Origin of the sequence: Zavarzinella formosa DSM 19928 (assembly GCF_000255705.1) — a bacterium.
GTDB lineage: Bacteria > Planctomycetota > Planctomycetia > Gemmatales > Gemmataceae > Zavarzinella > Zavarzinella formosa.
Genome location: NZ_JH636441.1, coordinates 851,180 through 906,574, shown reverse-complemented (window position 1 = coordinate 906,574; position 55,395 = coordinate 851,180). Strand labels below are relative to the sequence as shown.

The following is a 55,395-nucleotide window of genomic DNA, read 5'->3' as shown; positions in this document are numbered from 1 at the left end:
ATGGCCTTGGGGATCGCCTTCCGCGACCGGCCCATCGAACGCATTACCGTGGACATCCGGGAAGATGCCGGCTCCTCGGAGGCCATCACCAAACTGAAGGCCACGCTGGCCGCTGACGAACGACTTGAGGTGAAAGGCGTCACCGGGGACGAATGGCGCAAACGTCTTCGCTCCGGCAAGACCAGCCTGGCTATCGTCGCCACGGACAAGGGAATCGAACTGTGGGACGAACCCAACCGCCCGGAAAGCGTGCTGGCCCGTCATGCGGTGGAGGCCGTTGTTTACAAGCAGGTTTCCAAGGAACCGGCCGTGGACGAACATCACTTGGATGAAACCGGCAGCCGATACATCGACTTTCTGCTTCCCGGTTTGCTCGGCATGAACTTGATGGGGGGCGGTCTTTGGGGCGTTGGTTATGTGCTGGCTGACATGAGGGTGCGGAAACTGTTGAAGCGGTTCCTCGCCACTCCCATGAAGCGTCGGGACTTCCTGCTTTCCATTATGTTCAGTCGAATGCTGTTCACCGTACCGGAAGTATGCGCCTTGCTGTTGTTCGGTTATGTGATGTTCGACGTGAAGAATGCCGGAAGTGTGTTTTCGTTGCTAACCCTCATCATCCTCGGTGCGGCCAGTTTCTCCGGTCTGGGGTTGCTGGTGGCCAGCCGGGCGAAGACCATCGAGACCGTCTCGGGCCTGATGAACCTGGTGATGTTGCCCATGTATATCGTCTCCGGCGTGTTCTTCTCGTCCGAACGATTCCCGGAGGCTGTGCAACCGATTATTCAGGCCCTGCCGCTAACGGCGATGAATGACGCCCTGCGGGGGGTGATGCTGGAGGGGAAAACCCTCATGGAAGTGCGAGGCGAAATCTTCGTGCTGGCCGGATGGGGATTCGTTCCATTTATCATCGCTTTGAAGATATTCCGATGGCGTTGAGAATTTGGCCTCGCTTTCGTCCGAAAGCCGACCCGCACGCGACGAAAGTTATGGTTGAAATTTCGTGGAATCGCCCGGATGATGGCGCAACCCGCATAACCGGCGCGGATCGCTTGGCTGCGCCAACCTTCCCACCTCGCCAGCATTCTTTCCGCTTGTATTGACACCCGGCGGGTTTACAATCGATAATAGGTGCGGCCCGGCGGGGGTTCTTCGGGCCGTCGATTCTCAACGTCTGTCATTCGCTGCCCGTCTCACCCGGCAAGCGAGGATGATCCATGGCACAGACCTACACGCTTGATGAAGCCGCCGCCAAACTTTCCCTGTCCTTGGAGGAGTTTAAGCGACGCCTCCGCACGGAGTGGACGCAGATTCGCTCCTTCCGGGACGGGAACACGTTACGGTTTCGGGCCAACGAAATCGACGAACTGGCCCGCACCATCGGCCTCGGGAGTTCGGCCGAATTGCAATTAGCCGACTCAGACGAAATCGGTCTGCTTGGGGATGACGCCAAAGCCGCCCCGAAACCGGTTCCAGCCGCCTCCAAAAAACCAGCCCCGCCGCCGGATGACGAACCCCTTAACCTCGATTCTGACGAGGTATTCCTGCTGACCGGGGACGAGGCTCCGAAACCCGCCAAACCGGGTTCCTCCAAGAAGCTCAAGGGCAAGAGCCCCGCCGACAGTGACTTGAAGTTGAAAGATTCCAGCAAGGGGAAGAAGCCCGCTCCCCCGCCAGTGGTGGATGACGACGAATCGATCTTGTCCGAGGATGAGTTTGAACTTCCCTCTGGCATGTCCAGCGCCAAGATGACCGGCAAGTCCGGCCAGCTTTCCTCCATCAAACTCAAGAGCGGTGAATCCGGGGCGATGCCCAAACCCGGTGAATCCGGCCGGCAAAAGGCGCCGCCGCCAGCCCCGGCCCCCGTCCCGCCGGACAGCAGCGAGTTTGAACTCTCGCTCGACGCCGACAGTGATGATTTTGAACTCTCCATGATGCCGGACAGCAGCGAAGAGGTTGCCTTGGGTGGCGATCCCCTCGAACTCAAACGGGGAACCGGCCAGAGCGGCATCAATCTCAATCGGCCGGCCGACAGCGGTGTTTCGCTGGAGGGGAAAAAGAGCGGGAAGAACCTCAGCGGGAAGAGCGGAAAAAACATCAAAGCCCCGCCTCCGAAGTCGGACAGCGACGATGAAATCGACTTTGAACTAAGCATCGATTCGACCGGATCGTCCGCCAAGAAACTCTCGGGCAAGAAGCTTCAACAGGATTCGGACAGCGAATTTGAACTGTCCATCGAAGAATCCAGCGATTTGTCGCTTGATCTTGAAGGAGCGGGCGAAGAGGACAAGAAGGGAGACATCTTCGAGGCGACCGACTTCGAGATTCCGGCCCTTGAGGACGATTCCGCCTCCGAGGCCATCTCGCTCGACGACGCGGACACCGATCTCGAAAGTTCCGAATTTGACCTCGCGATTGACGAAGACGGCGGGGCCGCCATCGACGAAAGCGCTTCCGAAGTGGTCTCCATCGACGAGGAAGATGTCCAGTCGAAGAAGAAAAAGCTCAAGAATAAAAAGAAGCTGGCCGGAGACGACGAAGAAGGTGTCGATTTCGACGACATGGAACTGGAGTCCGGGTCGTCCGCAAGTCAGGCGCTCACAGGCGTGAACCCGGAGGCAGACGAAGATGCCGAGGAATACGAGGTTAGCGAAGCGTCGGAGGACGGAACTGTCCGCCCCGCCGGTTATGCCCCTCCGACTCCGTGGGGACCTTTGCCCGTCGCCCTGATGCTCCCGACGATGTTTGTCATGTTCATCGGCGCCTTGATGGCCTACGAACTTCTGCACGGCATGTGGGGCTATCAGCAATCCACCAAGCCGACCACGCCATTGCTCACTTCCTTGGCCGACGCGCTGGGGATGAAGCCGAATACGCAGTGATCGGAAGACAGGTTGATTTCCACACAAAGAGGTCGCGTCAGTTGAAGCCGGGATGACTCTGAAGAATGTTGTCTTCTGTCATCCCGGCTTCAACTGACGCGACCTCGCTGCTTTTGTGACTGGTCTTCCCCGCACCATCTCAATCTTTCACGACTCGCACCGTAAACGTGTGAAACACTTCCAGTCCCTCGCCATCCCGAATCGTCAGGATCACATCCCGGTCGCCGGCTGTTTCGTCCGACGATGGCGTCCATGTGATCACGCCGGTCGGTGACACGGCCATCCCTTTCGGCCCGGAATCGAGTTTGAATGTCACTTTGGCATTCTTCGCCTTGACCTTGACGGGGTAACTCATCAGCATCCCGATCTTCACTTCCCGGGGTGATCGCGACGTGACCAGAAGGTAATTCTGCCCTGATTTCTCCAGTGCGGCCTCCGGGTCGAACTTGTGCAACACCAACCGGTCATTGCTCGCCGGAAGCACAATGATCACCTTCGCATCGGGCACGAAGCAGACCCGACGCCACGGCCCAAACTCTTCGCGGTCCCATCCATCAAACGCCAGCCCATGATCGGCATCATCCAGTTTGGCGACTGGCTGCTTCAAGCCGCGCAGGTAGACCGTGAATCCACCCCCCTTGCCGCCCGGCCCTCCTCCGATCACCCGGTTGCCAACCACCCGGCCCCCGATTGATGACACCGAGAGGAAATAATCCCCCCGGACGGCGGGAAGGCAATATCCATAAGCCGCATCCGCCTCGTCCGCTCGGGTAAGCAGGCGTGTCACCAATCCCTTGCCGGTGAACACCGTCCGGCCGTCCGGTCCGGGGATGACGTGCCGGAGGTCACCGTCTCCATATCGTTTCACCGCTCCCCCCTCGCACACGAACGTGGTGGAACTGCTCGGTGACAAATGCGTGTTCCAGGCGCCGAACACGGTGCCGTCGGCCGAGGGGATGCGCCGGTCCGTCGGGGGCCAGGCGCGCCCGTCGGCTCCCTGAATCTCAAGCGGCAGCGGGCGAAATGTCGCCAAATTCAGAAAGAAGCCATTTACAACCAAGGGGCCATCCGATCCATGCCCCATGAGAACGACCTTGATGTCTTCCTTGAACGGCGGCGGGGCCGATTTCTCCATTTCAAAACTGGTCAGACTCCAGCGCTCCAACCGGCCCGATTTCTTCAACCCGATCACAAGGGAGTCCAATCCGGCGGCAAAGGTGACATCATCCTCGGCCAACGGAATGTATTTGGTCACTTTGGCTTCGTTCACATCGAACACCGCCAGCTTTTTTAGCTTCGGCAAGTGGAAGATCAGATACCGGCCGCCGCCGCCGACCATCACCTCCGAGAACACATCGGGGAGTTGTTTGACGACCTTGTCTTCGGTGAGTGACGGGGGCGTGATAATCACCGAGGACGGGTCGACCTTGGAACTGGCTTCCGGCTCGCGAACGGCCATTTTCGCCTCGGTTCGGGCCACTTCCTTCCCGTTGACTGTGGCAATGACGACAGCCGTCACTTGTGTGATTTCGGGCGACGACTGGACCGTTACGCTCGCCGCCTTTGACAAATCAAGTTTGAACGTCTGCCCGCCCACGTCGATTTCGGTCAGCGCAAGCCCGGTGATCACCCCTTCGACAAACGTTTTGCCGTCCGAGAGGAGGATGCCGGGGTTCGGTTGGGAATCGATTCGCCGGACAGCGCTCATTCTGAACGGTTTCCCGCCGACCACGACAACAGAGTCTTTCACAGCGCCGGTCACCATCCCCATGCCGAACCGGCAGGAGACTTCCACGCCTCGGGCCGACTGGCCCGCTGAAGGGACGGTCACCGCCCAAGCCCCGCCCGATTTCTTCATCGGAAATTCGCGAGGGGTTTCATCCCCCGATTGGAGAGCCAGCCGGAGGCTCGGTTCCGGCGCATCCGGCACGAAAAACGTCACACGGGCCGTGAATTCGGTTGGCCGGCCGAGATTGTCTCGGGTCAACGCTGGCGGGGTGAACGCAATGTCGGGGGCCTTCAGGAATCGCTCCAGACGGTTGACCGGGATGGCCAGGTTGATGCCCGCCTTGCCCCCGCCGATTCCAGAGACAACCATGCCGATCACCTTGCCGTTGTCTCCCAGCACCGGCCCGCCCGAGTTGCCGTAAGTCAGGGCGATGTCAGTCTGAATGAATTCCAGTTCGCCTCCCTTGAGCCGAAGCGAGGTGACACTGCCGGCGTTGACACTGCATGCCGGCAATTCTTTTTTGTCTGTTGACAGGGCGCGGCCAAGCGGGAAGCCACATGCTACCACCTCCGCCAGTTCCGCGACGTCCTCCGCCGTGCCGAATTCGAGGCTCGGCAGATCCTTCACCCCGTCCACGCGCAAGAGGGCTAGATCGCCAGCCTTGTCCGCGCGGACAACCTTCGCCTTGAGGATCCGCTCGGTCGCCAGTGAAGAGTTAAGCACCAGAGTGATCTCGACGCCATCGCCCCTGACGACATGTTCATTCGTGACGAACAAGCCGGAAGAATGGATGCAGAATGCCGTCCCGCTTCCGTGACCCGGCACTTCGACAAACGCGGTCGCTGCTTTGGCCCGCTTGCCGATTTCTACTTTTGTCGGCTTTTCCGCGTGGCCGGAGACCGGGAACAACAGGATGACGAAGCAGGCAAAGAGACCGAGGTGAGGCATGACTCGCCGCATGAATGCCATCTCCGGATTGTTTGGGAGGAAAATTGAATGACAGCAGGATGCAACCACTTCGCGATGATCAATGGCAAGGGGTTGGGCTAACCGGAGCCATGAGGGTGCGCTGACTGCAAAATACCCTTGGTCAACCTTATTGGGCTGCTCAGTCCGCCAATCATGAAATTATCATACAGAACACTCGTCCAATGGTTCCCCAACATTCGACTTGGAGAAGACGCTTGGGCACTGACGCGGACCCCGATGAGTGTGAAGAAAATGGTGATGCTGTGGAATCGCTGATCGATCTGGCAATGCCGGGGCAAAAGTGCCGCCTCGCGATTCGCATTCATTCTGATTTCGCAGGCTCCTTGTGAAATCAGAATGAATACTGTCAATCAAAATCCTCGATCAATTACTTCCCCATGAATGTCTTGTAGTGTTCGGCCACTTTGGCGGTTTCGGTGTCACCGGCGTGCAGGAGAATGCCGTAGCGGAGTTTCAGGTGTTCGCCTTTGTCCAGTTTCACCAAGTCGGTCTTGCCCTTGAGATCAGGGAAACCGGCGACGTTTCGGCCGAACGGGTTGGCCGCCATGAGGCCATACTCCCGGCTGTGCCAGCAGGCGCGATACTTGTTTGAAGAGTCGTCGAACACGGCGATTCCCGCCGTCGTGTCGCCGATCTTGCCGACGTAATCATTCCAGTCGGACAGGTGACCCCACACGTCTTTTTCGTTCTTTTTGCCTTGAGCGTTGGCGTAATAGCCGTTGCCTCCCTTGGCCTTGATCTCGTCGTTCACACGGACACCGAAGGAACCTTCCTTTGTGTCCCCGAATGTCAGCGGGCACACGGAGGCATGGATGTCGATTTCCACCGTGAACAGGCGGGCGTCACCGGCCACCGAGAACTTGATGACCCGGGTTTCATCAAGGATTTTCACGCCATCCGCGGACTTCCATTCATTCGTGGTGGAAACAGAAACCGTGTTATTTTTGGCACTGGTTTGGCTGGCCGAGACACATTCAATTTTGCCGTGACCCGGTTGTTCGGACCAAAAATCAACGCCCTTCACATGGATGTCCTTCGACTTGGTCTTTAATTCGATTCCCTCGGGAATCACATCCCCGTGGCAAAACCATGCGGACTTCTGATGGGGGTGATCCGTTGTTTCCTTCGGCAATCCCTTCACCATCGGCCAGCCACGAGTAACGGTCACTTCCGGCGGGGCGTTAAGCGGGTAGAAGTAAGGCTTCGCCACTTCTTTGCCGTAGTGGTATTTGCCAGCCAGGTTTTTTCCGTGAGTGAACTCGATCACTCCGTCAGAGACTTTGATGCCGACTGAGGTGGCTTCTTCGGCGAAAACCGGGCCAATGGCCGCGAACAGAAAGAGAAACGCAATCAAACGCATATGCAGACCTCTTATTTGGCGGGAGTAAAATCAATCGGCTTGCCCAGATGCTTCTGGAAGTGCCCGGCAACACGGGTCCAGAGTCGCTCCGTGACGACGGGATCGGGAACCATGTGCGTCAGCCCCGGCAACGGCAAGACTTCAAAGTCTCTTCCGGCCCGGAACAAGGCGTCGGTGAGCCGCAGGGTGTGTCGGAAATAAACATTGTCGTCGGCTGTTCCGTGGACGAGCAACAACGGGCGTTCCAACTTCCCGGCCAGCGGCAACAGGGAAGAAGCTTCGTATTCTTTCTTGCTCTCGGGCAGCAGGCCCATGTAGCGTTCCGTGTAATGCGTGTCGTAGTCTTCCCAATCCGTCACCGGAGCGCCGGCGACGGCCGCTTTGTACACATCCGGCCGTTTCAGCACGGCGAGGGCCGACATGTAGCCCCCGAACGACCACCCGGTGATGCCCACACGGTCGAGATCCATCGCCGGGTATTTTTCGGCCAGCAATTTCAATCCGGCCACCTGATCCTCAATCGGAACCTGCCCGAACCGTTGATAAATAGATCGCTCCCAATCCCGGCCATGCCCCGGAGTTCCCCGGTTTTCGATGGCGACCACAATGAAGCCTTGGTCGGCCAGCCATTGCGGCAACAGCCAGTTGCGCATCGCGCGAACCACATGCAGATGATGCGGGCCGCCGTACACATCGACGATCACCGGGTACTTCTTCTTCGAGTCGAAATTTTGCGGCAACACGATGTTGGTGTTGAAAAGCGGTTCTTTGCCTACTTGCTCAAACTTCGTGACAGGAACCACGGGCGGGTTCTCTCCCACGCCCGGCAGTTCGCCAATCCGTTTGTCCCGCGTGTGGACGAATGACCGGGGCATCTCGCCCGGCGAAGTGCGGGTCAGCACGAAGACGTCTTTGTTCTCGGAGAAGACGACGGACTCAATCCCTTCTCCTTCACCCAACCGGATCGACTTGTCAGTGTCCGGTCGGCGTTGCAACAGCGGAGCTTGGAAAAACCGGGACTGCGCATGCATTTGCGTGGAATCGAGAGATCCCAGATACACAACTTCCGAACGATCCGGGTCAACGTGCACCAAGGATTGAAATCCGATGTCGTAGGGAATCGCGATATCCGTCAATGAGCCGTCTGCCCGACGAAGTTCCAACCCCGGCCCCTTGCCATACTCGCTGACCCAGAGGAATTCCTGCCGACCCCGCACCCAACGGGGCATGTCCTGGCGGATGTTGGTGAACGCGGTGTCTTTCTCTTCCAGCAATTTGCGGCAGGTTCCCGTGCCGGGATCAACAAGATGAAGTTGAATTTCCTGCTGTTTCCGGTCCTGAATCTGGATGGTTAGCGGGCCGCTCTTGTCCCATTTGACCGCACACAAATACTCGAAAGTCTTGGTGTCCCAAGTCACGAAGGTCGGCTTGCCGCCGGTGATCGGAACAATGCCAAGCCGCACGGCGACATTCTTCTTGCCCGGCCGGGGGTAATATTGGGCCAACGGTTTTTGATCCGGCTTCGTCGGATCGGCGACATACCACGTCTCCACGCCGGTGTGATCGACTTCCTCAAAGGCAATCTGTTTCGAGTCCGGCGACCACCAATAACCGGAGAAACGCCCCATCTCTTCTTGGGCAACAAACTCGGCCAGCCCGTTGGTCTTCACCGGCGTTCCGCCGGTGGTGACGGCCGTTTCCTTGTCCGTCGCCAGTTCGTAAACGTAGACATCCGTTTCACGAACATACGAAACCCATTTGCCATCCGGCGACCATTTCGCGTCGATGATCGTCCCGGCCGGGATCTTGAGTTCCTTGGAAGAGTTGGCCGAGCGGTTGCAAACGAACAATTTCCCCGACAACGGCAACAGGATGAAACGGCCCGTTTCGTCGAGATGATAATCCGCGAAGCCCCCAGCGCTCACCCGCATTCGCTCCCGGCGGGCCTTTTCCTCGGGCGTTAGCTTTTCCTCGGCCCCTTTGAGCAAGGCATCAGCCGTCAGCAATTCTTTTGTCTTCCCGGTGGAACAATCAAACTCGTACAGGCTGCGTTTCGGGTTCTTGGCCTCCGAACGCAGAAACAGCACGGTTTTGCCGTCGGGAGATGGTTTGGGGTTCACCGGACGGCCAAGCAGGAAGCCCCGCGTCTCGGCATATTGTCGAAGGAAACTGGCATCCAAGGGCTTTTCCCCGGCCGTGATCGCCATTGGTGTCAGCCACGCAAAAAGGATAAAGAGACGTTTCATGATGCCCCGCAATCTATCACAGGAAACCGGAAAATCCGAGAACATTTGCGAAATGTTTCCGGACTCACGGCCCATCAGATTTGGATCGGGTTTGCTCAATCCCGCCGGTCGTTCTTCATCTGATCCGCCAGCGCAATCAAGAATTCATCCAAGCCGGCCATGTCACCTCTCACCAACGCCAGCTTCGTCCCGTCACGAAAACGCAATTGATATCCGCGATTCGATGTTTTCATGAAAGCATCCAAGACCAAGTTCTCCAGCGGTCCCATGCCTTTGGAGTTGAGCGAGGCAACCCCGATAATCTCGGCCACTGGTTTTTCAACTATTTTCCGCGTCAGCAGTTTCCGGCCCCGAATCACGCCGTCATCAAGTTCGACCCATTGATAACTGGACGACATCGCATAACCCAAACCCAGCACAAACACCACCGCCCCCGACGCAATTGGGATGCTGACTTCCGCCGGGGCAAAGATCAACGCAATCACGGCAATGGCGAGCGGCCCGCCCAGAAACATGATGACGCAGGTGATCGCCATGATGACGAAGATGGTTCGCAATCTGATCCGGGGAATCGCGGGTTCCATCTCATCGTCTGAATGAACCATGATGTGTTTCCGGAACCATGAGGGATGGTTTTGTTTATACGGCCACCGCTTCTTTTGCCTGTCAATCCTCCGGCAAGACTGGTCCAAGCCGCACGCGACCCATTCAATACATCGGAAATAGTTCGGTTGATTCGTACCTCTTCGGGAGACCTACATGCGCCTCGCCACTCTGAACACCCCCCAAGGGCCACATGCCGCCATCCAAGTTGGCGATTCCTATGTGGACCTGACGGCCACCGACTCCAAGTTCCCGGCTTCCGTCCGCGAACTGCTCTCCAAGCCCGCGTTGCTCGCAGAAGCCGCCGAGGCAGCCAAGTCGCCGAAGGCCGTGAAGGTTCCGGTCGCCGGGGCCAAGCTCCATGCGCCGATCCACGACCCGCAAAAGATCGTGTGCGTCGGCTTGAACTACCGGGATCACGCCATCGAAAGCAAAATGGCCATCCCCAAGGAACCGGTGTTGTTCAGCAAGTTCCCCTCCGCCCTGATCGGCAGCGGGGAAGCCATCGTGGCCCCGAAAGTTTCCACGCGGGTTGATTACGAGGCCGAATTGGTGATCGTGATCGGCAAAAAGGGCCGGAAGATCAGCGAAGCCGACGCCACGGATCACGTGGCCGGTTATGCCGTCGGACACGATGTTTCCGCCCGCGACTGGCAATTGGAAAAAGACGGCAAACAATGGATGGCCGGCAAAACCTTCGACACCTTCGCCCCCATCGGGCCGGTGATGGTGACCAAGGATGAAGTGGCCGACGTCCACAACCTTGGCATCCGTCTTCGCCTGAACGGCAAGACAATGCAGAACAGCAACACGAAGGAATTCATTTTCACCGTGCCGCAAATGGTGTCGTACATCTCCCAGATCATCACGCTGGAACCCGGCGATCTAATCTTCACCGGAACGCCCCCCGGCATCGGGCACGCGCTGTCGCCGCAAGTTTACATGAAGGCCGGCGACACCGTGGAAGTGGAAATCGACGGGTTGGGAACGCTGACCAACACGGTGATTTCGGATTGATGATCGCCGGAAAGAGAAACCGTATCCCTGTTTTCACCAATCAATCGTGATGACGGGATACGGCCGTTGATCGTCATCCCATTCATCGGGATCAAGAACCCATTCGGGAACTCGGTCATGTTCCGAGAATGTGACCATGCGAATATGAGCCACGGTGCGGTCGTTTCGCCAGGCGAAACGAAACTCCAATAGTCCGGCCGAGCTATCGGGCCGGACCACCCAGATGCCCGTTCGCGGGCCGGTTCCGGCGGGGGGAGCCACAATACGGGTGACGGAAGCCCAGTTGTTGCGAAAAACAGCCAGATGGTCGGCGGCGATGGCCCGGATGATATCCGGAAACCCTTTGTAAGACTCCTGCGATGATTGATCGAACGTCAGGCGAATCGTCATGTGCGATGCAACTCCACCATCAAATCATCGAAATCGACCGTCTCGCCATTATTGAACGCCTTTTCGGACTCCGCCAGACTGCCCGCTTTCTCGCCGGATTCTTGTTCAAAGATCGGTCCGAAATGGGCCAGCAACGCCTCCTCCGTGATGATTTGGCAATGCCCCCCGACATCTGTCTGGGATGCTTCCCGCCACGGCCGCTCCCGACGGCTCATCATCGATAATCCGATGGAGGAATGGTTCCGATAGCCACGCCACACCGATTCGATGATCTCTTTCGCCCTCGGCGTTATCATTTGCGGTTCACCAAGGGCGCCAACCTCGTGATTTGACTCGCCGCCATCAGGATTGAGCGACGCATGAAGCCCCACCGGGACCGGACCTGTTTTCCAAGCTTCGATTCTGTCATCGAACAATGGTTCCAAATACCAAGCCATCGACCAGCCTTGTGCGTAGTACGACAGGATTTCAAGTCTTTTCTGATCCATCAACTCATCATCCTGCCGAGCCAAGACGACAAACTGACGGGCCACGTCAATAACAGGAACCATGTGGGAATCCCGGTGGTATCTCGATTCTTTGTGATCTCGCACGTCGTGACAGTTTGTTACGACGTGTCACACTGACATTTTACCCGAAACATTTCGCACAAGATCAGCGTGTTTACGGACTGCGTTGTGTTCACGTCATTTTTCACAATTTACTCGTTTTGTTCCGCAACCAATGATCGGCCAAGACTAGTGCAAACATCGCTTCCCCCATCGGCACAAATCTTGGCAGCAAACACGGGTCATGTCGGCCACGGGTCAGAATCTCTGTCGCCTCTCCTTCCCGATTGACAGTGGGTTGGGATCGCGGCAGACTGCTGGTCGGTTTGATCGCCACCCGGCAAATGATGGGCATGCCGCTGGTGATCCCGCCGAGCATCCCGCCGTGGTTGTTGGTTGAAGTCTCGATGCGGCCGTGATCCTTCACGAAAATGTCGTTGTTTTGGCTCCCCCGCATGGTGGCGACAGCGAAACCGGCCCCGTATTCAAAGGCGGTCACGGCCGGGAGGGAGAGCATCGCCTTCGCCAGATCGGCCTTCACTTTGTCAAACACCGGCTCACCCAATCCGGGCGGCACGTTGACGGCCACCATCTCGCACACGCCGCCGATGGAATCGCGATCTTTTCTCACTTCTTCGATCAACTGAATCATCCGCTCGCCGACGGCCATGTCGGGACAACGCACGATGTTTGATTCGACTTGTTCCAACGTCACGGCCGTCGGGTCCGGCACATTGCAAATGACTTCGCCCACTTGTTTCACATAGCCCAAAACACGCACGCCCACGGTCTCCAGCAGTTTTTTGGCAATCGCCCCGGCCGCCACCCGGCACACGGTTTCGCGGGCGCTGGATCGGCCGCCGCCGCGGTAATCGCGAAAGCCATATTTGGCGTCAAACGTGTAATCGGCATGGCCGGGGCGGTATTTGTCCTTGATGTCCCCGTAATCACCGCTGCGTTGGTCGCTGTTGCGGAATAACAACCCGATGGAGGTGCCGTCCGTCTTGCCCTCAAAGACTCCGGAGAGAATTTCGGGCAGGTCGGCTTCGTCCCGCTGGGTGGTGATCTTCGATTGCCCCGGCCGTCGACGGGCCAGATCGGGCAACAAATCGTCCACGGAAAGAGGCAATCCGGACGGGCAGCCGTCCACGATGCAGACATAGCCCGGCCCGTGGCTGACGCCCGCCGTGGTCACTCGAAATCGTTCGCCGAAGGTGTTTGCTGGCATAATCGGATTATACGGCCCGTGAGGTAGGTCTTGCCGTCCCGTCCGGCAACTCCGCGTTGCACCCGGCGGCACGGTCGGTTAGCAATACATTAACGTTACGCAGATGGTCGGGGAGAACGACGCATGAAACGCCTCGTGTTGGTGCTTGCCGGATTTCTGGTCAGCCATGTCGCCACGGCCCAAGAAGGCGACCGCTACGGCATTCTCCCGAACCCTGATTTATACAAACAGTCAAGCCCTCGGGACGCCCTTGCTTCGGTGGTTCTCGCCATCGAGCGGGAGCGATACGACTACTTGGCCGCCCACCTGATGCCCAAGGATTACATCGATTCCCGGATTCTCAAATCAGCCGGGTACTTTGAAAAAGTCGCCGCCGAGCAACTCGCCGGAACGGCCCAAGGCGCGTCGTTAAAGGGGCCGGAACTTCAGGCCCGAGTGAGGCAAAAGGCCGAGTTGCTTGGTTTCAAGTATCTGACAGATGCGATGAGCAAGAAGCTCGCCGACGAGCCGGACAATTTGATTACTCTCAAGCGATTCCTTCGCGAAGGGAAATTCGAGGAGGCTGGCGAAGCCGCCACGGTGACCGTCGAAGGGGTGAAGGGTTACTCCATCTTCCTAAGAAAAGTGGAAGGCCGGTGGTTCTTTGAGAACCGCCGGGAGGAACCCGCCAAAGAGTGATCCCAGATGCCAGATTTGATCGACCTCCGCAGTGACACGGTGACCAAGCCCACGCCCGAAATGCGGGCGGTCATGGCGATGGCCGACGTGGGGGATGATGTTTACGCGGAAGACCCGACGATCAATCATCTCCAAGATCGGGTCGCTGCCATGTTGGGCAAAGAAGCCGCCCTGTTTGTTCCTTCCGGAACAATGTCCAATCAAATCGCCGTCCGCGTTCACACCCAACCGGGCGATGAACTGCTTTGCGATGACACCTGCCACATTTTCACTTGGGAAGCCGGCGGCCCGGCGGTATTAAGCGGAGTGACTTCCCGCACCGTCGCCGGGGATTACGGCGTCCTTGATGTCGAACAACTGCGAGACAAAATCCGGCCAACGAACGAGCATTATTCGCAAACTCGCTTGGTCACGCTCGAAAACACGCACAATCGCGGCGGCGGCCGGGTGTATCCTCTTGAGAAGATTCAAGCGATCTCGAAATGGGCTCATGACAACAAGTTGATGATGCACCTCGACGGCGCGAGATTGTGGAACGCCCACGTCGCCAGCGGCGTGTCTTTGACCGCGTGGGCCGAACCGTTCGACACCGTCTCCGTCTGCTTTAGCAAAGGACTCGGAGCCCCAGTTGGTTCGGCGCTGGCCGGGCCAAAAGATTTGATTGCCAAGGCCCGGCGGGTTCGCAAGCTCTTCGGCGGGGCCATTCGTCAGGGGGGCGTTCTGGCCGCCGCCGCCCTGTATGCCTTGGACAACCACATTGATCGGTTGGCTGAGGATCATCAAAACGCGAAGATGATCGCCCAAGCCATCACGGACATCCCCGGCCTCCGGCTAGACCCGCCGTATGTGGAAACCAATCTAGTGTGGTTTGAGGTTGATCCCAAGGTGATCTCGGCCAAACATCTCGTGGATGCGATGAAGGAGCATGGCATCCTCATTAGCATCCTCGGGGCAAACATGATGCGGGCTTGCACCCATCTAGATGTCTCGGCCAAACAGGCCGAATTCGTCGCCGACAAATTGCGGGAAGTCTGCCGGACATTGACGCCGCCAAAGGGAAAATCGTCGCCGGACTTTGATTGACTTACCCGCCCACCACGGGCAATTTGATCCGGCCCGTTTCCTCTCCCGCCAGGCCGGTGCCCTCCCCTTCATTCAGGAACACGTGCAGCGGGGCATATCGCCACGGCAGACTCAATTCATCGGCCAGTTTTTTCAACTCCGCGAGGTGTTTCTCGCTGATGTTTTGGCCCGTTTCTTCATAAGCGGGATCACAAAAGTACACCCGACAGCCAAGCGGTCGCGGGTCGCGGGCCGTGCAAAGATTGTCCACTTGAAACGGGCAAAAATCGCGGGTGACCGGCTTCGCATAGGCCGGGGCATGAGCCAGCAGAACGTCCGCTTCCAGTTGGCTGATGAACAACATATGCCCGTATTCCGTGAACCGGCAACACCGGCCGGAGGCATCGCATTTCGGGCCGAAAGCGGCCACCGCTTGGTCGGCCGAAGCGTAAATCTCGCGGACACGGGCCTCGATTTCCGGATTCATACGCGCATCACCGCAATGCGTTTCAGAATCTCGTCGGAAGGAATCAGATCTCCCTGATTACAACCGGGACAACCCTCGGCCGTGCGTTCCCACGTTTGTTCGTTCTTCATGTTGGTTTCCCAAAACGGCCACGTCCGGCATTGCCGGGGCCGGGCGGGATAGACGGTGCAGCCTTTTTCCCGGTCGTAAAAGATGCAATCGTAATTGGCTTTCTCGCGGAGGGTTCGTCGAGAACCTTCGCGACGGGTGTAAAACCCAAACACCGTCTCTGTCGGTTCGCCAAGAAACTCCGCAAGGGCGGCGATTTCCTCGTCGTTCACCCACACAAAACCGGGCGCGCCCCCGCAGCATTTGCCACATTGCGTGCAGGTGAAATGCAACCCGTCTTTGAACCACGGCTCGGCCATGCGCTCATCCCCTGTCGGCAACCACTTTCCGATAACTCATTGTAACGGGCCCACGGCATGTAAGATAAAACAGATGACACTCAATCGACGAACACCCGAATTGCTCGCCCCCGCCGGGGACTGGACCGCTCTCCGCGCCGCATGCGCCAATGGGGCCAACGCGGTTTACTTCGGGTTGGACCGTTTCAACGCCCGCCACCGGGCCACCAACTTCACCGAGGCCGAACTCCCCGAGGTGATGGCCTTCCTGCATCACCGCAACGTGCGGGGATTCGTCGCCCTGAACACCCTGATTTTTAGCGACGAACTGCCGGATATCGCGGAATATCTACAAACCATCGCCGCCAACGGGGTGGATGCCGTCATCGTGCAGGATCTCGGCCTGGCGATGTTGATCCGGCGGTTGGTTCCCAAATTGGAAATCCATGCCTCCACGCAAATGACGCTCACCGAAAGTCGGGGCGTGAAATTTGCCGCCGGGAAACTCGGGGTCGAGCGGGTCGTTCTCGGGCGGGAACTTTCCGTCAGCGACATTCGCCGGGTGTGGGAAGAAACCAGCGTTCCGATTGAAGTGTTCGTCCACGGGGCGTTGTGTGTCGCCTATTCCGGGCAATGTCTCACCAGCGAAGCCCTCGGCGGCCGCAGCGCCAACCGTGGCCAGTGCGCCCAGGCGTGCCGGCTCCCTTACGAAATGTACGTGGACGGCGAACACCGCGAACTCGGGGACAAGGCATACTTGCTCAGTCCGCAAGACCTCGCCGGGTATGCCCAAGTAGCGGATATGATCGAGGCCGGGGTGGTGAGTTTCAAAATCGAAGGTCGGCTCAAGGGGCCGGAATACGTCGCCGCCGCCGCGACGACCTACCGGGCCGCAATTGATGCGGCCATCAACGATTCGCCGTTTCGGATCACCGACCGGCAACTGATGGACATGGAGCAAACCTTCTCCCGCGGATTCACGCCCGGCTTTTTGGAAGGGCCAAATCACCAACAATTGGTGCGGGGTCGGTTCCCCAAGAATCGGGGCATGAGAATCGGCAAAGTCGTCGGCACAACGCTTAAATCGGTGCGGATCGACCTGCAAGCCCAAGGTCCAATCGAGGATTCGGTCAAGCCCGGCGACGGACTGATGTTCGACATCGGCAAACCGCAAGAAAAGGAACCGGGCGGCCGTGTCTGGCGGGTGGAGATTCGACCGGGGAGTCGATTTGCCGATGTGTCGTTCGATGTCGAATCCGTTGATCTTTCGGCCATCCCCGTCGGGTGCGTGGTGTGGAAAACAGACGACCCCGCGACACGGAAACGCCTCGAACAAACCTATGCCCGCGATTCGATTGTTCATCGCACTCCGATCACCATCGCCCTCGCCGGGCATCTTGGTGGCTCATTGACGGCGACGGCCACCGACCCCGCCGGGAATTCGGCCACGGCAACTTGGGCTGGCCCGCTCCAGGCGGCCACCAAACAACCGACCACGGTGGAAGCCGTGCGAGAACAGTTATCCCGTTTGGGCGAAACGCCGTTTGAACTCGCCGCCGTCGAGTCTCGCGCGCCCGCCAATGCGATGATTCCGAAGAGCGTGCTAAACGACCTGCGCCGACAACTGGCCGAACAATTGCAGACCCGCCGGGAAGAAGCCGTGAAAGTGTCCGTTGGCGACCCGGATGCCTTGGCCAACATTCGCAAAGAAATTGCCGGGCGAACCGTGGCCGCGACGAAACCCGAATCGTTCCTGACAGTGCAGGTTCATACCATCGAGCAATTGAAGGCGGTTTTGCCGCTGAAACCCACGATGGTTTACGCGGACTTCGAGGATGTCCGGCGATATCGGGAGGCCGTGCCGCTCGCCAACGAGGCGGGGGTGCCCATCGGGCTGGCAACGCTTCGCATTTTGAAACCGGGGGACGAGGGTTTCCTGAAGCCAATCCTCTGGGCAAAGCCGGACGCGATTCTAGTGAGGAATCTTGGCAGCATCGGCTACTTCCGTGAACACGCCCCCCAGATTCCTATGATCGGGGATTTCTCCCTAAACGTGGCCAACGAAATCACCGCCGACGTGCTGATGGCCGAGGGACTGACGCGACTGGTGCCCAGTTATGATTTGAACTGGGATCAATTGGTCGCGTTGGTCAAACATTCCCATGCCGAATGGTTTGAGCCGGTGATCCATCAACATATGCCGATGTTTCATATGGAGCATTGCGTCTTCGCGGCGTTCTTATCCACAGGCAAAGACTGGCGGGATTGCGGCCGGCCGTGCGAGGAACACGCCGTTGACCTTCGAGACCGCACCGGGGCAAGTTTTCCGGTGACACCGGACGCCGGTTGTCGAAACACGGTGTTCAATAGCGTGCCGCAATCAGGGGCTGAGTATGTCCAGCGAATGCAAGACATCGGCCTGCGGCGTTTCCGTATCGACATGGTGCGAGAAACCCCGGAGCAAGCGGCCGCATTGGTGGAAACTTACAAGCGGGTTCTCTCCGGCGCCGAGGATGGCCGCCAAACATGGCGGTTGCTGAAGGCCATGAACCAACTCGGCGTCACCCGTGGCACGTTGAATTTGCTCTAGGATTTGATGAAATCCGTCAGGCAAAACTGGAAGTCAGCACAGAGTGGCTCCCGACATGGGATTAAACAGCAAATCCTCATATTCGTCGGGGTTGGTTCCAAAGCGGCGGGTCACATCGGGGAGCAAATCTCGACCAGAAAGCCATTGAGATCACGGACGTAGGCCACAGTCTGCCCCCAAGGTTTTTGCTTGGGTTTGGCAACCGGGAAAGCCCCGGCGTTCACGGCCGCGTCAAAAGCCTTTTTGACATCATCCGTCACAAAGGCCACCTCGACTGCCGGCGACGGCCCCTCGGGGTTTGCCGGGACGAACGAGACGCCATTCGACCGGGCGAGTTCAACGCTGGCGAAGCCGAGTTTCGTGTCCCCGGTGTCCATCTCGCCATAACCGCTTTCGTGAACGAAGCGCCGTTTCAGTCCGAAGGTGGATTCATAAAACGCCACCGTCTTCTCCACGTCGTCGACATAAAGGATCGCATACCCAAATTTCATGTTCGATTCCTTCGCCGTTTCGGATTCCTTGCCAAGGGGTGCCCGAATTCCGGGACAAGCAACTAGCGGGGCAAAATGATCATTCGGTTTTCCCCCGCTCCTCGCCGGGATTCGCAAACGGATCGATCCCGCACAGAATCATGATGAGATGAGATGCCATCACTGACAACTCATTGGATTTTGAACTTCTCGCCGAGATAATAACAGTTGCGAGAGGATCAACGGCAATCAACTCGCCGCCTCCTTCCCGGCGAGACATTGAAACGTCGAAACGTGCGGCCGGAAGCCTCTTCCCGCGAACCCGACGAACACCTACAGTATCACTGTTGAAATAAGCGGTCGCACAAACGGACCGTTTTCTTGGGGAATGATGTAACGGTAGCATATCCGGCTCTGAACCGGCCCGTCATGGTTCGAATCCATGTTCCCCAGTTTTCCAATTTCCCCATGATCTCCCGCTGATTTGTTCTCAAAACAAATCAGCGTTTCCTCTCAACCAATTCCGGCTTTCGTTTTCCTTGTCCGGCACGGCCATTCCTCTTAACCCATTTCCATCGTTTCCCACTCTCCACCGGAGTGCCGTCATGCGTTTGTCCGCGGCGTTGCTGCTAGTTTTCTCCATCGGGGTATTGGCCCAAGAACCACCCAAATCCACGACTCCCGCCTCCAAAAAGGAAGAGCCGAAGAAAACCAAAACCAAGCAAGAAGAACCGAAAATCGAGTGGCCCAAAGGGGAAGTCACAAAGTACGTGTTTTCGGACAGCAAGATATTCCCCGGCACCACACGGGATTATTGGGTGTACATTCCCGCTCAATACGACGGCAAAACACCGGCGTGTGTGTTCGTGTGTCAGGACGGCATCCAGTACAACGCCCCGAAAGTGTTCGACCAACTCATTCACCAAAAAGAAATGCCGGTGACCATCGGCGTGTTCGTAATGCACGGCCGTGTCAAGGCCCCAAATGACAAGGCCCTTGACCGCTTCAACCGAAGTTACGAATACGATGGCCTCGGCGGGGACTACGCCAAGTTCATCCTTGATGAAATCCTGCCGGAAGTGGAGAAGAAAAAGGCCCAAGATGGCCGGGAAATCAAACTCTCGAAGGACGGCAATGACCGTTGCATCGCCGGGGCCAGCAGCGGGGCGATCTGTGCTTTCACGGCCGCATGGGAACGGCCGGATGCGTTCAAGCGAGTGTTCAGTTCCATCGGCACCTATGTCGGTCTGCGTGGCGGGAATAATTACCCGACGCTCATTCGGAAGGTTGAACCGAAACCGATCCGCATCTTTTTGGAAGACGGCAGCGCCGACCAGAACATTTATGGCGGCGACTGGTGGATGGCGAACCAAGAAATTGAACGCTCCTTCGTCTTCGCGGGTTACGAAGTCAACCACGCTTGGGGAACCGGCGGCCACAACGGCCAACATGCCACGGAGATTTTCCCGCAGGCGATGAAGTGGATTTGGAAAGATCACCCGAACCCGGTGAAGGCCGGTTTGGGGTCGCCGCAACTTCGGCAAATCCTGATCCCCGGCGAAGACTGGAAGCTGGTCGGCGAAGGGTACAAATTCACGGAAGGCCCGGCGGTCAACATCAAGGGCGAAGTGTTTTTCAACGAGGTTCCCAGCGGCACAACATACAAAATCGGAGCCGATGGCAAACCCGCCGTGTTCCTCAAAGACACCAAGAAGAACGACGGCCAGGCCTTCGGGCCGGATGGCCGGCTCTACTCGGCCTCCAACGGCGCCGAACACATCATGGCTTATGATGCCGACGGCAAGCCAACGGTGATCGCCGAAGGATTCAAAGGCAATGATTTGGTTGTCCTGAATAACGGCAACATTTATGTGACCAACCCGAACTGGACTGGGTTGAACTCGGACACCAGCAAAATCTGGCTCATCAACCCGGCCAAGGGCGAAAAGAAAGTCGTCGACACCGGTCTGAAGTTCTCCAACGGCATCTGCACTTCCCCGGATCAAACGTTGCTGTATGTCGCCGATTCACGATCGCATTGGGTGTATAGCTACCAGATTCAAGCCGATGGAACCCTCGCCCACAAGCAGAAGTATTTCCACCTCCATGTGCCGGACACCGCCGAAGACAGCGGCGCGGACGGCCTGCGAGTGGACCGCGAAGGCCGCCTCTATGTGGCGACCCGCATGGGCTTGCAAGTGTGCGACCAAGCCGGCCGTGTGAATTGCATCATCCCGACGCCAAATGGCAAAGTTGCCAATCTCACCTTCGGCGGCCCGGACTTCGACACGATCTATGCCGTGTGCGGGGACAAAGTGTATTCCCGCAAAGTGAAAGTGAAGGGAGTAAACAATTACGACCCGCCCATTTTGCCGAAAGCACCCGGCCTCTGAGCAATGACCAATGACCAATGACCAATGACCAATCAGATTTGTTCACCGACCCAGACGGAAATGAAATTCACTCGGTTTGGTCATTGGCTCATTGGTCATTCCATCATTCCCCACACCGGCCACAACTCCCTCGCATGAGTGAAATCCGGGAACAAATGATCCGGTCCGGCGGCGGCGAGTTCTTCCGGGGTGTGCCAGCCGGTTTGCACGGCGATGGCTTTGGCGCCGATCGCCCTTGCGCATTGCACATCGGCCGGGGTGTCGCCGATGACCCAGACATTCGCCGGGTCTAGTTTCATGTTTAGGTGCCGCTCGGCTTCCGCGAAGGCTCGCCGGGCGACGTCATCACGTCTGGACAGATTGTCCGCGAAGCCGCCGAAGGCAAAGTGATCGGCCAATCCGTAGTGCTTCAACTTAATGGCTGCCCCGGCCGCGACATTGCCGGTCAACAGGCCGATGGCGATACCGTCGTGTTTTCGGGCCAGTGTTTCCACGATTCCCGGCAGAACCAATCCCTCGCGCGTTGCCAACGCCTCCGGAAGATGGGCCAAGTATGCAGCTTCCAAAAGCCGGGCATTTTCGGGGGTCGCGGCAAGATCGTGAAGCAGGAGGAGATCGTGGATGATCGCCCGATCCGTCCGGCCGCTGTACGAAACGCGGTCGCGGATCTCGGTGAGGCCGAAGGCGGCCTGAAGGGCCGCTTCCATCGAATACTTGCCTGCCCCGCCGGAACGGATCAGAGTACCGTCAATATCGAAGAGTAGCACGCGCATCTTTCCAGTTTAGCCACCTCCCCCTTGCCCGTCTCGCCAGAATACCTCACGTCGTCCGGCCGGGCGGAACGATAAAAGCGAGTATCCCGTGAAAGCGGGCAAAAGCAGCATGACGGGAGAACCCATGAAAGCCGGGCTGTTTGTCTGGGGCGCGTCGATCGGACTCCTCGCTTGTTCCGTGGCTGTCGCCGAACCGCGGGTGGAATCATCCAGCTATGGCGCCCGCCTCACCAGTCTTCCCTTGCCGGTGGCATTGGAATCCCTGCCCGGCGTCACGCGGGAGGCGATCACCAAGGTGATGAAATCCCCCACAATCACGGCGGTCGCCCCGTCCGAGGAATTCGTCAGCCATTCGGACATGTACCAATGGCTCCTCGATCACCCGGACCGCACCTCGCAGGCTTGGCGGAAGCTTGGAGTCGGTGCGGCCGAGATCAAAACCCTCAAGGATGGCCGGTTCATCTGGCGGGACGAAAACGGCAGCGAAATGGTCTGGCAATCGGTCGCCCGAGGCCCCGGCGGCCGGATTTGGTATGCGGAGGGGAAGATCAAGCCGGCCGCGTTGTCGCCATCTTTTCCGGTGACGGCCGTGGCCGTGCTGAACCACTCGGAAAAACAACGCCCGGACGGGGACGTGACAATCAAGCATCAGGTGGAGGTGTTTTTAACCACCGACAACAAGGCGGCCAGCCTCGTCGCCAAAGTGCTGGGAGACAGCGCCCCGAAGATGGCCCAACAGGGGGCCGAACAGGTGCAAATGTTCTTTTCCGGCATCGCCAAATACACGCACGACAAACCGGAAAAAGCCGAGTCGCTGTTTGCCGAGAAAAAGTGAACCACGAATTTAATGCCTTTGCCGCATTTTGATCCGTGGTTCATCGTCTCACTTCTTACCGTAAAGCACGGCAGCCGTTTGCCGGAACACGTCATGGGTTTTGCCGCCGTCGCCGGGGAAGCCCGAGTGTTGGACGAGGAAAATCGTGACCAAGTTCCGGTTGGTGTCAACATTCATTTGAGTGGCGAACGCCCCGCCGTGGCCGTAGGTGTTCGGACCGACGGTGAAGCCGAGACCCCAGCTTTCCTTCATCGTCTCTGGTGTCTGGCGCTTGGTCATTTCCTTCACACTCTCAGGCGTCAGGTATTTGACGCCCTTCCATTCGCCGCCATTGAGCATCATCTGGCAGAAGGCCGCCAAGTCCGAGGCGGTGGAGAATAACCCGCCCGCCGGCATCGGCAGCCGTTTCTTGCCCGTCAGCGGGTAGGTCAGCGCCCAGATGGGGGTTTCTTCCAGATCATCCTTCTTCGCGTTTGGTTTGTAACTGGTGGCCAGTCGTTTCAGTTGTTCCTCGTTCGGTGTGAACGTCGTGTCTTTCATGCCCAGCGGTCCAAAGAGCCGCTTTTCCATGAACTCCTCGTAGGGCATGCCGCTCACCACTTCGATGATCCGGCCGGCGGTGTTGATTCCGGCGTTTGAGTATTGAAATTTTGTGCCCGGCTCGGCATGCAGCGGCGTCATGGCATAACTTCGCACGCCGTCCTTGAGGGTGACCATGTCAAGCGTCGGTTGTTCCAGTGCCGAGACGAACGGCATGCCGCTGACGTGGGTCAACAGCATGCGAACGGTCATCACATTTTTGGGCCGTTTGAGCAACACATGGTCGTTGTCCTTCTCGGCGGCCACCCAAACATCTTTCAATTCCGGCAGGTATTTCGAGGCCGGTTCGTCGAGTTTCACTTTCCCTTCGTCCACAAGCATCATCAGGCCGACCGCCGTGATCGGCTTGCTCATGGAAGCGATCCAGAAGAGGGAGTCTTTGGACATCGGCGACTTGGCGGCGATGTTGGCGAAGCCAACCGTTTCAACGGACAGGATTTTTTCCTTGTCCGCGACAAGCGTGACCGCCCCGGCCAGTTTGTGTTGATCCACATACGGCTGAAGCACGGAAGCCACGTTCTTGGGGGCTTCCTGGCTCCACGCGGGAGCGACGAAACACAGGACCAACGGTAACCAACGATAATTCACGGGAGAGTCTCCTCGGGATGGAAATTCAACGTGTGGAAACGAGGGCGGGGATTAGTGTAGCGGGGCGGCCGCATTTTCGGGGAGGATCGGGAAAGGCAACATCACCCCGTTCGTCTTTCTCCGACTGTTCTTGTAAAACGCCCTCACGGCTTTTCCAGTCGCCCCGCCGAGAACCCCCGCCATGACACCCACTCCAGAACGAGTTTATTCCGAAGCCGAAATCACCGCCAAAATCACCGAAACCGGCCTCACGGGCTGGTATCTCGAAGATGGCTGGCTTCGCCGAAAGTACAACACCGACGGATGGCCGCAAACGCTGATGGCTGTCAACGCCATCGGCTATCTCTGCGAGGCGGCCTATCACCACGCGGACCTTTCCGTGACCTATGCCAAACTCTGGGTGAAATTGAAAACCCATTCGGCCGGCGGCATCACGGACAAGGATTTCGACCTCGCCCGGAAAATCGAAGACGTGGTGTTGTGGCGCCCCGCCGGCGGGGCGCTGGGAACTGGTTCACCGCAGAAATTTGTGTTCTCCCGTTCGTAAAAACTTCTTGATTCACAAGTGACTTCATGAAACATCGCATCACACTGGCATTGCTCCTTGCGGTGGCGGGTTGGACCGTCGCGCAGGACAAGACCGCCGAGATCACCATCACGGGCGGCAAGACCGACGCCCTGCACCCGGTCATCAAGGTTCCGGTGCCGGAAGCCTTCGCCAAATTCAAGGGCGTCGAGATCAGCGGAGCCGAGACTTTCGGGCAAAAAGGGCCATTTCCCGGCCAGATTGTTTTGGTTCCCTCGCTCCACTCCGGGGCCAAGGCGGCCGAGTTGATCTTCACCTTGCCCGAAGTGAAAGCCGGGGCGACCGGAACTCTCACGGCCAAGTTCTCCGCGAACGCCATCGCCGCAAAAGAGGCTTTTGCTTGGAAGGACGCCGATGGGGAAGCCCCCGTGTTGACCTACTCGGAGAAGGACGTGCTGAAATATGTCCGGCCGAAGTTCGACCCGGCGGCCACCCCGCCGAAGCAATCGCCCATCGCCAATCCGACCATCAAGGTCTATCACCACCTGTTCGATTCCACCGGCAAAGTGCAACTGACGAACGGAACCGAGGGGCAATTCCCCCACCATCGGGGCATCTATTTCGGCTTCAACAACATTTCCTATGACGGCAAAAAAGCCGACGTGTGGCACTGTCGCACCGGCGAATCGCAACAACACGCGGGCTTTTTGAGCCACACGGCCGGACCGGTGTTGGGCCGTCATCGGGTACAAGTCGCTTGGAACGGGCAGGACGGCAAGCCGTTTGCCGAGGAACACCGCGAGTTGACCGTTTACCCGCTCGAAAAGGGCTGGCTTGTCGAGTTTGAATCAATGGTGAAGACGGAACGTCCGAAAGTTCAGCTGGACGGCGATCCGCAGCATGCCGGTTTCCATTTCCGGGCGGCGCAAGACGTGGAAAAGAACCACAAGAACGAAACGTACTTCCTCCGTCCGGATGGCAAGGGGGAGCTTGGCAAGGAAAAGAACTGGGAAAAGGGCAAGGCGATGGACCACAAGAACCTGGCTTGGAACGCCATGAGCTTTGTGGACGGCGACAAGCGATACACGACACTGTATCTCGACCACCCGGCCAATCCGAAGGAAGCACGCCAGAGCGAACGAACTTACGGCCGAATTGGAACCTACTTCGAGTATGACCTGACCCCGGAAGCCCCCCTGAAGATCAAGTACCGCCTCTGGGTGCAGGAAGGCGAGTTGACCGGGGAACAAGCGAAGGCCATCAGCGAAGCGTTTGTGAGCGGGCCGACGGCCGTGTTGAAGTAAGGAAGACATTGGGCCGGGTGGTGTAAAATCCGGTCAAACCAACTCGCTTGGACTGTTGTTACCTGTCGGAGATTGCCCCGCTTCGGCGGGTGTTTTTACTTTCAAAACTTTGATCGTGCGGGTACGATCCGATTTGGTATGATGCAAACAGGTTGGGGCACAACCTTTGGACACCCTCAAGCCATCATTCCCGCCTTGCACATTTTTTCAAACTTTCTGACGACCTTCCCGCCGGGATTTTTCACATGATTCGTGCCGTGTTGACCGCCTTGTTTCTCTCCTCCCTCACCGCCTTCGCGGCGGACAACTGGCCCGAGTATCGCGGCCCCCACGGGGACGGCCACTCGGATGCCAAAGGGTTGCCAACCAAGTGGGGCGAGAAAGAAAACGTGAAGTGGAAGACGCCCGTCCACGACAAGGGATGGTCGTCGCCGGTCGTCTGGGGCAATCAGGTGTGGCTGACCACGGCAACCGCCAAGGGGGAGAAACTTTATGCCCTCGCCTTCGACCGGGAAACGGGCAAGATGATCCACGATTTATTGGTGTTCGAGATCAACCGCCCCGATCCGAAAGACCCATACCACGTGTGGGCCGGGTTCAACAGCTATTCCTCGCCGACGCCGGTGATCGAAGAAGGCCGGGTCTACGTGCATTTCGGTGTCGCGGGGACGGCCTGCATCGACACCAAAACCGGCAAAATCCTCTGGAGCATCAAAGACAAGGAACTCGACTGCAACCACCATCGCGGAGCGGCATCGTCGCCCGTCTTGGTGGGGGATTTATTGATTCTTACCTTCGATGGATTCGACGTTCAATTCTTGGCGGCCATTGACAAAAACACTGGCAAAGTGGCGTGGAAAAAAGACCGCAAGTTTCATCCGGATTCGATGAACGGCGACCTGAAGAAAGCCTACTCCACGCCGTTGCTTATCAAGGTCGGCGGCAAAGACATGCTGGTCAGCCCTTCGGCCGATGCGACGGCCGCCTACGATCCCAAAACGGGCGACGAAATCTGGCGGGTGGTCCACGGCGGAATGAACGCCTCCTTACGGCCCGTCTTCGGGGCGGGCAAAGTGTTCACCGCCAGTTCGGACGGCGGCAAGCAATTGGTCGCCATTCGACCCGAGGGAACCGGCAACATCACGAAGACCAACATCGAATGGACCTTCGGCAAGGGAACCCCCAACCGTTCCTCGTTCCTGATCGAGGGGGACAAATTGTACATGGTGAACAGCGGCGGGATCGTCACCTGTCTGGACACGAAGGACGGCAAAGAATTGAACAAAACCCGTTTGGAGGCTCGCGGGGCCGCCTTCACTGCTTCGCCAATTATCAGCGAGGGAAAGATTTATATCTTCGACGAAAAAGGGGGCGGCTACATTGTCTCGGCCACACCGGAACTGAACGTGATTGCCACCAACACGCTGGAGGACGGATGCAAAGGCTCCCCGGCGGCCGTTGGCAAGGACTTGTTCATCCGCACGCAAACGCAGCTTTATTGCCTGGAAACGAAGTGACGGTTTAAGAAGGGTTTTCCGGTTCCGCATTCTCGGTGTCGGCAGGTGTGTCCAGTTCAACACCTGCCGTTTCAAATTGAAACCAACTCTCCGGGCAGTCCACGGAAATGAAAGCTGCCGTCCGGCCGAGCATCCGGTAAATTTCGTGCGGAATCAGGGAATCGGATCGCGTGCTGACCACCAGCGTCGGGGCGGCGAGGGCCTGACGTGAGAGCGTCTGGAGGGCTGTTCCCAATTCGGGGTCTCCCGAGGGTTGGGTAAGTGCCAGCATCTCCAATTGTCGTTCGGTGATGGTCGGTCCGGGGGGACCGTCGATGGCCTTTGGATCGCTTCCCGCGACGATGAGCGTCAATCGGGCTCCGGCTTGACGACGCCACTCCCGCACGATCCCGGCTGTCAGCGAGATGGCCAGTTCGAGAGCCTTCATGTCTTCAATTGCTGAATTTCCCAAGACAATCGGGTCAAGAATCAGCAACAATCGCGGCGGGGCGGCATCCTCGTATTCTTTGACCGTCAAACGATTGCGCCTTGCCGTCGCCCGCCAGTGGATGCGTCGCGGGGCGTCACCCTGTCGATAATCCCGCAGTCCGTGGATTTCGGCTTCCCGGTCAACCACTTTTCGCAATCGGCGTTGCTCTTCGTCCCGCCCGGCCCACGTTCGCAGCAGCCATGTTCGCAGGCGTTCTCCGTCCACACGAGCCGGACGCGGCAACACAATCAATTCGTCACCCGGAAGCAGTTCTGTTGATTGATGGATTAACCCGAACGGATAGGAAGTGATCGCCTTCAGTGGCAACAGAGGATGCCGGCCTCGGGTCGAAAGTGTCAGCCGACAGCGGATTGTCTCTACGCGGGGGGCAGGCGTCCGCACGAAGAACCACCGGCATTCCCCTTCATTGGTGGATTCTTCCAACTGGCAGTTTCCCGTTCCGGTTCCCAAGTCGGTGATCTCGATGTTCCATTCCGTTGGGATACCCGCGTAGATGGGGAAACGAGCCAGTCGTCGCGCCTTGAGGCCGGTGATGGATCGCCGGGCCAGAAGCCAGTTCAACCCGGCCAGCCCGAGGAGGGCATAACCCAAGACGATGACAAGATTAATGCCCTTGAGGATGCCGACAAAAAGCATCACCCCGGCGGCGACGAACCAGAGCAATCCTTCGCGTCCGTCGAGACTGCTGGTGGCTCCCTCGCGGGGAAGCAGGGCCACGGCGGTCACGGGTTGCTTTGGTGTCGGCACGATGCGCTCACGTGGGGACGGGAAGTTTCCGCACGACATCCAACACGGCTTCGCTGGCGGCATCCCCGGTTCCCGCCAGCCCGGAGGCTTTGGCGATGATCCGGTGGGCGATGGCCGGGACGGCCAGACTTCGCACGTCGTCCGGCGTCACAAAGTCCCGCCCGTCGAGCAGGGCGGCGGCCTGCGTGGCCCGGTAGAAACCGATGGCCGCGCGGGTGCTGGCCCCGAGGGTGACATCCGACCGGGCACGGGTGGCTTCGATAATGTCCAGCACATAATCCGCGATGGCATCGGACACCCGGACCTCGCGGACGTGCTCCTGAAGTTTCACAATGTCCGCGGCATTCAACACCGGTTGCAGATGATCGACCGGCTCCCCCTCGCGGTGCTGCTTCAACAAATCCCGCTCGGCGGCCCGGTTGGGATACCCCACGCTCGACCGCAGAATAAAGCGATCAAGCTGGCTTTCTGGCAACGGATACGTCCCCTCGAACTCATACGGGTTCTGCGTGGCAATCACGAAGAACGGCGGCCCGAGCCGACGGGTCTCGCCATCAAGGGAGACTTGCCGTTCGCCCATCGCCTCCAGCAAGGCCGATTGAGTTCGCGGCGTGGCCCGGTTCACTTCGTCCGCCAGAACAACCTGGGCAAACAACGGCCCGGCTTGGAAGCGGAATTCCCCGCTTGGTTGATGGAACACACTGGTGCCCAACAAGTCGGCGGGGAGAAGATCCGGGGTGAACTGGATGCGGCGAAAGGAACAGTCGATGCTTTTGGCCATCGCCTTGGCGAGCAATGTCTTGCCCACGCCCGGCACGTCTTCCAGCAACAGGTGGCCGTCTGCGATCAGGGCGATCACTGCTTGCCGGATCACTTCCGGCTTCCCCAAGACCACGGACGCCACATTTGCCTGAAGTTTGCGCAAGTCTTCGGCCACGGAGGCGGCATTCCGCATGTGTTTCTCGGATCAGATCAGGTCGGGTACTGGTTCAGTCTTCAACACATGATAAGAATCCGGCTCAGACTTGGTACTTTCCATCGGTCTGTGGATCGTATTTTCGTTCCCACTGCAGAATTTCGACGCGATTTCCGTCCGGATCGCGGACGAAAAACCGGTCGGCGGCGGCGATTTTCACCGTCTCGTCCATCGCCAACCCTTGCTTCCGGACATGCTCGCGGGCGAGCCGAATATCCGAAACATGCAGGCAAAAATGCCGGGGACTGATCGTGTCCCGCTCGGGTTTGAGCAACAAGTGCAGGTACGTTCCGCCCAGATCATACCAGACGGCGATAAAATCGAATTCCTTGGGAGCCGGGATTTCCCGAAGACCCAATTGTTCCCCGTAGAATCGCCGGGCGGCGGCGACATCGGTGATGATGACCGAACAATGGTCAATATGCGTGACGGGAAGCCCCATGTTCAGCTCTTCTTCCGTTCGTCAAAAAATCGTTGAATGCGAATTCGGGCGGTCTCCGTGCCCATCAACCGGGAGAACGCGACGGTCTCCAGTTCAAGCGCCTTGTCGAGAGGCATCAACGCCCCTTCCATGACCACGCGAACCATCTCCAACCCGGCCGGGAGCAATTCGGGATTTAATGTGTTCAACATTTCCCGCGTGGCATCCAGATAATCCTTCGCCGGGAGCATGTCCTCGCCAACCGGGTCCCGTTTGATTTGTCGAAGATCGTCCGTCTCGCCGACATCGAGCAATTGGGTGGCGATGGTCAGCATTTCCTCGACCGGGGCCAGTTCGTCGGCGAGATATTCATTCGGCAAATCTTCCTCGGTGTACGGCAACCCGCTCAGAAGCCGGGAAATCGTCTCCTCCACCCCGATCAGCCGGCTGAGGCGTTGCGTTCCCCCCCAGCCGGGAATCAGGCCCAGCGAAATTTCCGGGAAGCCGACTTTCAGTTGCGGCGTCAGGGCCATCACCCGATAGTCACACGCGAGAGCCAGTTCCAACCCGCCGCCGAGGGCCGCCCCTTCGATCATCGCCACGGTGGCGCAGGGAAGCGATTCAATCAACCGCAGAACGCGGGCGCCAAGGGCCATGTGTTCCCGCACGGCTTTTTCGTTGCCCACCAACGGAAGCAACTCATGCAGATCGGCCCCGGCAAAAAACATATGCGGTTTGCCGCTGGCGAGAAGCACCCCTCGCAACGGCGGCTCATGGGCAATCTCTGTCAATTCCGCTTCGAGTTCCCGCCAGACATCGGCAGAGAGAACATTGACGCTTCGCCCCGTCTGGTCGAATCTCAGGAGAATGATGCCATCGGCTTCCCGACGGGTGATGGTGGCCATGCGTGACAGACTCCGTTCGATTGGAACCACTCTCATTATGGGAGTTTGGCCAAGGAAAGTCCCCCTCGCCGGGGATTCGAGAATCAGGTACGATCAAGCCGCATGGAATCTCAAGAGGATGGACGAGATGACGGCATTGATGATCCCTTCCACAACCATTCAGCCTTCTCCTGTGGCAAGTGGAATGGCGGTCGAAGAATTTTTCAAGCAATTTGTCGATCAGCGAGTGGAACTGGTAAAAGGCGTGGTCAGGGAGGTTCCAATGCCAGGTTCAAGACATGGCTATGTCTGCATGGAAATTGCGTTCTTGCTGCGATTATTTGTGGGTGAACGAGGTTTGGGCCGGGTTCTGTGCAATGATTCGTTTGTCCAAACTCGCGTCAATCCGAACACCATTCTGGCTCCGGATCTGGCATATTACAGTTATCAGCAGTTTCCCAAGGAAGCGGAATTGCCTGATGGACTTCTGCCAGTGCTGCCTGAAATAGTGGTCGAAGTTCGATCACCATCAAACACATGGACGGAGATGCTGGCGAAGGTGATTGAATTCTTGCAAGCCGGAGTTCGCGTGGTGATCGTGGCCGACGCCGAAACCAAGACCACGTCGGTCTACCGGACCGAAACGCTGCAACAAATCTTCCGCGAAACTGATGAGCTGACCATCCCGGATGTGTTGCCGGGCTTCGCCGTTCGTGTGGGCCGGTTTTTCGAGTGAACAAAGTCATGTGAAAGTTTGTCACCAGTCCAAAACATATGAGCCAATTTGATTGAGGCGAGCCGAATGCCTCCAAGTTGCCGTGAATTGATGATCCGTCGGGCATCCACGTATGGGCCAAAACCCCATTTGGGCCACATGGCCCTATTCAAACGTCCGGAAATCTGACTCAATCGTTGATTTTGGGCCATGAGAAACGCCCCCCAAAAGGCCTTGGATTACTCCAAAATCATTAGGCGAGATGTCGATTTGCCGGGGGTTTTGAAAAATTGTGTTCAGTTGGCCCGCTGTTTTTGACCACTTGGGTGGGTGTCCAACTGTCCAAAATTGGTCGCCGGAAGGGTGTTTTTCGCCTTTTCTGGTCACTTTTGGGTCGGATTTTGACCGATTTAAGAATCTTAAGATGCCAAGCCCTGTAACCTCATGGCTCGCGGAAAACCTCTGATCCGTTTGAGTCTTTTGACAGCAATGGGATCGCTCGTTATGACGCGTAGCGTGCGGGGCGGCTTTGAACCAAGCTCCAGATGAATCATTCCGGGCCTTTGATGGCCGGAGGGTTGAGAACAGGTACGATTTCCCTGTCAGTCCCCGATTCGGAACCCCATGATTAAGCGGCGAAGCCAGAGTCTCGCGGTCCTGATTGCCAGTTGCGATTTGCTGGCGGTGGTGGTCGCATGGATGGCCGCCTACCAAGCCCGTTTCTCCGGTTGGTTTCCCGTCACCAAGGAACAGCCTCCGGTCGAATGGGTTTACCAAGACCTTCCTGTTGTCGGAGCATTGGCGATTGTCGCCTTTTGGCTTGCCAAAAATTACGAGATCAGCCGCCTTCGCCGATTGAGGGAAGAAATCTGGGCGGTTTCCAAGGGCATTCCGCTGTTGGTGTTGCTCATCACCGGGGTCGGGTTTTACGTTCAAGACCCCTATGTTTCCCGCGGGGCGATGACTCTCTTCGCCGGGATTGCCTTCGTCACCGTGCTGACCTTCCGCCGACTCACATGGGGCCTGATTCACCTGTTGCGCCGCCGGGGGTATAATCCGACGTTCTCCATGATCGTGGGAACCGGGCGGGTTGCCCGCAAGACGGCCAATGCCCTGCGAAGTGCCAGTTGGATGGGGATTCGCAACGTGGGTTTTGTCGAGGACAATCCGACCCGTTGGTCAAGCGATCTCGACATCCTCGGCCGGGTGGCCAATCTGTCCGATCTCATCAAAAAATACAACGTGGAGCATGTGTTCATCGCTCTCCCCATGAATCGCTTTCATGAGGCCAGGCAGGTGTTTACCACCCTATCCCAAGAATTGGTGGAAGTGCGGTTGATCGCGGATGTGCCCAACCTCGCGGGTTGGACGCTCACCACCACTTTCCTGGAGGGAATGCCGGTCGTCGGCCTGCGGGAAAGTCCCCACTTCGGAGTGAACGTGTGGGTGAAGCGAATCATGGACATTGCCTTCTCGCTGTTCGCTCTGCTGGTGTTATCACCGGTGATGCTGGCGATCGCGATTGCGGTGAAGATCACCAGCCGGGGCCCGGTCTTCTACCGGCAGGAACGCTGCGGATTGAACGGCAGGAGTTTCCACATGCTCAAATTCCGCTCGATGCGGGAAGATTCCGAGACAGCCACCGGCCCGGTGATGACGACCAAGAACGACCCCCGGCGCACGCCCATCGGCACTTTCTTGCGGCAAACCAGTCTGGACGAACTGCCGCAATTTTTCAATGTTCTGCTCGGGGACATGTCCGTGGTCGGCCCCCGCCCGGAGCGACCGGAATTCATTAGTCAGTTTCAGAAAACAATCCCGAATTACATGGCCCGGCACGCGGTGAAATCCGGCATCACCGGCTGGGCCCAGGTAAACGGCTGGCGAGGGAACACTTCGCTTCGGAAGCGAATCCAATTCGATTTGTACTACATCGTACACTGGAACCCGATTTTTGACATGCGGATCATGTGGCTGACCGTCTGGAACGGTTTGGTGCACCGGAATGCGTATTGAAACCTGTGTGGTCGCGGCGAGAATCCTCACCGAATAATCGCGTAGATCACCGAAGAAACAGCGACCGCACAACCAACAAGAAATGCCCAGGTGACGAGCTTTTCCCGAATCGGCGCCGGAGGAGGCGGCTTCAAGCCAGCCCAATCCGGTTTCGGGCCAAGCAACCATTCCAACTCGGCAACCACATTCATCAGTCGCAGGTAAAACTGCTGATTGCCATTTTCGCCGATCAGCAGTGTTTCCAAGATGACACGACGATCTTCCGGACAATCACCGACAACCCGTTGAAGGACAAGCCGGGCGACATCGGTTTCATCCGTTTCGCAGGCGACAACGCTCGCCACCGGAACCGCACGATCAAGCAGGTGAAGCAATTCAAGATGAAGCCGCGTGAAATCAACAATTTCACGCGCCGGGCTGATTTCTGAAACAACCTGCCGATAATACGCATCGATCAGCGACCGATCCATCGGCGGGAGTTTTGCCCACCATTCCAAAAGATAAGGCCGCCGATCCGCAACAACGGCCATGATCGCCGGAAGACGACTCCGCAACGAGTCCGTCAACTCCGACGGGAACAACAGGGTGAGATCGCTAACCATCTTTGTGGATTTGATCAATTGCCGCTGAACGACCTGCGGCAACCGCTCCCGGCGCAGCCGCCCCAATTTTGGCCACACGGCCGCCACGCTCATTTGAAGCACGTTGACCGCCGGACCATACCCGCCGCTCAACACCCGTATTTGCAGAAACAGGTCGCGGACTTCATTCAGTAAATCATCAAAAGTGGCCTTCGGCACGGCATCATCCTTGGAGTCCCGGACGGGGCGGTTGTATGCGACAACCGCCCCGATGTCCAAAACTTGTTCAGAGGAAATATCCGGCAAACACCCGCAAAATGGCCGCCGCAAAACAGAATGTGCCGACTTCCGGGAAGATGACTTGTCATCACGAAGCGGCCCATTAAGATATGGAAGCCGGAGAGGTGGCTGAGTGGTCGAAAGCACCGCTTTGCTAAAGCGGCGATGGGCCAAAAGCCTATCCGGGGGTTCGAATCCCCCCCTCTCCGCTAAAGACAGTCTGAAGCACGCGAACCTCGGGAAAACACTGGTTTCCCCGAGGTTTTTTTATTCCCCCCGGCTCCGCCATGCCCTGCCTTGACGAGACACGGCGAGCCGTGGCAAGACCCTTCCCGCTACGCCTATTGCTACACCTGCTGCTACACCGGAGAATGGGGCATCCCCTTCGAGGAAAACCCCGATGTCCCTGTTCACACTCCTGAAAATCAGCCGCACCCGCCACCTCCTTGGAAAAAAGCAGGTCAGTCCCGGCACACCGGGCTCCAAAAAAGTGATCGAGCAATCCCGCCAGTGGTACGCCTACCGGCGAGAGGGCAAGAAACAAATCAAAGTACGATTGTACACTGATAAATCTGCCTCTCTTACGGAGATGGCCAAATTGAACACCGCCCTGGAACGGGGCGAAGCGGGCATGGTGAATCCCCGGAAGGAACATTTGGACCGGGAGGTCATCGAACACCTGGAGGAATTTCTGCCGATCATGAGGGCGGCGGGAAAATCCAAAAAGGACAAAGACAGGAAGGAATCCATCCTCCGGGCGTTCGCCACCGGCCTTGGCTCGCTTTCCGAATTGAATACGAAGGCCGTGGACACCTACCTCGCCGGGGTGTCCGGATCGGTCGGCAACAAGAAAAAGCACCTCTCGGCCATCTCCATATGGGTGACCTGGCTGATGCGAAAGGACAGGATCGGGGTCAATCCGCTGGAACGGGTGGACATGCCCACCGGCGGGAAGAAAACCAAAGAGCGACGGGCGTTGACGGTGCCTCTGATCCAACGGCTGCTCGACGCCACCCGCAAGCGTCCGCTGTCCGATCATTTCAATCGGCACAAAGCCGAGGCGAGCGGTGATGTTCGCAAAGAGTTGGAGATGTGCGGCCGGGAACGCGCCCTCGTGTACAAGACCGCCGTCTACACCGGCCTGCGGTTGGGTGAGATCGCCTCCCTGCGTCCCTGCCATCTGGAACTTGCCCGCAAGCCGTTCCCCCGGTTGGAGATTCCCGGCAAGATGACCAAGAACGGCCAGCAGGCACGCCTGCTGCTCTTGCCGAGTTTCGCCATCGAACTGGCCGAGTGGATCAAGGACACGAGAAAGAAACCGGATGACATGCTCTTCCATGTTCCCCAGGCATCCGTGCGGATCATGCAGAAAGATTTGAAACTGGCGGGCATCCAATACCGCACCTCGCAGGGAGACGCGGATTTTCACTCTCTGCGGATGACTTCAAACGTGATGCTCGGGCAGGCGGGGATTCCGGCACGCATCCGGCAGTTATTCATGCGGCACTCGGACATCCGTTTAACGATGTCGACTTATGACGACGCCAGCTTTTTAGAACTTGAGCCGATCATCAAGGCGTTGGAGGGGTTGGGCTTGGTGTGAGTGACTTTAATTTCCTGCCAGCTTCGACACATGCCGCGAGGAGTGCGTGGCAGAGGTCGTCACTGGTGATCGACTCGACAGATGCGAAGGTAACAACGTTTACTTCCCACTCACCGGGAATGTGTCCGTAATATCCCACCTCGACTGACGCATCGTGTTCATCGCACCAGTTCCGCACCGACGCCGTTACTTTCGACAGGTCGGTGTACTGAAACTGATCGTGCCTTCCGTGGTAGTCAAAGATGTACGGCGACCACGCTTTGCTGCCCGCATCGCCGGTGCAATTTCGATTTTGCTCGGAAAACTTTCTGTCAACAGGACGGTCCCATCCAAGGCAAACCCGGCAAAACTGAAGGGAGGTGTAAGCCAAGGAGGTCATGGGTGCGGAACTTCTATTTCATTGCGCTTTGGTTTTGGCTTCTTACCGCGTGTTATGGCTGGCCAATCCCTTTCTGATGCGGACGGGCACCAAGCTGTGTGCCATGGGCGTTGTCCGCGCTGCGTAAAGCCGCAATAATCGCATTCGATTGTCATTTGGAGCGATACCTTTCGATAAGATCGGCTGCTGCTTTAATTGTTGCAGAGCCATTACAATCGGATTCATACAGCCCAAGCAAACCGCCCACTATTTCATCAATTTCTCTTTGTTGGGATTTGGTAAGTATACCCGATTCCCGCTTCATTCCACAGACCCTGAGAATTTCACGCAAACAATGGCGAGGATTTGCTAGGTGACCCATTTCAATCTTGGCTTCATGGGCTAAAATTAATTCTGCTTTGTCAACCCAACCCCCTTCCGACAACTCGACCGGCTGTTCTTTGCAATTCTCATTTTCTCGGACTTTGGTAGCAAGAAGTGTGGAATCCTTGGAGGCTTCGTAGGCTTCAAGCAGATTACGGAATTGATCGCCAGAAGTCGGGTAACGATTACCAAATTGTGCCCATGTTGCCAAATGCGCCTTCTCATCAATCGACATACTTGCCCTCATCTATCTTCGTTATTATCGCCTGCAATCTTCCGGCAACACCCTGGCCTTCTAACGATGCCGACGCAATGACGTCGAGTTCATCACGTAGCAACTTCAACGAAGTCTCGCCCCAATCGGCATCCATCACAGTCAAAGCTTTCGTGATTTTCTCAGCAATAGCTTTGTCCGGGCATTCAGCGAGAAAGTTGAAACCGCCCTCTTTTCCAAGGTGCTTCATCACCTCCCAAAAACCTGATCCGTTTTCCATGACTTGGTATGTCGGAGAGTCGCAAACCGCTCGCGCGTCCTCAGGTTCCTTTCGTGGGTTGGCCTGCAGTTTCTCTGGCAGACTTCCAACTTGGTTCGGATGCTGATGGCGGGCATCTTCGTAGGCTTGAACCACCAATCTGATCGTGACCAGTCCACATGGAAGCTCGCTGGCAATGCGTAAAAGCGCATACTCGTCGATTGGTGCAGATGTGGGTTGATTGGATGAATGGGTCATGACTTCGGCTCATTCACGACACAAACCGGTTTGCCATCCCTGTCAAGACGAGGCGTGATTCCTCCGAAAACCGTTCCGAGGTACTGGCAGCCGGTGCGGTGGTCGGTGTACACCATCATGCCGCTGCGAGAGTCGTTCGGATTATCTGTGTCATCACGACCGCTGCCATGCCAAAGGTTGGAGAAGATGATCCAAATCAAAATCAGGGAAAGCAAGTCGCTCATATTCCCTCCTTCTGCTTGGTGGGGAGACCCCATGCGGCGGCAATGGCTTTGGCTTGGTCGTAATATCGCTTTTTGGGGACAGCAGCGTGATGCCATTGCAGGGCAGAATTGCGATTTGGGTTGCTTTCAAAAATCGCTTTTGCCCCAACCTCCAAGTCCACCCCATCCTTCATGGCGGTGTCGCCTGAGCGGGTGTTCCATGCGGCGATTGCCTCACGTTTGGTTGCGAACTTTGCGGGAGCAGAGCCACAGCAATCTTTTTCAGCACCGAGCATATCAAAACTGAGACACCCGACTTCCCACAGTTTATCGACATGCTCGATCATGGCTTCTCCGCCGCAGAAGGGACACGGCAAAAGCTCAGCCGTAGCAATAGGGGTGCCGGTCATGGCTTGCAGCTTTGTGGCTTGCCATCTTTGTCAACGAGCACCGACGCGCCAGATGGGAATTGCACGTACATTACGTTGGTTTCAGCAACGCAAATAGTGGTATAGCCAGACCAGTAGCCAATCGAGCGATTGAGCCATCCGCATCCACCGAGGCTTAACAGGCACGCAAGAAGAATTAGGTTTTTCATTTTGTTCACTCCAACAGCCCATCAACGCAACGCGCGAGGAAACTTGCGAGCGACCAGCACGCGTTGCGTAAATAGGCCAAATGTGGAAATGAAAAGATCGCTCGCATGCATCGAGAAATAGCACGGGCAGGACACCCGCGCAAGGATTTTCTACTTCCCGGCGAGCCAATGCTTCGGCGTGACGATCAGTTTTTCGACTGCCGCCTTGCGGAAACAAGCCCGCCTGCGAATTTTTACCTCGCCCAGCGGGTCAAGCTTCTTCGCCTTCCACATCGACCTCCAGCGATCCAACGTGCGCGAGGAACAGTGGAGAAATTCGCATGCTTCGGCTTTCGTCATTAAGATTTCGGCCAAGGGTTCGGCCATGTCATCCTCCCGTTGTCCCGCTGGTGTGGTAAAACTGGCTAAACACTACGCCTAAATCAAGCCTTTCTCTCGCAGCCCGCTGTCCACTTCGCGGGCTTCAGTGCACAAATTTTCGCAAATGACTTTGAAGGCAGCGGGTTCAAGCCCAGGCAAAATAGCCGTGTACATTGCGGTAAAACTAAAGCATTGCCTGTTTGAATCAGACATCTGCCAGCATCCGAATGAACTTTTGGAGTTGCGGATAAGAAGATAGCTGGCAAAATCTTCCGGCATGTTGCGGTATGTGAAGTCGGCCACACTGGCAACGCTAAACAATGCGTATGCATCCTCAAGGACTGTGACGTAAACCTTTCGGATTCCCACTACTGAGTCTCGAAAATTGAGGACAATGCTGTTATTGACCCGTTCGTCGATTGCCCATCCCAGCTTGGCGAGCAAGTCGCAGACTTTAGCGTCGCCATTTGTCCGGGATGAACCCAGACCTTGAAAGGCCGAATCAACCAGCATCGAGCCAGACCGCTTAAGAAAATCGTTGAAAAGTCCCATTGTGTTTTCCCGTTTGTGAATTATGAAATCGCTTCAATAAACCCGCGTCTTCCCACGTTTGCATTTCGATTCTTCGCCTTTTATTTCATGAAAAATGACTCCAACCACGAGGCAACGGCATCCTTGCCAATTTCCTGGACTGCTTCATTCTGAAGGGCTTTCTTGGCGAGGTCGGCCGCACTCTCAGCCGCTGAACATGCAGCCCAGCCGAACCAAGCGAAGATGAGGAACGAAAAAAAGCAGAAGCCGCTACAAGACCAATCAAGCGGCCAAAAAGCTAAAAGCATGACAAGGCTCCTTGGATAGGTTGAGCGGCAACGTGCCGCGTTAGGGCTACATTTCCATCTCGTGGACTTTGGACTGTTCTTTCGCCGCCTCTTGCGGGAGGCCGTGCAGGGGGTCTTCCTTGCCCTCGTGCGGGTACATCACGAAAGCCGACCCAGAGCCGAGCAAGGCTGCGGCCATCTCATGGGCACCGTGGGCGCCGATGGGTGCCAGCTCATCCCAGAGCTTGCCCAGTAACTTGGTGGCCGCGCCCGGAGGGGTTGTTCCCCCGCCGGATGTCTGATCGTGCAACAACTCTTTGAAACCTTCCTTCGACATGTCTAAACTCCTTACTTGGGGTAGACAAACGCCGCCGTCAGCATGACGGCGGCAACAAGCACGCACACCAGCAAGCAGGTGGTATCAACAACGGCCTTGAACATGCCGATTGTGCGTGATTTTTCGATCCCGTCGAAGTACCTAGAGAGGTACGTGGCCAGGGGCGGCACGCCGGGCGTAAAGGTGATGGCGATCCGTGGATCGAGGGCGGTGACCTCTTCGGGCTTTAACAGCTTGCGGCCTATCTGGCTCCAGCCAGCGTTGGTGCTGGCGGAGTAATTGCCGCCGCCTTGCTGAGGCGATGATTGCCGGGAAACCGAGGTGCCGGTGCCGCCGTTCGTCACTGTGATGGTTGCCTCGCCGAGGCGGTTGCTGACGTACTCGGCGGTCGGCTGGTCGTTTATGCCGAAGAATACCTGCGTGCAGTTGGAAAGCAGTGTTTGGTCGCCGCCTTCCGGCCAGCATTTTTTGAGCTGCCCCAGTGACTGATACAGAAATAGCAGGCGGACACCGTACCCACGGTACTTATCAACCGCGTCCTCAAGGATACCCATATGACCGAGCGTGGCCGCTTCGTCGAGGACATAATGAACCTTCCGGTTTTCCTGCAAACCTCCAGCGACTACGGCGCGAAGCATGCTGCCGATCCAAATCCTCAACAGTCCTGTTTGCGTCCGTACATGCTCCGGGGGGATTACCAGGTATACCGTCATTTTCCCCTTGAGTAGGTCGGCAGGATCAAAGGTTGAAGACTTGGTGTTCGCGGCCACCGCGGGTGTGTCGAGAAACCGCATGTGAGTATGAACGATGGACAGTACGGAATCGAGTTGCTTATCACGCAGTTGCGAGGCTTGGTGTCCCCAGCATGAAAGCACTCCACCCCATTTGTCCGACTGGATGCATTGGGCGATCATTCCCAGCCGCCTGGCGGAATCGGAAAGCAGTTTTCTGACGGATTGGAGATGCTTGTCTTCCGGGTCGGCAAAGCAAACGACGTAAGCCATCGCCAAGCAGATTTCAAACTCAGCGGCTGAGTTCCAATACGGATCGTGTTCCGTCCCCGCCCGCACGACCATTTCAGAGGCAATCGCCCGACAAACATCTGCCGCGTATTCGGACATCGGGTCGATATCGGCCAGAGGGTTGAATGTGTCTTTCCCGCCGCCAGCCAGGAACGGGTCAAGGATCACAACCCTTTGCCGCATCTGCCTTCTTGCACCTGCCGTAACATTTGAGAGTTCCGCCTTGAAGTCGAGCGCGACCATCGAGTCGGGGCACTTTAAAAGCCAAGGGATCGCTATGCTTGTGCCTTTTCCAACTCCCGTTGGCGCCACAAAAATCCCGTGGACCATGCTTTTCAGACATACAGTCCTTGGGCGTTGCCTTGGTTTAAAAGACGTAAGACTTTTCTGGACGGCCTTCTCATCGATAAGCGAACGGTCAAACAGTGCGATTGCACCTTCAAAACGGGAGATTTTCTCGCCGATAGTGCCAACACTGACTCCTGTCCCCTCCAAAAAATGCGGGATATCCTTTGCAGTTGCCCACTTTGCGGTGCCATGGGCTGTGAGGTTGTATCTCTTCCGAAGGCACAGGGCGCCGGTTATTGGAACGGCCGGCACCCAGGCATACGGAATGGCGTAAACCATCAATGCCGCGTCGTAAGCGGCCATCACGATGGTGAAGATCAGCAATCGCCTGATGTATTTCATTTGCTCCTCAATTAAGGGATGGATGGATGCGGCGGCTCATCCTGTCCGCCGTTGCCTCGTAATGCTCCAAAGCGGCTTGCGCGGCTTTGGCGAACAGTTGGAAGGCTTCCTGCTTTTCCTCGTCACGGATGCAGGGCGAAACGATGTCAAAGATGGTCGCCGCCAGCGCCCAGGCGCAGGAATGGATCAGGGAGACGGACTGCATGGATTACCCTTTCTTCGCCAGGTCACGGCAAACACGCTCAAAGGTCTTTGCGTCGAGCCCTTTTTCAGATTCCCTCTTGGCGAGCTTCAGCAGGTCGCCCAGCGCATCGATCATGTCTTCGAGCGAAATTGCCTGGCCGCTGACAATCACGGTTGCGCCTCTTCCGGGAACCTCGCATTTGATCCGGCTTGATTTGACCGTCTCGCAGTTGGTGGCTGGCAGGCGTTTTTTTCGCATGATCTCCGTGATTTGGGCGGCCGGCATACTGGAGCGGTACATTTCAAGCAGGCCGGCCTGATCTGCGGGAGGAAGGAGGCTGATTTGATACCAAGCCTTGATGCCAATCTGTCCCTCGCCCGCCGCCGCGATCACCTGCGGAATAGTCGTCCATAAAGAGAGGAGACGAGTCATAAGGCTGGGGTCTCTGTCGATCTTTTCGGCCAGTTCTTTGGCCGTGGAGCCGGGGTTTTTCTCCTTCCATTCCTTGCATGCCAGCGCCTGGTCATAGGAGGAAAGGCTGGTCGAGTGCATTGCTGAAATCATCTGAAGTTCAACTGCTTCGCCAGGTGTCACGTCTTCGTCGGCCATGATGACATCCAATTCAAAATTGGGGGCCACGAGCATCAGTGCCTTCAACCGGCACTCGCCGTCCAGGACGAAGTTCCCCGGCAAAATGATGAGCGGGTGCAATTGCCTCTTCATCACCGAACGGGCAAGCGCACGCAGTTCTGATTCAGGGGGAAAAGTCTTGCGGACTTGTGGCCTGACCTTTAGCTCACAGGCTCGGCGTTTCTCGACAGTCTTGTTCAGGGAAACCGGCATGGCGTTGAACCTCCTTGGCCTGCTCGAATGCGGCAGGTTGGTGTGAATGGAAAACAAATCTCTAATCAGGCCAACGGCTGCGAAATCGTTGCTTTTTGAGTGGATTACGCGCTGTATATGGCCAGATTCTTTGGTAAGCTGCTTGTGGATTTAGCTAATGGATTGATGAAAAAGCAACTTGCATACTTGCTCATCAAGTTTTCCATATTGCCAACTTACAGGCATTTGAAAAAGATGCGGCGCAACTTAATCCGCGCGATACACGCAAGAAAACCGCAAGATAAGGCAAAAACCATGATAAAGAAAAAGAGACAAAGAGGAGTCTTGGCGAATGTGGATTTAATTCAGGGACTACGGACGCTCAAAGGATGGACGCTCCAAGACTTGGCTGACAAAGAGCCAAAAGTGTCACTCCGTTCCATACAGAATTTGGTTGCTGGTCATCCTGTCGATATGGCTACCATAAGCTTAGTAGCCAAGAAATTCAGCATGACTTACGAAGAACTAATGGTTTCAAAAAGCTCCAAGAAGACAGCGATAACCATTATTGGTGATATTGGATTAGTAATAGAGGGTGATTATTCAAAACTTACCAAGGATGACATAGAAGAATTACTCAGGCAGTTAGGCAAGATTATTCAGAATGAGAATGGTATCCAGATAATGAAAACAGAGAGCGGAAGCATCAAATTCACGCTTCGCATGACGATTGATGATGCCGAAAAACTGCAGCAAGCATTCAAAGAAAACCGGCTTGCCAGCCTAAAGGCAATAAGTGTGGGAGAGTTTGTTCCGGTCGAAGACACAACAACTACGCCAGCGACTGAACGAGAAATTTTAAGCGATCGCTCATTGCTTCAGAACAACCGGTATCGCCTGGCTCAGCATATGATCGGCTGGTCATCAATTATCTGCGGCATAATATCATTCCTTCCACTTAGGCTTGAGTCAATTTCTATCTTCGGCATACTCATGGCTTGCGCCTGTGGAGTCATGAGCATTCGAACCAAATCAGGATATTGGCTGACGATGCTAGCAGTAGCGGCGACCGTGGCCGGAATGGCATATTGGATGTTTGCCCATCAGAAAAAAGACAATAATCCTTCTAGCAGGGCAACTAATAATTACAGCGGCGAAGAGCGAGTATCATATTCAGTTGGTCAAATTCCACTTCCAAAACCGGCACCTCTACCGCCGGTTAATTTAATTATAAATCTAGTCGACGACAGAAACTTTGGAAATAAAAACAGAATTGACGAGCAAGTGTTCGTTGATATCAACAGATTGCCAATCAGATCTTTCAAGGAATATCATCAACATGATCTAAAATTTATCGAATACCAATATTGCGTGCAACCCGGCATTCACCATTTGTCAATCCGAGTCGATAATCTTGATATACTTCTAGGTGACTGGGATTTTCCATCGCATAATGGGGGCAATATTATTGATCTTACTATGACGAACGCAGATATTATTGCTATAGCCATTCGAGAGAAATAGCAGCAACACTACTCTATTGACATCTCTTCTTCAGTTCGCTAATCCTTTCCAGCCTGTTCGCGTTCTTTCGGGTCGCGGGCAGGTTAAACCCCGAAAGAAAGGATTCGCCCTATGGCAAAATCACGCAGGAAGGAACTACCCTCCGCAGACTCCGACACACCCACCTCGGACACAAACGACTTCAACGTCGCCAGCTTTGACCCGGCATATCAGCCGGAAGCGGGCGAAATCATCCACGCCGTCGCCGATTCAACCAGCATCGAGCCGGATCGCTTTGCCCGCCAGCATGCCCCCTCGGGCAACGGCCACGCGGCGTCCATCGAACGCAAGCAGTTACTCAGGGTTCCCGACCCGTTCGCCGTGGAGAGCAGCCTCGCCGGTGAGAACCGCGTCCAGCTCCTCAAGAGCGAAGGCGAACGCGCTTGGGTGATCCGCTTTGCCCACCCGCCGAACGAGGACAAGGGGCCGGAAGGCGAAAGCTACTCCAAGGAGAGCCCGCACCCGGTAATCAAGATGCTAAAAGAAGCCGGGTACCGTTGGGGCTTTGACGGCGGCGACTCGAAGGGCGGCTGGGGCAAGAAGTTCAGCGAGGATGCCTTTGGCGCGGATTTGATCGATGCCCGACGTGTCCTTCAAAAGGCGGCCGACATGATTGGTTGCAAAGTGGATCAGGGACGCATCCCTGACTGATCGTTAAAACGAGGGAGGCCAGCGTTTCACGCTCGCCTCCCGTTTCCTTACTTCGCTCGTTCGGCCGTAACCACGACTTCGCCATTCTGTCCCCCGGCCATTGCGACCGGTCGCTTCGCATCTTTCAAGCTCTTCGTGAGCAGAGGCATGCAGATTCGCAACTTGTCCCCGTCCAGTTCGTATAAGGCCGGGAGTGTTCCGGCTCCCAAATACAGCGTCATCTCCTTCGGCGTCTTCCCCGGATCGACAGACAGGCCGAAGGGAATGTCCCGGCTGACCGCCCCCTCCTTCTTGCCCGTAAACGCGCGCCAGGTCATTTCGTTCCCCTCAACCTCCATCACATCCAGACCGAGTTGATTGGCTGTCCTCGCACCAGCCCCTTCAATGCTGGTCACAGTCCATTTTCCCTGAAGGGCTTTCACCACGGCTGCCGCCTCTTTCGAGGGAGGGAAATCTTCCGACAGCACTTTGACAACTGTGCAATCCGTGAGTTGAACCGCCGTCCTGGTGGGGCTGTGTCCTTCGGAAGTGCCGCGAATTTGGACTTTATGCCCGATCCGAATTCCCTCGAACCCCGGCCCGACGGCACAGTTGACCTGATACCCGAACCGCTCCCCCGGCTTTTTGTACCCGACAAGTACGCAATACCGCGTCTTGTCGACGGGGCTGGACCTGGTGGCGGCAGTCGAAACGACGCCTTCCACGGTAACGGTTTGACCTTTGTACGTCTTGTCGAAAGCGGCCGGATCGGTCGCGTAGACTTTTGAAAGTTCTTCGGCGGTCACCATCGCTATCTCGTCTTTGGCCCGGCCGACACCGGCGATGGCCAGCGGCATGATGGCCGCGAGACTCAAAACAGCCTTTATCATCGAATATTACCTCGTTTTGTGGGTGGGCAGGCACATTTGTGCAAACAGAATGCCGAGACTTTTTGGCGGGGAAAGCCATTGCACATTATGACGGGTATCGCTTTGCGAAGCTTCCTCTTCCGGCGAATCTCTTTCACATATGAATAGAACTGGTCTGACTCTGCCCTTCGGGAAGAAGCCAGACCAGTCAAAATTCACGACCAGCATACTTTGCAAGTTGCGCAGGATGTCCCACGCTCCTTGCCCGCCACGGTCTCGGTTGGGCAAACCTTGTTGAGCATTGGCAGGGACAATTTGCGGAGGGGACGGTCGAGAAAGACCAGGTCGGCCTCCTCGGTGTCCTCCCCTTCCTCCGTCTGCATGAACGCAACCCGGCATGTGTCGGGAATGTCCGGCGGGTAACCCGTCTCCGCATCGGCGGACAGCCAGACCTTGCAGTTGGGCATAATGCTCATTGATTTGATGATCGGGAAGATCGTCGGGACACGCCAGCTCCGGGTGTAAAACCAGAACGTGCAGTGCGGCGACCGACCGATTATCTCAAGCATTTTGCGGGCATAGTTTGGGCTGAAAACATCACCAGCCACATGCCATCGCATTAACAGGATGCCCTTGCGGTACAGCTCATCGACCATGCGGTCGGTGAAATCAGACCGCTTGGACCGGGTGTAGTTCCATTCCAAACGCTCAAGCACTTGGGGGAACACGAACCGGCCTTTGGTCGCATAACATCGGCTTTCGCAGAGGCTGGAACGACCGGGGCAGGTTTGGACAGCGGGGATATCAAAATGGAACACGCCAGCCGAAAGCTTTTCATTTCCAGCAACTAAAAGACCACGGATCATTTCCACGAGGGAACTCACACGAGGATAACCTTTCCCACCGTCGAGATCGCTCGATGACAGGTAAGGTGAAACCCGGAGAGTGAATCGCAGATCGTTGATTCGCGCAAGTGATTTGTGAGGTATGAATTCTCGTTGACAATCTGTCACAGGTGGGGCTTATTGGTGGCAGCACAGTTACTGGAAAATAATTAACGGATTGATCGGACAGGAACCATGAGATGAGCGATTTTGAGATTGGAGTCACCGAAGGGAACGTAGTGGTGATTGCATGGAAGGCAGTGAAAACCGTTTTCCGCACATGGTGGTTTGCTCGACAGCACAACCTTCCCCGTAACAAGTGGTACGGGGTTTACATCAAGGGGACAGAGTACAAGCTGGCAGATATGGGTTGCCTTCCGGCGGCCAAGCACAATGCCAACTTGTTCGTATCAGTACTCCATGCTCAACCAGATTCATGCTCGACACGCGAAACCTTATAAATGCACCGCACGCCCATGACCCGCCAGCCCCGCATCTTATCAGAAGCATCCGAGCGACTTGTCAAAAGAAAGCCGCTGTTCATTCCACTAAAAACCCAGTATTTCGAGGCATTCGAGTGCGGGAGCAAAACATCTGAGTTACGGGTCTACGGAGCAAGATGGAACGAAAAGACCTGCTACATCGGCCGCGAAGTGGTGCTATCGAAAGGTTACGGCAAGAAGCACCGCCTGCACGGGATGATCGTCTTTACCGAAATCGTCTCCGCTCGTGAGTTGCAATCCCATCGCGAAGCTCTTCTGGATTGCTACGGTCACCTTGACATGAACATCATCACCATCCACATCCAAACACCGGTGCTGAGGCTTTTATGACCCGCCCCGCCTTCGCCAAACAACTCCGCAAGAGCCGCTCCAAAGCCAAGATGTCACAATCCGAGCTTGCCCGCATGACGGGAATCAACCGGACAGTAATCAACCGCTACGAGGCGGGACGAAGCACTCCGGAGATCGAGAATCTCGTGTTGCTGGCTGACACGCTGGATGTGAGCGTGGACGTGTTGCTGGGACGGAAAGCATGGCTAGCGAAACGAGGTCACAAGCCATGAACCCCAAACGTCAGCTTGCCTTTGCCCGTATCACCTCGAATTTGATTTTGGGCGGAACTACCTTCGGCGCGCTGATCGCGTTGATGAGGATTTGGATCAACGACCGGGAACACAACGGAAGGGAAAGAGGATGACGAAACGATATGGGATGCTCTATGGCGACGGAAGCATGAACATTTGCCCGGACGGGCAGGATTTGGCGCGTGCGAGAAAAGAATTGGAGGCATCCCAAGACGATGGCGACACCGAACTGGTGGAAGTCGAGTTAAAGATTACCCAGATGTTTGGCCCGAAGCAAGTGCGTCAGGCATTGGAGCATTCGGTAACTTGTCCCGTTTGCAACACGGAAGTTCCGGTGATGAGCCACGAAGGTAACCAGCCATGACCGTTCAGACCGCCAGCCAGTACCCATTATCTTGGCCCGAAAGCTGGACTCGCACCACTTCACCAGCCAAAAGCCAGTTCAAAACCAGCCTGACGGCATCCATCGACAACGTCCAAGGCTCGCTGAAGCGTTTCGCCGCCGACAGCGGCCGCAAGGTCGAAAAGATTTTGGTGTCGAGCAACGTGTCCCTGATGGAGCGCAACCCAAAGGACGCCGGAGTGGCCGTCTATTTCACTTGGGACGGCATTTCGACTTGCATCGCCGTGGATCGTTACCAGCGTATAGAGGAAAATCTCCAGGCGATCCACCATGTCATCGAAGCCGAGCGGACGAAACTCCGGCACGGTGGCTTGAATCTGGTCAGGGCGGCGTTTCGTGGTTACGCTGCGCTTCCTCCGCCTTCCAAGACTTCCGAAAACCCTTGGCAATTACTCGGCATCGAGAAAGGGGCGAAGGAAGCGGACATTGAAGCGGCGTATCGCGAGAAGGCTAAACGCTGGCATCCGGATGCAACAGGAGGCAACAACGAGATGATGGCGAGGCTGAACGCGGCACGTACCGAACTTCTGGCGAGAAAGACCTGACCCACAAACCAAGCGCCATCTAAAAATAAGCTCATACACGGCTAAGGAAGAGGAATGAGCTGATCGTGGTCGTTGTGCCGTGCGTGCGGGTCTGGTACGATCTACCAATCTGACCGCTTCAACAGGCGAGGAATTTGGGATGAACACCTGGGGCTTCCGACGAATCGCCGCCACCGTGGCGGTTTTCTCCTTCCTCGGGACATCCGCCGCCGAGAGCGCCAAACCGTTCGCTGTTTTGAAGGGGGCGCCCGGCAAAGTGGGTTCAATCGCGTTTTCATACGACGGAACCCGCCTCGTCGTGGCAGGCGGGGACATTGCCATCTGGGATGTGCCGGGACAACGCAAAGTCTTAATCCTGGATGGAACAGAGCAGAACACGCGGGCGACTTACGGTGGAAGATACGCTTTCTCCGCCGACGGCCTTAAATTATACGAGTGGTCTGGCCGTGGCATTCACGTCTCCGATGTCAAAACGGGCCTCGATCTCTTGAAAGTCCCCAAAGCCAGGGTCGGAAGCAATTACACAGTTTCCGTCATGTCGCCGGATGGCGCCTATGTTGCCGTGGCGTTGAATGAGTGGTCGGGCAAATCCAAGGGGACGCTTCGATCGTACACGGCCGGGATTGTGAGCTTGTATGACGTCAAGACATCGGCGGTGAAATGGGTGATCGCCGGGGAAAATGAGGAAACAGAGGCGCTTTCCACCGGGCAATCCTCGCTCGGGGCGCGACCGCGTGATTTGACCAAAGGAGTCCATTGGCTCAGGTTTTCACCGGACGGAAAGCAACTCTTGGTCGTCGGTCAATCCATGCGAATTTTCTCCGTTGATGCCGCCAAAGAAGTGATCACACCCTCGGCCGCCATCCCGATCATACCAGACGCGGGCAAGCTTGAATGGACGTCAGACGGCAAGGGATTCAATTACTTTAACGAAGGCGTGGGAGCCTACGATCTTGCGTCCGGCAAACGCAAGATTCTCTTCGCGCCCAAGGACCCGCAGCCACCGATCCCGAAACCCGTCGGAAAGCAATTGCCCCTGCCGCCGGAACTGCAACCGTCGTGGACTCTGGAAATGCAACTTCTCAGCGGGGACGGAACCCGTCTCCTCCACTATGGCACCATGATGGATGACAGGGCAAAAGTCCGCCACAACCGCGTGGTCGTCTGGGACGTCCCCGGCAAAAAGCTCATTGGCGTCTTCCCGCTTCCCGACGAACCCTTCGATAACGGGAAGCCCAAGCCCGACAAACGTCCGGCGACCATGACTTTCAATGATTTGGAGAATGATCTCATCATTGCCCTGTCACGGGATGGCAGGCAACTGGCGGTGGGAGACACGGTTGGAGTCGTGCGGATTTATGACGTTTCCCATGCCCTCGGAGCCGCAAGTCCGGATGCGACCGATCCCCTCGCGGTGGGTTCGTTTTGGAAAGGTGAAAAACACCGCAACGAAACGAACAAGACCATGTCGGCGTCACTGAAAATAACAGAACGGAAGGGCTCGTCGTTCAAAGGTGAATTCAAGTACGACGGCGCTCATGTTTGCGAGGTCGAAGGAAAGCTGACCGACGGCAAGATCGAATTTAACACGACCAAGGTTCTGAAGGGAAACGCGCATCAGCCGACGTCCGGCAGCCTCGACGGAAATTCCATCAAGGCTAAATTCGATGTGACGGTCAAGAGCAACGGCAAGTCGTATACGGCGACCGGGACGGTCAAGTTGACCAAATCTGAATGATGAAAAGCCGTTCGATCAAAAGTTTTTTTGACTCTTTTCACGCGGTCGTCTTCACCGATTACTTCGCTTCAGGTTACCACCGGTCTAAAGAGGAGTAATGGTCAAATATCAGCCGACTTTTACTCTTCGCTGCGCGGGGTGATGTCTTTGATGCTGACGGCCGTCACCACCTCGCCCTTCTCGTCATAGTCCCGAGGCGACACACGGATATACGGCCAGCGGCTTAAAGAAATATAATCATATACGCGCCAGAGGTTTCGCCCCTGGACGGTCAGTTCCCAATGCTTGGCGCCGATGAACAGGAATGTGAACGAATTGCCGTCATATTCTGCCTTCGCATCCAGATGGTGGTAGAAAAGCGTCTGCACTTTCCCGTCCTTCAACACCACATGGATTCTCGGCACGGTTTTGTTGGACGGCCTCATCGAATGCGAGCCGTTCATGTCGGCCAGGGAAATTGCCTCGGCATCCTCGACTTGGGCAGGTTCTTCGTCGGGCTTTGGCGAAGGCTTGGGTGTTGCCCCGAGGAGAAGTTTTTTCAGGCTATCGCTCGATTCCATGCTCTCGCTCCTTTTGTCGTTCGTGTTCCCTGTTATCACCGTCGCGGCCGGCGCGCAACTCTTTGAAGCGGTCGCGGGCTTTCTTCAGGAGGCATTTGATCCGGTCAAGGCCGCGGCGTTTCTTCTTGGGCTTCGGGTTCATGAGTTCGGTGGCCGACTTGCGGGTATCCGTCCGCTGGATGGCCTTTTTCAGTTCATCGGGCGGCATGTCGGAGTAAATCTTGGCTGACTCCCTGCCACGGCTGACGCTGACGTAGAATTGTTTGGCGTTGATCGCACCTTTTGATTCGGTGCCCATCGCTATGAGGACACGGTCAACTGTCTTTCCCTGTGATGCGTGACTCGTTGAAACGTATCCGTGATCGATGTGCAGGAACCCGGCGGGGAGAACCCAGCCGTTGCTCAATGTAATGTCACCTTTGTCGGTGAATCCGGCCACGGTGTATTGGGCTCCGTTGTTGAGCTTGTGCTTTCCTGACTTGTCCAATCCCCGGTTGGTGATCCGAATACGGTCTCCGCAAGCAAATCGATTTTGTCCTCGTTGGAACACGTTAAAGTGAGCAGGGTTTGGCAGTTTGACGCCAGGTTTCCAGTCAGCGACTCTAACCCGGTCACCCGCCTTAAAAGATCCGCTGTTTCGGTGGAACTGCAATACCTCGGTGCCTTCGTACCTGGTAGTATCGCCCTTTTCAGCGTTAGTCCAAGCCAGTGGCCGAAGCGTCTCGAAAACATGCTCATCCCTGCCAACTATCCCCTTTTCTTGCAACCGTTCGCGTATCGCCGCCGTCACCTCGTCGCACTCCACATGGGTGGGGGCGATGACGAGCTGGTCTTTTTTTAGCCCCGCCATGTAGTCATCCACCAATGCGGTGTTGCTGTCAACCTGCCGCACCCATCCCAAGACGTTTAATTCATCGAACGCTTTGGAGGTTTGGCCTTTGGCGATGTCGGCGACGATGGCCTTGTAGCCTTTGTGCTTTTGGCGCCAGACCTCGGTGAGGCGTCCAACTGGCAATCCGGCGTACTCCTGCAGAACGTTTATCATGTTGCCATGCCGCACCACGGATCGGTGTTGCTTGGGGTCGCCTTGAAGAACCAGTCGGGCGTTTTGCTGCTTGGCGATGTCCGTGAGGCGGGACAGGTCTTTGATGGCGAGCAGCCCGGCTTCATCCACCCAGATGACGCCGCCCTTGACCGCGGCCTGGCGTTCTTCGCTCAGAAGGAATGAGGCAACGGTGTCGGCCTTAGTGAACCCGGCTTCGCGTAGAACGGTGCGACTTGCTTCAACGGATGGCGCCAGCATTTCGACGGGACGGTCGATTTGCTGGAAGGCTGATTTGACCGCGTGGGTTTTGCCCGTGCCCGCGTCGCCGATGACGAGGATGATCTGGTCGGCGGAGGTGAGGATGTGGTTGACAAGTGCGGTCTGCTCAGGGGAGAGGGTGGCCATTTTCGCGGCTTCACGAAAATGGCCTGCTGAAGCCGCTTGCTGTTCGGGGGAGAGTGTGGCAGTGTGATTGGCGTAGATAGATTGGTAGTCCTTCTGCGCGGGCTGCTTCGATTCGTCGGGGCGGCCTTTTTGTTGACCGAGTGAAGATGCGCGTATATCGCCCTCTTTTTGTACATCAACTGAGGAAAACTGCGGCTGTGACCTTACGCGGTTTCCCGACATCGTCTTTCCGATATCGGCGCCTAACGGCCGTATCGTCCCCTTCCCCTCGCGGGCGAAGTCGATGATGCGGCTTTCTTCCGCCAAAACTTCCTTGGTGGTGACCTGCCCGTCCTTTAATAATGCACCCTGCCGGACGGCATCCGGCTCAATCTCCTCCGGTAACGCCCCGCCCATGCTCCGTTCCATCGCCGTGATCGCCAGATCATGCCAGTCCATGACTGAACGCCGCTCGAAGTGGTGGTCAATGGCGTAGGCAACCGCCTTGTCGGCGGTGTTCGTTTGCGGGGGATTCTGGCCGAGGTTCGCCGCGTCGATCAGGTTGGTGATCGTTTGGGCTTCGGCTGGCGTGACCCTAGACTGCCAATACTCCCGGTAATCATCCAGCGTCATGTCCTTCCGCTTGAACTGGCGGGAGGTTGCCCCGAGTTTGTCCTTTCCCTGTGCGGAACCGACGCCAAGTTCTTCGGCCAGTTTGTCCACCTCGGTGGTGCGGCGGGAGAACTTCTCCGTCACCGACTTCGGCATCCCCTTGATGTCCCACGAGTAATATTTCCCTTCCTTCGTCTTCGTCTCGATGCCATAGCCCAAGTCAGCCAGCTTACTTGCGAGCCGCTGGTCGAAACGGCGGTCGAAGAACTTCCGCAATTCCATGATCGGGCGGAACTTCACTGCTTTCCAAGCATGCTCTTTGGAGTCGTAAGTCACATTGAAGACCACCATGTGGATATGGCGGTCGGGGTCGGGCATGTTGTCTGATTTCGCCGGGCGTGTCTCGGGATGCTCGACGGCGAAGGCGACGAGGTTGCCAGTGAGTCGGTCTTCCAACGCACCGCCCTTTCTGACACGGGTGGTGGCGAAATCTTCGAGGTCGGACATGGTTTCGCGCGCGGCTTCCCAAAGGGCATCCTGGATTCTTGTGTCGCCATGCTCCAAGGCGATCGTTACTCCTTTGGGGATGCTGGCAGTGACATCCCAGGCAGGGATGCGGTTAGCAAGGAGTTTGGAGGTGAGCTGCTTTCCGGAATGAGGATCGAGTCCGTGGATCAGGCGTTTGAAGTGGCCGAAGTCGGGCGTTCCGGCCAGGCCGAGCAGTTCCGCGCCATGTCCGAGCCATTCCTGCCGGAGTTCGCCGTTCACGTAATATTCGCCGCCATCACTCTTGGAGTAATACGCCTCTGCCGCTTTGGCATTTGCGATGGCATGGAATCTTATCAAGGGCAACCCCGTGGTGGATGCGGGATCGTATACGGGAAGGGCAAGCAGCGCAAGTGTCCTGTGAGTGATTGATGGGCGATGACCGGGCCGTCGTGAACGGAGCCGCGTTGCGTCTCCGCCCTTGCGGGATTCCGTCCCTATCGCAAGAAACCGGTTGACAGCGGGAAGAAACTTCCGCTACTGTCGTGTCACGCATGGGCAATGAAGCTCGGCGAATGGTGGAAATTCAATGTATGCCCAATCACATTTCAAATAAGCTCACGTTTGACTGCGACACAAATAAAGCATCCGAGGTGTTCGAGAAAATCGGCAACCGAACAGCTGATGACGGCGAGTTGCTGATCGACTTCAACACTCTAATTCAATATCCCGAGCGATTCGCGCTGTCTGATCAGGAGCGTCGAGAATGGGAGAAAGCGAACCCGAAAGGGGATTGGAATGAAGCACCGAAGGATGGCTATAACCAAGGCGGCTATGAATGGTGCTGTAAAAATTGGGGTACGAAGTGGAATGCCTACGCTCAGAAGCGACTCAGCGAGGTGGCGGTGTACTTTGAAACTGCGTGGTCAACACCAGAACCTATCTTCTCCGCTCTGTCAGCTTGGTTTCCGGAAGTCCCTTTCACGGTCGAATACGCCGACGAAGATATCGGTAGCAACGCTGGCATCATCCAATATCGAAATGGAAAGAAAGGTGAGGAAGAGTTAAAAGGAGTCTCGGCTGCGAAGCTATGGTTCAAGCTCAATCCGGATGCTGAACCCAAAGATTATGGTTATGACCCGGAGACGTTCGAGTGCGGTGGAGATGAAGGTGTCGAAGATTGACCCCCGACGAACTCCGATCCCTCGGTGAAAAACTTTTCGGCTCTCGTTGGCAATCTCCGCTGGCGAGGGCCGTGTTCGTTACCACTCGTTCTGTCCGGTACTGGCTTTCAGGGAAGCACCAGATCAAGCCGTTGGTGGCCGAGAAGCTCAAGCGGCTTGCTGAAGAGAAGTAGAGTCCCAAATGGCATTGCCTGCTCCCAGTTTCGACTCCTTCACGCAATCCGTTTCCGCACCGCCTTGGACAGTTCTTCCAGCACGTCCGGAGGCACGCGTTCGATCCGTGTCCCCTGCCTCATAAATTCCTCGAACGACTGTTCGCTGGCCGCGCCGCCGGAGAAGGACCCGGCTTGTTCCTGATACCACAGGAGGTGATCGTCATAAAGCTCCACCCCTTCATTGCCCCACGACCAGTGCCTCGGACTGCCCATTCGACTTCCTCGCTGTGCCCATCTGGTTGAGTGTTCGGGGACACGTCCCGACGCGGGTCTGCCGCGCGACGCTCCCTTTCCATTTTCATTAATCCGGGTGGGGATGGAAGCGGAACGGGTTTGGGAAAATGCCTGAACGAAGCGGAGAGGTGAAGTTCGGATCGCTCGGGAGAGTCTTGGCAATTGCAACGATTAGCCTGACGGCTACCAGACATCGGTCCATCCATCACTCGGCCGTGAACGGCACGAGCGCCCGGAGCCTGCGGTCGCGGAGGTACAGCCCGAGCCACGCGATGACGCCGACGATGACCGGCACGAAGAACTTGCCGTCGTTGGCGTGGACGTGGGTCGCCACCGCGCCGCCGAGGTAGGCGAGCATGAGAAGGCCGCCGAGGTAGCGGGTTTTGGGCACTAGGTAGAGCACGAACGTCGCCAGCTCGATCATTCCAAGCGGCAAGGCGGAGCCGGCGGGGTACGTCTTCGACCATTCCTCCAGGAATCCCTCGGGCTGTGCGATCTTGAAGAAGCCGCTGGGCAGGAATACGAGGGTGAGAAGGCC

At 56.7% G+C, this 55,395-nt stretch carries 58 protein-coding genes and 2 tRNA genes (1 of these 60 running past the window's edge); 25 read left to right on the top strand and 35 right to left on the bottom strand.

Features of this window, described 5'->3' with window-relative positions:
• Positions 1-936, top strand: partial view of an ABC transporter permease gene (locus BGIM_RS0120405; RefSeq protein WP_029630221.1) — the 3' portion only. It extends 108 nt beyond the left edge of the window; 936 of the gene's 1,044 nt are visible here — the last part of the coding sequence; its start codon lies off the left edge, out of view; it ends in the stop codon at positions 934-936.
• 278 nt (positions 937-1,214) lie between these two features.
• Positions 1,215-2,879 (top strand): hypothetical protein, encoded by a 1,665-nt coding sequence (locus BGIM_RS0120400; protein WP_020471587.1) that lies wholly within the window; start codon positions 1,215-1,217, stop codon positions 2,877-2,879.
• A gap of 139 nt (positions 2,880-3,018) precedes the next feature.
• Here the strand turns inward: BGIM_RS0120400 and BGIM_RS0120395 are convergent, their stop codons facing one another.
• Positions 3,019-5,568: a S1C family serine protease gene (locus BGIM_RS0120395; protein ID WP_020471586.1), complete on the bottom strand. Its 2,550-nt coding sequence runs from the start codon at positions 5,566-5,568 to the stop codon at positions 3,019-3,021.
• Between the two features lie 224 nt (positions 5,569-5,792).
• Here BGIM_RS0120395 and BGIM_RS67830 point away from each other — a divergent pair, with 224 nt between their 5' ends.
• Positions 5,793-5,927 carry a hypothetical protein gene (locus tag BGIM_RS67830; RefSeq protein WP_261339980.1) on the top strand — a complete coding sequence of 45 codons (135 nt, stop codon included), beginning with the start codon at positions 5,793-5,795 and terminating at the stop codon, positions 5,925-5,927.
• A gap of 38 nt (positions 5,928-5,965) precedes the next feature.
• Here BGIM_RS67830 and BGIM_RS0120390 read toward each other — a convergent pair whose 3' ends face one another.
• From BGIM_RS0120390 to BGIM_RS0120380, 3 genes are all read right to left on the bottom strand, one after another.
• A complete protein-coding gene (locus tag BGIM_RS0120390; protein ID WP_020471585.1) occupies positions 5,966-6,958 on the bottom strand; it encodes a DUF6807 domain-containing protein in 993 nt (330 codons plus the stop codon).
• Positions 6,959-6,969: 11 nt separating this feature from the next.
• Complete coding sequence (locus BGIM_RS0120385; protein ID WP_040889787.1) at positions 6,970-9,204, bottom strand: S9 family peptidase; 2,235 nt, start codon at positions 9,202-9,204, stop codon at positions 6,970-6,972.
• Positions 9,205-9,299: 95 nt separating this feature from the next.
• A complete protein-coding gene (locus tag BGIM_RS0120380) occupies positions 9,300-9,809 on the bottom strand; it encodes a hypothetical protein (protein ID WP_020471583.1) in 510 nt (169 codons plus the stop codon).
• Between the two features lie 154 nt (positions 9,810-9,963).
• Here BGIM_RS0120380 and BGIM_RS0120375 point away from each other — a divergent pair, with 154 nt between their 5' ends.
• The gene (locus BGIM_RS0120375) at positions 9,964-10,824 is read left to right on the top strand and encodes a fumarylacetoacetate hydrolase family protein (protein WP_020471582.1); all 861 of its coding nucleotides are present in this window, start codon (positions 9,964-9,966) and stop codon (positions 10,822-10,824) included.
• A 33-nt stretch (positions 10,825-10,857) separates the two neighbouring features.
• Here BGIM_RS0120375 and BGIM_RS0120370 read toward each other — a convergent pair whose 3' ends face one another.
• The 3 genes from BGIM_RS0120370 to aroC form a co-directional block, all read right to left on the bottom strand.
• Positions 10,858-11,214, bottom strand: coding sequence for a hypothetical protein (locus tag BGIM_RS0120370; protein ID WP_020471581.1), 357 nt, complete (start codon positions 11,212-11,214; stop codon positions 10,858-10,860).
• Positions 11,211-11,765 (bottom strand): Panacea domain-containing protein, encoded by a 555-nt coding sequence (locus BGIM_RS57905; RefSeq protein WP_020471580.1) that lies wholly within the window; start codon positions 11,763-11,765, stop codon positions 11,211-11,213. The genes BGIM_RS0120370 and BGIM_RS57905 overlap by 4 nt, the downstream gene beginning before the upstream one ends.
• 142 nt (positions 11,766-11,907) lie before the next feature.
• The gene (gene aroC / locus BGIM_RS0120360) at positions 11,908-12,990 is read right to left on the bottom strand and encodes a chorismate synthase (protein ID WP_020471579.1); all 1,083 of its coding nucleotides are present in this window, start codon (positions 12,988-12,990) and stop codon (positions 11,908-11,910) included.
• Positions 12,991-13,113: 123 nt separating this feature from the next.
• Between aroC and BGIM_RS0120355 the strand changes: the two genes are divergently transcribed.
• Entirely contained in the window at positions 13,114-13,668 is a 555-nt protein-coding gene (locus BGIM_RS0120355) for a hypothetical protein (RefSeq protein WP_020471578.1), read from the top strand.
• 6 nt (positions 13,669-13,674) lie between these two features.
• Positions 13,675-14,751: a low-specificity L-threonine aldolase gene (gene ltaE / locus BGIM_RS0120350; protein ID WP_020471577.1), complete on the top strand. Its 1,077-nt coding sequence runs from the start codon at positions 13,675-13,677 to the stop codon at positions 14,749-14,751.
• Between the two features lies 1 nt (position 14,752).
• On the opposite strand, the gene BGIM_RS51465 is transcribed toward ltaE, so the two are convergent.
• A complete protein-coding gene (locus BGIM_RS51465) occupies positions 14,753-15,217 on the bottom strand; it encodes a hypothetical protein (RefSeq protein ID WP_020471576.1) in 465 nt (154 codons plus the stop codon).
• Positions 15,214-15,624, bottom strand: a complete 411-nt coding sequence (locus tag BGIM_RS0120340; RefSeq protein ID WP_020471575.1) for a YkgJ family cysteine cluster protein — start codon at positions 15,622-15,624, stop codon at positions 15,214-15,216. Before BGIM_RS0120340 ends, BGIM_RS51465 begins: the two co-directional genes overlap by 4 nt.
• Positions 15,625-15,697: 73 nt before the next feature.
• Between BGIM_RS0120340 and BGIM_RS0120335 the strand changes: the two genes are divergently transcribed.
• A complete protein-coding gene (locus BGIM_RS0120335; RefSeq protein WP_020471574.1) occupies positions 15,698-18,193 on the top strand; it encodes a DUF3656 domain-containing U32 family peptidase in 2,496 nt (831 codons plus the stop codon).
• Between the two features lie 110 nt (positions 18,194-18,303).
• Here BGIM_RS0120335 and BGIM_RS0120330 read toward each other — a convergent pair whose 3' ends face one another.
• Positions 18,304-18,684, bottom strand: a complete 381-nt coding sequence (locus BGIM_RS0120330; RefSeq protein WP_020471573.1) for a VOC family protein — start codon at positions 18,682-18,684, stop codon at positions 18,304-18,306.
• 361 nt (positions 18,685-19,045) lie between these two features.
• On the opposite strand from BGIM_RS0120330, the gene BGIM_RS0120325 reads away from it, so the two are divergent.
• Both BGIM_RS0120325 and BGIM_RS0120320 read left to right on the top strand, forming a co-directional pair.
• Positions 19,046-19,116, top strand: a tRNA-Gln gene (locus BGIM_RS0120325).
• 152 nt (positions 19,117-19,268) lie between these two features.
• A complete protein-coding gene (locus BGIM_RS0120320; RefSeq protein ID WP_029630218.1) occupies positions 19,269-21,056 on the top strand; it encodes an SMP-30/gluconolactonase/LRE family protein in 1,788 nt (595 codons plus the stop codon).
• A 95-nt stretch (positions 21,057-21,151) separates the two neighbouring features.
• Here the strand turns inward: BGIM_RS0120320 and BGIM_RS0120315 are convergent, their stop codons facing one another.
• On the bottom strand, positions 21,152-21,829 hold the full coding sequence (locus tag BGIM_RS0120315) for an HAD family hydrolase (RefSeq protein ID WP_020471571.1): 678 nt from the start codon (positions 21,827-21,829) through the stop codon (positions 21,152-21,154).
• Positions 21,830-21,953: 124 nt separating this feature from the next.
• On the opposite strand from BGIM_RS0120315, the gene BGIM_RS0120310 reads away from it, so the two are divergent.
• Complete coding sequence (locus tag BGIM_RS0120310; RefSeq protein WP_020471570.1) at positions 21,954-22,664, top strand: hypothetical protein; 711 nt, start codon at positions 21,954-21,956, stop codon at positions 22,662-22,664.
• A gap of 48 nt (positions 22,665-22,712) precedes the next feature.
• Here the strand turns inward: BGIM_RS0120310 and BGIM_RS0120305 are convergent, their stop codons facing one another.
• Together BGIM_RS0120305 and BGIM_RS67825 are read right to left on the bottom strand one after the other, a co-directional pair.
• Entirely contained in the window at positions 22,713-23,852 is a 1,140-nt protein-coding gene (locus tag BGIM_RS0120305; protein ID WP_020471569.1) for a serine hydrolase domain-containing protein, read from the bottom strand.
• A 51-nt stretch (positions 23,853-23,903) separates the two neighbouring features.
• The gene (locus tag BGIM_RS67825) at positions 23,904-24,035 is read right to left on the bottom strand and encodes a hypothetical protein (protein ID WP_020471568.1); all 132 of its coding nucleotides are present in this window, start codon (positions 24,033-24,035) and stop codon (positions 23,904-23,906) included.
• On the opposite strand from BGIM_RS67825, the gene BGIM_RS0120295 reads away from it, so the two are divergent.
• From BGIM_RS0120295 to BGIM_RS0120280, 3 genes are all read left to right on the top strand, one after another.
• Positions 24,034-24,399: a 4a-hydroxytetrahydrobiopterin dehydratase gene (locus tag BGIM_RS0120295; RefSeq protein ID WP_020471567.1), complete on the top strand. Its 366-nt coding sequence runs from the start codon at positions 24,034-24,036 to the stop codon at positions 24,397-24,399. The genes BGIM_RS67825 and BGIM_RS0120295 overlap by 2 nt on opposite strands.
• 26 nt (positions 24,400-24,425) lie before the next feature.
• Positions 24,426-25,682 carry a DUF6807 family protein gene (locus BGIM_RS0120290; RefSeq protein ID WP_020471566.1) on the top strand — a complete coding sequence of 419 codons (1,257 nt, stop codon included), beginning with the start codon at positions 24,426-24,428 and terminating at the stop codon, positions 25,680-25,682.
• A gap of 245 nt (positions 25,683-25,927) precedes the next feature.
• Positions 25,928-27,199, top strand: a complete 1,272-nt coding sequence (locus tag BGIM_RS0120280; RefSeq protein WP_020471564.1) for a PQQ-binding-like beta-propeller repeat protein — start codon at positions 25,928-25,930, stop codon at positions 27,197-27,199.
• A 4-nt stretch (positions 27,200-27,203) separates the two neighbouring features.
• Here BGIM_RS0120280 and BGIM_RS0120275 read toward each other — a convergent pair whose 3' ends face one another.
• The 4 genes from BGIM_RS0120275 to BGIM_RS0120260 all read right to left on the bottom strand — a co-directional run bounded on the left by BGIM_RS0120275 (position 27,204) and on the right by BGIM_RS0120260 (position 30,738).
• Positions 27,204-28,436 (bottom strand): DUF58 domain-containing protein, encoded by a 1,233-nt coding sequence (locus BGIM_RS0120275; protein ID WP_157369271.1) that lies wholly within the window; start codon positions 28,434-28,436, stop codon positions 27,204-27,206.
• Between the two features lie 7 nt (positions 28,437-28,443).
• Positions 28,444-29,391, bottom strand: a complete 948-nt coding sequence (locus tag BGIM_RS0120270; protein ID WP_020471562.1) for an AAA family ATPase — start codon at positions 29,389-29,391, stop codon at positions 28,444-28,446.
• Positions 29,392-29,455: 64 nt separating this feature from the next.
• Positions 29,456-29,854, bottom strand: a complete 399-nt coding sequence (locus tag BGIM_RS0120265; RefSeq protein WP_020471561.1) for a VOC family protein — start codon at positions 29,852-29,854, stop codon at positions 29,456-29,458.
• Between the two features lie 2 nt (positions 29,855-29,856).
• A complete protein-coding gene (locus tag BGIM_RS0120260) occupies positions 29,857-30,738 on the bottom strand; it encodes an enoyl-CoA hydratase-related protein (protein ID WP_020471560.1) in 882 nt (293 codons plus the stop codon).
• Here BGIM_RS0120260 and BGIM_RS0120255 point away from each other — a divergent pair.
• Together BGIM_RS0120255 and BGIM_RS0120245 are read left to right on the top strand one after the other, a co-directional pair.
• Positions 30,701-31,453, top strand: coding sequence for a Uma2 family endonuclease (locus tag BGIM_RS0120255; RefSeq protein ID WP_315849826.1), 753 nt, complete (start codon positions 30,701-30,703; stop codon positions 31,451-31,453). The two genes, BGIM_RS0120260 and BGIM_RS0120255, sit on opposite strands and share 38 nt — an antisense overlap.
• 603 nt (positions 31,454-32,056) lie before the next feature.
• Positions 32,057-33,448 (top strand): undecaprenyl-phosphate glucose phosphotransferase, encoded by a 1,392-nt coding sequence (locus tag BGIM_RS0120245; protein WP_020471557.1) that lies wholly within the window; start codon positions 32,057-32,059, stop codon positions 33,446-33,448.
• A 26-nt stretch (positions 33,449-33,474) separates the two neighbouring features.
• On the opposite strand, the gene BGIM_RS0120240 is transcribed toward BGIM_RS0120245, so the two are convergent.
• Positions 33,475-34,248 carry a hypothetical protein gene (locus BGIM_RS0120240; RefSeq protein ID WP_157369269.1) on the bottom strand — a complete coding sequence of 258 codons (774 nt, stop codon included), beginning with the start codon at positions 34,246-34,248 and terminating at the stop codon, positions 33,475-33,477.
• Positions 34,249-34,427: 179 nt separating this feature from the next.
• Here BGIM_RS0120240 and BGIM_RS0120235 point away from each other — a divergent pair.
• Positions 34,428-34,517: transfer RNA gene (locus BGIM_RS0120235), tRNA-Ser, on the top strand.
• Positions 34,518-34,708: 191 nt separating this feature from the next.
• Positions 34,709-35,911: a tyrosine-type recombinase/integrase gene (locus BGIM_RS0120230; RefSeq protein ID WP_020471555.1), complete on the top strand. Its 1,203-nt coding sequence runs from the start codon at positions 34,709-34,711 to the stop codon at positions 35,909-35,911.
• Positions 35,912-36,441: 530 nt separating this feature from the next.
• On the opposite strand, the gene BGIM_RS0120225 is transcribed toward BGIM_RS0120230, so the two are convergent.
• The 11 genes from BGIM_RS0120225 to BGIM_RS0120175 form a co-directional block, all read right to left on the bottom strand.
• Positions 36,442-36,888: a hypothetical protein gene (locus tag BGIM_RS0120225; protein WP_020471554.1), complete on the bottom strand. Its 447-nt coding sequence runs from the start codon at positions 36,886-36,888 to the stop codon at positions 36,442-36,444.
• Complete coding sequence (locus tag BGIM_RS0120220; RefSeq protein ID WP_020471553.1) at positions 36,878-37,384, bottom strand: hypothetical protein; 507 nt, start codon at positions 37,382-37,384, stop codon at positions 36,878-36,880. Before BGIM_RS0120220 ends, BGIM_RS0120225 begins: the two co-directional genes overlap by 11 nt.
• The gene (locus BGIM_RS51460; protein ID WP_020471552.1) at positions 37,381-37,608 is read right to left on the bottom strand and encodes a DUF6440 family protein; all 228 of its coding nucleotides are present in this window, start codon (positions 37,606-37,608) and stop codon (positions 37,381-37,383) included. Before BGIM_RS51460 ends, BGIM_RS0120220 begins: the two co-directional genes overlap by 4 nt.
• A complete protein-coding gene (locus BGIM_RS0120210) occupies positions 37,605-37,997 on the bottom strand; it encodes a Lar family restriction alleviation protein (RefSeq protein WP_029630215.1) in 393 nt (130 codons plus the stop codon). Before BGIM_RS0120210 ends, BGIM_RS51460 begins: the two co-directional genes overlap by 4 nt.
• Positions 37,998-38,335: 338 nt before the next feature.
• Positions 38,336-38,551, bottom strand: a complete 216-nt coding sequence (locus BGIM_RS0120205; protein WP_020471550.1) for a helix-turn-helix domain-containing protein — start codon at positions 38,549-38,551, stop codon at positions 38,336-38,338.
• Between the two features lie 51 nt (positions 38,552-38,602).
• Positions 38,603-39,097: a hypothetical protein gene (locus BGIM_RS0120200; RefSeq protein ID WP_020471549.1), complete on the bottom strand. Its 495-nt coding sequence runs from the start codon at positions 39,095-39,097 to the stop codon at positions 38,603-38,605.
• Between the two features lie 80 nt (positions 39,098-39,177).
• Positions 39,178-39,384: a hypothetical protein gene (locus tag BGIM_RS0120195; protein WP_020471548.1), complete on the bottom strand. Its 207-nt coding sequence runs from the start codon at positions 39,382-39,384 to the stop codon at positions 39,178-39,180.
• Between the two features lie 46 nt (positions 39,385-39,430).
• The gene (locus BGIM_RS0120190; RefSeq protein WP_020471547.1) at positions 39,431-39,700 is read right to left on the bottom strand and encodes a hypothetical protein; all 270 of its coding nucleotides are present in this window, start codon (positions 39,698-39,700) and stop codon (positions 39,431-39,433) included.
• A gap of 11 nt (positions 39,701-39,711) precedes the next feature.
• Entirely contained in the window at positions 39,712-41,412 is a 1,701-nt protein-coding gene (locus BGIM_RS0120185; RefSeq protein ID WP_020471546.1) for a type IV secretory system conjugative DNA transfer family protein, read from the bottom strand.
• Between the two features lie 7 nt (positions 41,413-41,419).
• Positions 41,420-41,617 carry a hypothetical protein gene (locus BGIM_RS0120180; protein ID WP_020471545.1) on the bottom strand — a complete coding sequence of 66 codons (198 nt, stop codon included), beginning with the start codon at positions 41,615-41,617 and terminating at the stop codon, positions 41,420-41,422.
• 3 nt (positions 41,618-41,620) lie between these two features.
• Entirely contained in the window at positions 41,621-42,253 is a 633-nt protein-coding gene (locus BGIM_RS0120175) for an HDOD domain-containing protein (RefSeq protein WP_238537682.1), read from the bottom strand.
• A 303-nt stretch (positions 42,254-42,556) separates the two neighbouring features.
• Between BGIM_RS0120175 and BGIM_RS0120170 the strand changes: the two genes are divergently transcribed.
• Together BGIM_RS0120170 and BGIM_RS0120165 are read left to right on the top strand one after the other, a co-directional pair.
• Positions 42,557-43,942, top strand: a complete 1,386-nt coding sequence (locus BGIM_RS0120170; protein WP_020471543.1) for a hypothetical protein — start codon at positions 42,557-42,559, stop codon at positions 43,940-43,942.
• A gap of 111 nt (positions 43,943-44,053) precedes the next feature.
• A complete protein-coding gene (locus tag BGIM_RS0120165; protein WP_020471542.1) occupies positions 44,054-44,632 on the top strand; it encodes a hypothetical protein in 579 nt (192 codons plus the stop codon).
• A gap of 47 nt (positions 44,633-44,679) precedes the next feature.
• Here BGIM_RS0120165 and BGIM_RS0120160 read toward each other — a convergent pair whose 3' ends face one another.
• Together BGIM_RS0120160 and BGIM_RS0120155 are read right to left on the bottom strand one after the other, a co-directional pair.
• Positions 44,680-45,501 (bottom strand): TIGR03067 domain-containing protein, encoded by an 822-nt coding sequence (locus BGIM_RS0120160; RefSeq protein WP_020471541.1) that lies wholly within the window; start codon positions 45,499-45,501, stop codon positions 44,680-44,682.
• A gap of 194 nt (positions 45,502-45,695) precedes the next feature.
• Complete coding sequence (locus tag BGIM_RS0120155; RefSeq protein WP_157369314.1) at positions 45,696-46,346, bottom strand: GP88 family protein; 651 nt, start codon at positions 46,344-46,346, stop codon at positions 45,696-45,698.
• A 479-nt stretch (positions 46,347-46,825) separates the two neighbouring features.
• Between BGIM_RS0120155 and BGIM_RS0120145 the strand changes: the two genes are divergently transcribed.
• The 5 genes from BGIM_RS0120145 to BGIM_RS0120120 all read left to right on the top strand — a co-directional run bounded on the left by BGIM_RS0120145 (position 46,826) and on the right by BGIM_RS0120120 (position 50,137).
• A complete protein-coding gene (locus BGIM_RS0120145) occupies positions 46,826-47,197 on the top strand; it encodes a hypothetical protein (protein ID WP_020471538.1) in 372 nt (123 codons plus the stop codon).
• Entirely contained in the window at positions 47,194-47,430 is a 237-nt protein-coding gene (locus BGIM_RS51455; protein WP_020471537.1) for a helix-turn-helix domain-containing protein, read from the top strand. The genes BGIM_RS0120145 and BGIM_RS51455 overlap by 4 nt, the downstream gene beginning before the upstream one ends.
• A 130-nt stretch (positions 47,431-47,560) precedes the next feature.
• The gene (locus tag BGIM_RS0120130; RefSeq protein ID WP_020471535.1) at positions 47,561-47,815 is read left to right on the top strand and encodes a hypothetical protein; all 255 of its coding nucleotides are present in this window, start codon (positions 47,561-47,563) and stop codon (positions 47,813-47,815) included.
• Entirely contained in the window at positions 47,812-48,399 is a 588-nt protein-coding gene (locus BGIM_RS0120125) for a J domain-containing protein (RefSeq protein ID WP_020471534.1), read from the top strand. Before BGIM_RS0120130 ends, BGIM_RS0120125 begins: the two co-directional genes overlap by 4 nt.
• 139 nt (positions 48,400-48,538) lie before the next feature.
• Positions 48,539-50,137: a WD40 repeat domain-containing protein gene (locus BGIM_RS0120120; RefSeq protein WP_020471533.1), complete on the top strand. Its 1,599-nt coding sequence runs from the start codon at positions 48,539-48,541 to the stop codon at positions 50,135-50,137.
• 119 nt (positions 50,138-50,256) lie between these two features.
• Here the strand turns inward: BGIM_RS0120120 and BGIM_RS0120115 are convergent, their stop codons facing one another.
• Positions 50,257-50,697, bottom strand: a complete 441-nt coding sequence (locus tag BGIM_RS0120115) for a hypothetical protein (RefSeq protein ID WP_020471531.1) — start codon at positions 50,695-50,697, stop codon at positions 50,257-50,259.
• Entirely contained in the window at positions 50,681-53,584 is a 2,904-nt protein-coding gene (gene mobF / locus BGIM_RS57900; protein ID WP_157369266.1) for a MobF family relaxase, read from the bottom strand. The genes BGIM_RS0120115 and mobF overlap by 17 nt, the downstream gene beginning before the upstream one ends.
• Before the next feature lie 233 nt (positions 53,585-53,817).
• Between mobF and BGIM_RS57895 the strand changes: the two genes are divergently transcribed.
• Positions 53,818-54,408, top strand: a complete 591-nt coding sequence (locus BGIM_RS57895) for a DUF1281 family ferredoxin-like fold protein (RefSeq protein WP_020471530.1) — start codon at positions 53,818-53,820, stop codon at positions 54,406-54,408.
• A gap of 212 nt (positions 54,409-54,620) precedes the next feature.
• Here the strand turns inward: BGIM_RS57895 and BGIM_RS64925 are convergent, their stop codons facing one another.
• Together BGIM_RS64925 and BGIM_RS0120090 are read right to left on the bottom strand one after the other, a co-directional pair.
• A complete protein-coding gene (locus tag BGIM_RS64925; protein ID WP_020471528.1) occupies positions 54,621-54,836 on the bottom strand; it encodes a hypothetical protein in 216 nt (71 codons plus the stop codon).
• 226 nt (positions 54,837-55,062) lie between these two features.
• Positions 55,063-55,395 (bottom strand): DoxX family protein (locus tag BGIM_RS0120090; RefSeq protein ID WP_029630212.1); only part of this gene is annotated, 333 nt, incomplete at its 5' end.

Excerpts from the sequence above, each read along its gene's own strand:
- BGIM_RS0120400 (WP_020471587.1), top strand. The coding sequence starts at position 1,215 with ATGGCACAGACCTACACGCTTGATGAAGCCGCCGCCAAACTTTCCCTG.
- BGIM_RS0120395 (WP_020471586.1), bottom strand. The coding sequence starts at position 5,568 with ATGCGGCGAGTCATGCCTCACCTCGGTCTCTTTGCCTGCTTCGTCATC.
- BGIM_RS0120390 (WP_020471585.1), bottom strand. The coding sequence starts at position 6,958 with ATGCGTTTGATTGCGTTTCTCTTTCTGTTCGCGGCCATTGGCCCGGTT.
- BGIM_RS0120385 (WP_040889787.1), bottom strand. The coding sequence starts at position 9,204 with ATGAAACGTCTCTTTATCCTTTTTGCGTGGCTGACACCAATGGCGATC.
- BGIM_RS0120380 (WP_020471583.1), bottom strand. The coding sequence starts at position 9,809 with ATGGTTCATTCAGACGATGAGATGGAACCCGCGATTCCCCGGATCAGA.
- BGIM_RS0120375 (WP_020471582.1), top strand. The coding sequence starts at position 9,964 with ATGCGCCTCGCCACTCTGAACACCCCCCAAGGGCCACATGCCGCCATC.
- BGIM_RS0120370 (WP_020471581.1), bottom strand. The coding sequence starts at position 11,214 with ATGACGATTCGCCTGACGTTCGATCAATCATCGCAGGAGTCTTACAAA.
- BGIM_RS57905 (WP_020471580.1), bottom strand. The coding sequence starts at position 11,765 with ATGGTTCCTGTTATTGACGTGGCCCGTCAGTTTGTCGTCTTGGCTCGG.
- aroC (WP_020471579.1), bottom strand. The coding sequence starts at position 12,990 with ATGCCAGCAAACACCTTCGGCGAACGATTTCGAGTGACCACGGCGGGC.
- BGIM_RS0120355 (WP_020471578.1), top strand. The coding sequence starts at position 13,114 with ATGAAACGCCTCGTGTTGGTGCTTGCCGGATTTCTGGTCAGCCATGTC.
- ltaE (WP_020471577.1), top strand. The coding sequence starts at position 13,675 with ATGCCAGATTTGATCGACCTCCGCAGTGACACGGTGACCAAGCCCACG.
- BGIM_RS51465 (WP_020471576.1), bottom strand. The coding sequence starts at position 15,217 with ATGAATCCGGAAATCGAGGCCCGTGTCCGCGAGATTTACGCTTCGGCC.
- BGIM_RS0120340 (WP_020471575.1), bottom strand. The coding sequence starts at position 15,624 with ATGGCCGAGCCGTGGTTCAAAGACGGGTTGCATTTCACCTGCACGCAA.
- BGIM_RS0120335 (WP_020471574.1), top strand. The coding sequence starts at position 15,698 with ATGACACTCAATCGACGAACACCCGAATTGCTCGCCCCCGCCGGGGAC.
- BGIM_RS0120330 (WP_020471573.1), bottom strand. The coding sequence starts at position 18,684 with ATGAAATTTGGGTATGCGATCCTTTATGTCGACGACGTGGAGAAGACG.
- BGIM_RS0120320 (WP_029630218.1), top strand. The coding sequence starts at position 19,269 with ATGCGTTTGTCCGCGGCGTTGCTGCTAGTTTTCTCCATCGGGGTATTG.
- BGIM_RS0120315 (WP_020471571.1), bottom strand. The coding sequence starts at position 21,829 with ATGCGCGTGCTACTCTTCGATATTGACGGTACTCTGATCCGTTCCGGC.
- BGIM_RS0120310 (WP_020471570.1), top strand. The coding sequence starts at position 21,954 with ATGAAAGCCGGGCTGTTTGTCTGGGGCGCGTCGATCGGACTCCTCGCT.
- BGIM_RS0120295 (WP_020471567.1), top strand. The coding sequence starts at position 24,034 with ATGACACCCACTCCAGAACGAGTTTATTCCGAAGCCGAAATCACCGCC.
- BGIM_RS67825 (WP_020471568.1), bottom strand. The coding sequence starts at position 24,035 with ATGGCGGGGGTTCTCGGCGGGGCGACTGGAAAAGCCGTGAGGGCGTTT.
- BGIM_RS0120290 (WP_020471566.1), top strand. The coding sequence starts at position 24,426 with ATGAAACATCGCATCACACTGGCATTGCTCCTTGCGGTGGCGGGTTGG.
- BGIM_RS0120280 (WP_020471564.1), top strand. The coding sequence starts at position 25,928 with ATGATTCGTGCCGTGTTGACCGCCTTGTTTCTCTCCTCCCTCACCGCC.
- BGIM_RS0120270 (WP_020471562.1), bottom strand. The coding sequence starts at position 29,391 with ATGCGGAATGCCGCCTCCGTGGCCGAAGACTTGCGCAAACTTCAGGCA.
- BGIM_RS0120265 (WP_020471561.1), bottom strand. The coding sequence starts at position 29,854 with ATGGGGCTTCCCGTCACGCATATTGACCATTGTTCGGTCATCATCACC.
- BGIM_RS0120255 (WP_315849826.1), top strand. The coding sequence starts at position 30,701 with ATGATGCCATCGGCTTCCCGACGGGTGATGGTGGCCATGCGTGACAGA.
- BGIM_RS0120260 (WP_020471560.1), bottom strand. The coding sequence starts at position 30,738 with ATGGCCACCATCACCCGTCGGGAAGCCGATGGCATCATTCTCCTGAGA.
- BGIM_RS0120245 (WP_020471557.1), top strand. The coding sequence starts at position 32,057 with ATGATTAAGCGGCGAAGCCAGAGTCTCGCGGTCCTGATTGCCAGTTGC.
- BGIM_RS0120230 (WP_020471555.1), top strand. The coding sequence starts at position 34,709 with ATGTCCCTGTTCACACTCCTGAAAATCAGCCGCACCCGCCACCTCCTT.
- BGIM_RS0120225 (WP_020471554.1), bottom strand. The coding sequence starts at position 36,888 with ATGTCGATTGATGAGAAGGCGCATTTGGCAACATGGGCACAATTTGGT.
- BGIM_RS0120220 (WP_020471553.1), bottom strand. The coding sequence starts at position 37,384 with ATGACCCATTCATCCAATCAACCCACATCTGCACCAATCGACGAGTAT.
- BGIM_RS51460 (WP_020471552.1), bottom strand. The coding sequence starts at position 37,608 with ATGAGCGACTTGCTTTCCCTGATTTTGATTTGGATCATCTTCTCCAAC.
- BGIM_RS0120210 (WP_029630215.1), bottom strand. The coding sequence starts at position 37,997 with ATGACCGGCACCCCTATTGCTACGGCTGAGCTTTTGCCGTGTCCCTTC.
- BGIM_RS0120205 (WP_020471550.1), bottom strand. The coding sequence starts at position 38,551 with ATGGCCGAACCCTTGGCCGAAATCTTAATGACGAAAGCCGAAGCATGC.
- BGIM_RS0120200 (WP_020471549.1), bottom strand. The coding sequence starts at position 39,097 with ATGGGACTTTTCAACGATTTTCTTAAGCGGTCTGGCTCGATGCTGGTT.
- BGIM_RS0120195 (WP_020471548.1), bottom strand. The coding sequence starts at position 39,384 with ATGCTTTTAGCTTTTTGGCCGCTTGATTGGTCTTGTAGCGGCTTCTGC.
- BGIM_RS0120190 (WP_020471547.1), bottom strand. The coding sequence starts at position 39,700 with ATGTCGAAGGAAGGTTTCAAAGAGTTGTTGCACGATCAGACATCCGGC.
- BGIM_RS0120185 (WP_020471546.1), bottom strand. The coding sequence starts at position 41,412 with ATGAAATACATCAGGCGATTGCTGATCTTCACCATCGTGATGGCCGCT.
- BGIM_RS0120180 (WP_020471545.1), bottom strand. The coding sequence starts at position 41,617 with ATGCAGTCCGTCTCCCTGATCCATTCCTGCGCCTGGGCGCTGGCGGCG.
- BGIM_RS0120170 (WP_020471543.1), top strand. The coding sequence starts at position 42,557 with ATGGCCAGATTCTTTGGTAAGCTGCTTGTGGATTTAGCTAATGGATTG.
- BGIM_RS0120165 (WP_020471542.1), top strand. The coding sequence starts at position 44,054 with ATGGCAAAATCACGCAGGAAGGAACTACCCTCCGCAGACTCCGACACA.
- BGIM_RS0120160 (WP_020471541.1), bottom strand. The coding sequence starts at position 45,501 with ATGATAAAGGCTGTTTTGAGTCTCGCGGCCATCATGCCGCTGGCCATC.
- BGIM_RS0120155 (WP_157369314.1), bottom strand. The coding sequence starts at position 46,346 with ATGATCCGTGGTCTTTTAGTTGCTGGAAATGAAAAGCTTTCGGCTGGC.
- BGIM_RS0120145 (WP_020471538.1), top strand. The coding sequence starts at position 46,826 with ATGCACCGCACGCCCATGACCCGCCAGCCCCGCATCTTATCAGAAGCA.
- BGIM_RS51455 (WP_020471537.1), top strand. The coding sequence starts at position 47,194 with ATGACCCGCCCCGCCTTCGCCAAACAACTCCGCAAGAGCCGCTCCAAA.
- BGIM_RS0120130 (WP_020471535.1), top strand. The coding sequence starts at position 47,561 with ATGACGAAACGATATGGGATGCTCTATGGCGACGGAAGCATGAACATT.
- BGIM_RS0120125 (WP_020471534.1), top strand. The coding sequence starts at position 47,812 with ATGACCGTTCAGACCGCCAGCCAGTACCCATTATCTTGGCCCGAAAGC.
- BGIM_RS0120120 (WP_020471533.1), top strand. The coding sequence starts at position 48,539 with ATGAACACCTGGGGCTTCCGACGAATCGCCGCCACCGTGGCGGTTTTC.
- BGIM_RS0120115 (WP_020471531.1), bottom strand. The coding sequence starts at position 50,697 with ATGGAATCGAGCGATAGCCTGAAAAAACTTCTCCTCGGGGCAACACCC.
- BGIM_RS57895 (WP_020471530.1), top strand. The coding sequence starts at position 53,818 with ATGCCCAATCACATTTCAAATAAGCTCACGTTTGACTGCGACACAAAT.
- BGIM_RS64925 (WP_020471528.1), bottom strand. The coding sequence starts at position 54,836 with ATGGGCAGTCCGAGGCACTGGTCGTGGGGCAATGAAGGGGTGGAGCTT.